General features: G+C 42.6%; 46 protein-coding genes, 2 tRNA genes and 1 CRISPR repeat array (1 of these 49 running past the window's edge). Of the genes, 6 read left to right on the forward strand and 42 right to left on the reverse strand.

The window, feature by feature from the left end; translation table 4 throughout:
* Positions 1-13 precede the first annotated feature (13 nt).
* A CRISPR array of direct repeats spans positions 14-2556; the repeat unit is 36 nt; unit sequence GTTTAAGGATACATAAGGATTATACTGCCCCAAAAT.
* A gap of 27 nt (positions 2557-2583) precedes the next feature.
* The 8 genes from cas9 to CSE00_RS01105 all read right to left on the reverse strand — a co-directional run bounded on the left by cas9 (position 2584) and on the right by CSE00_RS01105 (position 13641).
* The gene (gene cas9 / locus CSE00_RS01070; RefSeq protein WP_127942749.1) at positions 2584-6168 is read right to left on the reverse strand and encodes a type II CRISPR RNA-guided endonuclease Cas9; all 3585 of its coding nucleotides are present in this window, start codon (positions 6166-6168) and stop codon (positions 2584-2586) included.
* Between the two features lie 81 nt (positions 6169-6249).
* Positions 6250-7320, reverse strand: a complete 1071-nt coding sequence (locus CSE00_RS01075) for a YhjD/YihY/BrkB family envelope integrity protein (protein ID WP_127942750.1) — start codon at positions 7318-7320, stop codon at positions 6250-6252.
* Complete coding sequence (gatB, locus tag CSE00_RS01080) at positions 7304-8725, reverse strand: Asp-tRNA(Asn)/Glu-tRNA(Gln) amidotransferase subunit GatB (protein ID WP_161565527.1); 1422 nt, start codon at positions 8723-8725, stop codon at positions 7304-7306. Before gatB ends, CSE00_RS01075 begins: the two co-directional genes overlap by 17 nt.
* Positions 8718-10025, reverse strand: a complete 1308-nt coding sequence (locus CSE00_RS01085) for an amidase family protein (RefSeq protein ID WP_127942752.1) — start codon at positions 10023-10025, stop codon at positions 8718-8720. Before CSE00_RS01085 ends, gatB begins: the two co-directional genes overlap by 8 nt.
* Positions 10025-10306: a hypothetical protein gene (locus CSE00_RS01090; protein WP_127942753.1), complete on the reverse strand. Its 282-nt coding sequence runs from the start codon at positions 10304-10306 to the stop codon at positions 10025-10027. The genes CSE00_RS01085 and CSE00_RS01090 overlap by 1 nt, the downstream gene beginning before the upstream one ends.
* Positions 10307-12289, reverse strand: coding sequence for an NAD-dependent DNA ligase LigA (ligA, locus tag CSE00_RS01095; RefSeq protein WP_127942754.1), 1983 nt, complete (start codon positions 12287-12289; stop codon positions 10307-10309).
* 37 nt (positions 12290-12326) lie between these two features.
* On the reverse strand, positions 12327-12947 hold the full coding sequence (locus tag CSE00_RS01100) for a DUF2304 domain-containing protein (RefSeq protein ID WP_127942755.1): 621 nt from the start codon (positions 12945-12947) through the stop codon (positions 12327-12329).
* The gene (locus CSE00_RS01105) at positions 12940-13641 is read right to left on the reverse strand and encodes a glycosyltransferase (protein WP_127942756.1); all 702 of its coding nucleotides are present in this window, start codon (positions 13639-13641) and stop codon (positions 12940-12942) included. The genes CSE00_RS01100 and CSE00_RS01105 overlap by 8 nt, the downstream gene beginning before the upstream one ends.
* Positions 13642-13830: 189 nt before the next feature.
* Here CSE00_RS01105 and CSE00_RS01110 point away from each other — a divergent pair, with 189 nt between their 5' ends.
* Together CSE00_RS01110 and CSE00_RS01115 are read left to right on the forward strand one after the other, a co-directional pair.
* The gene (locus CSE00_RS01110) at positions 13831-14106 is read left to right on the forward strand and encodes a hypothetical protein (protein ID WP_127942757.1); all 276 of its coding nucleotides are present in this window, start codon (positions 13831-13833) and stop codon (positions 14104-14106) included.
* Entirely contained in the window at positions 14099-14581 is a 483-nt protein-coding gene (locus tag CSE00_RS01115; protein WP_127942758.1) for an aspartyl protease family protein, read from the forward strand. Before CSE00_RS01110 ends, CSE00_RS01115 begins: the two co-directional genes overlap by 8 nt.
* Before the next feature lie 106 nt (positions 14582-14687).
* On the opposite strand, the gene CSE00_RS01120 is transcribed toward CSE00_RS01115, so the two are convergent.
* The 22 genes from CSE00_RS01120 to CSE00_RS01220 all read right to left on the reverse strand — a co-directional run bounded on the left by CSE00_RS01120 (position 14688) and on the right by CSE00_RS01220 (position 37062).
* Positions 14688-15518, reverse strand: a complete 831-nt coding sequence (locus tag CSE00_RS01120) for an RluA family pseudouridine synthase (RefSeq protein ID WP_236631441.1) — start codon at positions 15516-15518, stop codon at positions 14688-14690.
* A gap of 48 nt (positions 15519-15566) precedes the next feature.
* Positions 15567-15641, reverse strand: a tRNA-Gly gene (locus CSE00_RS01125).
* A 29-nt stretch (positions 15642-15670) separates the two neighbouring features.
* Positions 15671-17380 (reverse strand): phosphoenolpyruvate--protein phosphotransferase, encoded by a 1710-nt coding sequence (gene ptsP / locus CSE00_RS01130; RefSeq protein ID WP_127942760.1) that lies wholly within the window; start codon positions 17378-17380, stop codon positions 15671-15673.
* 7 nt (positions 17381-17387) lie between these two features.
* Positions 17388-17651, reverse strand: a complete 264-nt coding sequence (locus CSE00_RS01135) for an HPr family phosphocarrier protein (RefSeq protein ID WP_127942761.1) — start codon at positions 17649-17651, stop codon at positions 17388-17390.
* 49 nt (positions 17652-17700) lie between these two features.
* Entirely contained in the window at positions 17701-19200 is a 1500-nt protein-coding gene (gene cls / locus CSE00_RS01140) for a cardiolipin synthase (RefSeq protein ID WP_127942762.1), read from the reverse strand.
* A 342-nt stretch (positions 19201-19542) separates the two neighbouring features.
* Positions 19543-19719 (reverse strand): hypothetical protein, encoded by a 177-nt coding sequence (locus CSE00_RS03025; protein ID WP_161565529.1) that lies wholly within the window; start codon positions 19717-19719, stop codon positions 19543-19545.
* Position 19720: 1 nt separating this feature from the next.
* Positions 19721-20614, reverse strand: a complete 894-nt coding sequence (locus CSE00_RS01145) for a hypothetical protein (RefSeq protein ID WP_127942763.1) — start codon at positions 20612-20614, stop codon at positions 19721-19723.
* A 4-nt stretch (positions 20615-20618) separates the two neighbouring features.
* Complete coding sequence (locus CSE00_RS01150; RefSeq protein WP_127942764.1) at positions 20619-21065, reverse strand: hypothetical protein; 447 nt, start codon at positions 21063-21065, stop codon at positions 20619-20621.
* The gene (locus tag CSE00_RS01155; protein WP_127942765.1) at positions 21032-21259 is read right to left on the reverse strand and encodes a helix-turn-helix transcriptional regulator; all 228 of its coding nucleotides are present in this window, start codon (positions 21257-21259) and stop codon (positions 21032-21034) included. The genes CSE00_RS01150 and CSE00_RS01155 overlap by 34 nt, the downstream gene beginning before the upstream one ends.
* Positions 21260-21700: 441 nt before the next feature.
* A tRNA-Ser gene (locus CSE00_RS01160) sits at positions 21701-21791 on the reverse strand.
* Positions 21792-22146: 355 nt separating this feature from the next.
* On the reverse strand, positions 22147-23535 hold the full coding sequence (mgtE, locus tag CSE00_RS01165; RefSeq protein ID WP_127942766.1) for a magnesium transporter: 1389 nt from the start codon (positions 23533-23535) through the stop codon (positions 22147-22149).
* A gap of 11 nt (positions 23536-23546) precedes the next feature.
* Positions 23547-24131 (reverse strand): diadenylate cyclase, encoded by a 585-nt coding sequence (locus CSE00_RS01170; RefSeq protein WP_345775207.1) that lies wholly within the window; start codon positions 24129-24131, stop codon positions 23547-23549.
* A 48-nt stretch (positions 24132-24179) separates the two neighbouring features.
* Positions 24180-26099, reverse strand: a complete 1920-nt coding sequence (locus tag CSE00_RS01175; RefSeq protein ID WP_127942767.1) for a hypothetical protein — start codon at positions 26097-26099, stop codon at positions 24180-24182.
* A 31-nt stretch (positions 26100-26130) separates the two neighbouring features.
* Entirely contained in the window at positions 26131-28266 is a 2136-nt protein-coding gene (gene rnr / locus CSE00_RS01180) for a ribonuclease R (protein ID WP_127942768.1), read from the reverse strand.
* A complete protein-coding gene (gene secG, locus CSE00_RS01185) occupies positions 28267-28503 on the reverse strand; it encodes a preprotein translocase subunit SecG (RefSeq protein ID WP_127942769.1) in 237 nt (78 codons plus the stop codon).
* A gap of 22 nt (positions 28504-28525) precedes the next feature.
* Entirely contained in the window at positions 28526-29566 is a 1041-nt protein-coding gene (locus CSE00_RS01190) for a sodium:calcium antiporter (protein ID WP_127942770.1), read from the reverse strand.
* Positions 29567-29588: 22 nt separating this feature from the next.
* The gene (gene whiA / locus CSE00_RS01195) at positions 29589-30425 is read right to left on the reverse strand and encodes a DNA-binding protein WhiA (protein WP_161565531.1); all 837 of its coding nucleotides are present in this window, start codon (positions 30423-30425) and stop codon (positions 29589-29591) included.
* 24 nt (positions 30426-30449) lie between these two features.
* Complete coding sequence (locus CSE00_RS01200; RefSeq protein ID WP_236631436.1) at positions 30450-31394, reverse strand: FAD-dependent oxidoreductase; 945 nt, start codon at positions 31392-31394, stop codon at positions 30450-30452.
* Entirely contained in the window at positions 31378-32436 is a 1059-nt protein-coding gene (gene lgt / locus CSE00_RS01205; protein WP_127942772.1) for a prolipoprotein diacylglyceryl transferase, read from the reverse strand. The genes CSE00_RS01200 and lgt overlap by 17 nt, the downstream gene beginning before the upstream one ends.
* Positions 32436-33368 carry an HPr(Ser) kinase/phosphatase gene (hprK, locus tag CSE00_RS01210; RefSeq protein ID WP_127942773.1) on the reverse strand — a complete coding sequence of 311 codons (933 nt, stop codon included), beginning with the start codon at positions 33366-33368 and terminating at the stop codon, positions 32436-32438. The genes lgt and hprK overlap by 1 nt, the downstream gene beginning before the upstream one ends.
* Complete coding sequence (gene uvrA / locus CSE00_RS01215) at positions 33355-36198, reverse strand: excinuclease ABC subunit UvrA (protein WP_127942774.1); 2844 nt, start codon at positions 36196-36198, stop codon at positions 33355-33357. Before uvrA ends, hprK begins: the two co-directional genes overlap by 14 nt.
* 153 nt (positions 36199-36351) lie before the next feature.
* Positions 36352-37062, reverse strand: a complete 711-nt coding sequence (locus CSE00_RS01220; protein WP_127942775.1) for a lipoprotein 17-related variable surface protein — start codon at positions 37060-37062, stop codon at positions 36352-36354.
* A gap of 101 nt (positions 37063-37163) precedes the next feature.
* Between CSE00_RS01220 and CSE00_RS01225 the strand changes: the two genes are divergently transcribed.
* Entirely contained in the window at positions 37164-38441 is a 1278-nt protein-coding gene (locus tag CSE00_RS01225) for an HAD family acid phosphatase (protein ID WP_127942776.1), read from the forward strand.
* 8 nt (positions 38442-38449) lie between these two features.
* Here CSE00_RS01225 and pepF read toward each other — a convergent pair whose 3' ends face one another.
* Both pepF and galE read right to left on the reverse strand, forming a co-directional pair.
* On the reverse strand, positions 38450-40282 hold the full coding sequence (pepF, locus tag CSE00_RS01230; protein ID WP_127942777.1) for an oligoendopeptidase F: 1833 nt from the start codon (positions 40280-40282) through the stop codon (positions 38450-38452).
* On the reverse strand, positions 40282-41271 hold the full coding sequence (gene galE, locus CSE00_RS01235) for a UDP-glucose 4-epimerase GalE (protein ID WP_127942778.1): 990 nt from the start codon (positions 41269-41271) through the stop codon (positions 40282-40284). The genes pepF and galE overlap by 1 nt, the downstream gene beginning before the upstream one ends.
* Before the next feature lie 49 nt (positions 41272-41320).
* On the opposite strand from galE, the gene purB reads away from it, so the two are divergent.
* Both purB and CSE00_RS01245 read left to right on the forward strand, forming a co-directional pair.
* On the forward strand, positions 41321-42643 hold the full coding sequence (gene purB, locus CSE00_RS01240; RefSeq protein WP_127942779.1) for an adenylosuccinate lyase: 1323 nt from the start codon (positions 41321-41323) through the stop codon (positions 42641-42643).
* A 65-nt stretch (positions 42644-42708) separates the two neighbouring features.
* On the forward strand, positions 42709-43674 hold the full coding sequence (locus CSE00_RS01245) for a GMP reductase (protein ID WP_127942780.1): 966 nt from the start codon (positions 42709-42711) through the stop codon (positions 43672-43674).
* On the opposite strand, the gene CSE00_RS01250 is transcribed toward CSE00_RS01245, so the two are convergent.
* The 10 genes from CSE00_RS01250 to CSE00_RS01295 all read right to left on the reverse strand — a co-directional run bounded on the left by CSE00_RS01250 (position 43671) and on the right by CSE00_RS01295 (position 57557).
* On the reverse strand, positions 43671-44951 hold the full coding sequence (locus CSE00_RS01250; protein ID WP_127942781.1) for an adenylosuccinate synthase: 1281 nt from the start codon (positions 44949-44951) through the stop codon (positions 43671-43673). The genes CSE00_RS01245 and CSE00_RS01250 overlap by 4 nt on opposite strands.
* Positions 44952-46379, reverse strand: coding sequence for an MATE family efflux transporter (locus CSE00_RS01255; protein WP_345775210.1), 1428 nt, complete (start codon positions 46377-46379; stop codon positions 44952-44954).
* A gap of 72 nt (positions 46380-46451) precedes the next feature.
* Positions 46452-48719 (reverse strand): TIM-barrel domain-containing protein, encoded by a 2268-nt coding sequence (locus CSE00_RS01260; protein ID WP_127942783.1) that lies wholly within the window; start codon positions 48717-48719, stop codon positions 46452-46454.
* Positions 48709-50604: a PTS transporter subunit EIIC gene (locus CSE00_RS01265; protein WP_127942784.1), complete on the reverse strand. Its 1896-nt coding sequence runs from the start codon at positions 50602-50604 to the stop codon at positions 48709-48711. The genes CSE00_RS01260 and CSE00_RS01265 overlap by 11 nt, the downstream gene beginning before the upstream one ends.
* Positions 50605-50689: 85 nt before the next feature.
* Positions 50690-52669 carry an excinuclease ABC subunit UvrB gene (gene uvrB / locus CSE00_RS01270; RefSeq protein WP_127942785.1) on the reverse strand — a complete coding sequence of 660 codons (1980 nt, stop codon included), beginning with the start codon at positions 52667-52669 and terminating at the stop codon, positions 50690-50692.
* A gap of 18 nt (positions 52670-52687) precedes the next feature.
* Positions 52688-53086: a DNA starvation/stationary phase protection protein gene (locus CSE00_RS01275; RefSeq protein ID WP_161565532.1), complete on the reverse strand. Its 399-nt coding sequence runs from the start codon at positions 53084-53086 to the stop codon at positions 52688-52690.
* Positions 53087-53112: 26 nt separating this feature from the next.
* Complete coding sequence (locus tag CSE00_RS01280) at positions 53113-53655, reverse strand: hypothetical protein (RefSeq protein ID WP_127942787.1); 543 nt, start codon at positions 53653-53655, stop codon at positions 53113-53115.
* Positions 53656-53750: 95 nt separating this feature from the next.
* The gene (gene secA, locus CSE00_RS01285; protein ID WP_127942788.1) at positions 53751-56183 is read right to left on the reverse strand and encodes a preprotein translocase subunit SecA; all 2433 of its coding nucleotides are present in this window, start codon (positions 56181-56183) and stop codon (positions 53751-53753) included.
* 37 nt (positions 56184-56220) lie between these two features.
* Entirely contained in the window at positions 56221-57318 is a 1098-nt protein-coding gene (ychF, locus tag CSE00_RS01290) for a redox-regulated ATPase YchF (protein WP_127942789.1), read from the reverse strand.
* 17 nt (positions 57319-57335) lie between these two features.
* Positions 57336-57557: a hypothetical protein gene (locus tag CSE00_RS01295; protein ID WP_127942790.1), complete on the reverse strand. Its 222-nt coding sequence runs from the start codon at positions 57555-57557 to the stop codon at positions 57336-57338.
* 46 nt (positions 57558-57603) lie between these two features.
* Between CSE00_RS01295 and CSE00_RS01300 the strand changes: the two genes are divergently transcribed.
* A protein-coding gene (locus CSE00_RS01300; RefSeq protein WP_236631437.1) for a thymidine kinase crosses the window boundary here: on the forward strand, positions 57604-57671 show its 5' end (the start). 511 nt of this gene lie beyond the right edge of the window; the window shows 68 of its 579 coding nt (coding positions 1-68); the start codon lies at positions 57604-57606; the stop codon falls past the right edge of the window.

The following is a 57671-nucleotide window of genomic DNA, read 5'->3' on the forward strand; positions in this document are numbered from 1 at the left end:
TAAACAAAAATTAGTTTAAGGATACATAAGGATTATACTGCCCCAAAATACGACGACTATGAACTGAAAAGATGGAAGAGTTTAAGGATACATAAGGATTATACTGCCCCAAAATTAATTAACTGTTTTTGTCCGTAGAACTCGGGTTTAAGGATACATAAGGATTATACTGCCCCAAAATACTATCGCTTAATCATTCACTAACCCCTTCGTTTAAGGATACATAAGGATTATACTGCCCCAAAATGACATTGCTAAGCAGCGTTTAAACGACCGCGTTTAAGGATACATAAGGATTATACTGCCCCAAAATTCATCGGAGTTTTGGATCTTCCGCGATGATGTTTAAGGATACATAAGGATTATACTGCCCCAAAATTTAAACATCGAGGTCAATAAACAAAAATTAGTTTAAGGATACATAAGGATTATACTGCCCCAAAATACGACGACTATGAACTGAAAAGATGGAAGAGTTTAAGGATACATAAGGATTATACTGCCCCAAAATTTACGATTACAAACTTCCCTACGGCAAAGTGTTTAAGGATACATAAGGATTATACTGCCCCAAAATTAAAGTCTTGGCGACTAGCGCTAGATACGGGTTTAAGGATACATAAGGATTATACTGCCCCAAAATGTAGCACGTAAATCCCCTTTCTATAACGGTGTTTAAGGATACATAAGGATTATACTGCCCCAAAATCCAAGCGGAAGAAGACTTAACAAACGAGCAGTTTAAGGATACATAAGGATTATACTGCCCCAAAATGTACGACATATACACCTTTTTTATAACGGTGTTTAAGGATACATAAGGATTATACTGCCCCAAAATTTTTTGTATCTATAATGCCACAGCATGCCGTTTAAGGATACATAAGGATTATACTGCCCCAAAATTCGTCTCAGTATAATCAATACGTGTCTAATGTTTAAGGATACATAAGGATTATACTGCCCCAAAATTGACGCCACCAGTAAGTGTCATCGCCAGCAGTTTAAGGATACATAAGGATTATACTGCCCCAAAATCGAAAAGTATGAAACGTTTAGGACATGACAGTTTAAGGATACATAAGGATTATACTGCCCCAAAATTATCTTTGCCGTTTTTAAATCTTATTTTGAGTTTAAGGATACATAAGGATTATACTGCCCCAAAATGAATTTGACCCAGTAATATATTCCTAATTTGTTTAAGGATACATAAGGATTATACTGCCCCAAAATCCCACCTTAATTCTAGCAGAAAAAACCCAAGTTTAAGGATACATAAGGATTATACTGCCCCAAAATTAGCGGTCGTTTAAACGCTGCTTAGCAATGGTTTAAGGATACATAAGGATTATACTGCCCCAAAATTTTCTCATTTTGCGTACGTGGATGCATCTCGTTTAAGGATACATAAGGATTATACTGCCCCAAAATTTTCAACTACCTTTGCGTGCTCTTCAACTAGTTTAAGGATACATAAGGATTATACTGCCCCAAAATGTTTCACTTCACAACTACATTCTTTAATTTGTTTAAGGATACATAAGGATTATACTGCCCCAAAATTGTAGAGTAATTTACCTTTTTGGTGCGTTTGTTTAAGGATACATAAGGATTATACTGCCCCAAAATCGAATTTTTAAAATGGTTAGACAAACTAAAGTTTAAGGATACATAAGGATTATACTGCCCCAAAATTTCTTCTAACGCCTTGTCTCAGTACAATCAGTTTAAGGATACATAAGGATTATACTGCCCCAAAATTCGGTCAGTACTTGATTAAATACGCATCGTGTTTAAGGATACATAAGGATTATACTGCCCCAAAATATGAGCAAGATGAAGATTAATTTGCACGGAGTTTAAGGATACATAAGGATTATACTGCCCCAAAATCCATCATTAAATGGGGTGGAAAAGATGGTTGTTTAAGGATACATAAGGATTATACTGCCCCAAAATTTGCAAGGGTGATATAAAGACGCCCAAAATGTTTAAGGATACATAAGGATTATACTGCCCCAAAATAGGATTATAGGTGCCATAGCAGAGATTGGAGTTTAAGGATACATAAGGATTATACTGCCCCAAAATCGTGAAGCTCACAATCGTCAAAAACCGCGGGTTTAAGGATACATAAGGATTATACTGCCCCAAAATCTTGGCATTTTTCAAACCTTTTGTCAGCAAGTTTAAGGATACATAAGGATTATACTGCCCCAAAATCTTTGATCATACTGTTGTAATTTTTTCTTTGTTTAAGGATACATAAGGATTATACTGCCCCAAAATGTGTTGCAATTGTTCCAGAATCAATTATTCGTTTAAGGATACATAAGGATTATACTGCCCCAAAATATAGTTGTGATTTGTTTCAACGGCAAATATGTTTAAGGATACATAAGGATTATACTGCCCCAAAATAGGCGACCAAAGCTAAACTACCGTTTAAGTGTTTAAGGATACATAAGGATTATACTGCCCCAAAATTATTGAGAATGAAATTGGGATCCACGACCGGTTTAAGGATACATAAGGATTATACTGCCCCAAAATGTCAAATTTAAAAATTTTTTAATTTTTTTACACCAAGAGTTTTAATGGTCGGAAAATGTGTTTAATTTTTTTGACGTTACCTAGATAATCTAGATTCACCATTTTGCAATTTACAAGTTTAGTGTTTAAGGTTCAAAAATCTCGCATTTCTTTTCCTTTAGAATCCAGGTTAGGCTTTCCATCCAATCTCTTAAGTTCTAATTTATTAGCTCGGGGAACACAACCACATATTCTGTAGATATTATCATCTTTGTCAACGATAATATCTCCTTTGTGTATGACAAAATACTCTGTATCGCTATTTATGCCTCTTCCCTTGATTTTTTTTCAGTATTCTTCTTTCAATTGATAAGAACCGTCGTTTTTGTATTTAGCGACCAACGCATTGATTGGCACTAACTGGTATTTGCCTTCATCATCACGATATAAATGAATTTCGGTTCACTTCATTGATTCGTAAAAAGAAGTAGAATCGGTTTCTCCGCTGCTCTTGCGCAAAACGATATCATCTAACTGCTTTTCTTCTCTTACAATCTTGATTGAGCTAACTTTTCTAGTAATTTGCTGTCCCTTTTTGTTTTCAAAGATAACTGGCACTCTGCCTTGTGCGTCAGTCAATTTTACAAAAGGATTGCTGTCTCCGCCATTTAAGAAAATTGTTCTCAATGCTAAAAATGTTTTCGGATCATGGATTTTCATTGGAACTGTGTATTTATAATCATCTGAAAAGACTTTTTTTAGATCATCAACCTTAGTGGTTGGATCAGCAAGATTAATTTTAACCACTTTGTGAATCTTGCCATCCACCTTTTTGCTACCATAAAGAGTTTCGTTAAACAGTTGTATGTTATTTTTCTTATTAACCATGTAAGAAAAACGAACTTTTTCCATGTTTGCATTCAGATCTTCACGAATTTCATTTGGTTTCATAACACGATTGTGTTCATCAAAAATTTTGCCAACTTTTTCACTTGTACCTTGTTTAACTCCATCTAGCACATCTTGAACACTTGCGGCAGGATTGCTGACAATTTTTTCAATAAGTTTACCAAGTCCTGGGTTTCTCAAGGCTAAATGAGTTACTAGGACAGCGTCTTCGGCATGGTGACCATTCCACTGACGAATTTTGATGCCGTTTTCATCAAGCGATCCGTCTTTTTCGGCCCAATCTGGTCTTTTCAGCGGATACCTTTTAGTGTCAACAATTTTGCGCAAATAACTGGTGGCCTTTCCGTTAATAGTTTTAACTTTTGCTTGGTGGAAGGGATGATTCTCTTCAACTGTTTTAGCAAATTCTTTTAGAATTGCAAGCACTTCTTTGGCAACGTAACGCGTATCCACCAGATTACGCTGAATGAAACGATGATTGTTGTTTGGATCAGAATAATCAACTTCTGACGTTATAAGTTCATATTTAGATGGCTGCCCGCCTGGTCTTTTTTCAGTTTTAGCAAAACGACCTTCCTTGCCGTATCAAATTGCTCACTGTTTTTTCATGCGAGCAAACTCTTCTGATGACAAATATTGAAAGGGAGTTAGTTGACCTTTGCGAGAATTATGAATTTTTTTGGTCAAAACTTTGTTATGACGCGAATCATCAAAAGACTGCGAATAAGGAATAATGTGATCAATGTCTGTGTAACCAAAGTCTTTAACTACTCTGTCAAGGTCAAGCAATTCACCATCATAAGCATCACGACCATGTTGTTGAACATAAAGTCAAACTTTTTGAAGCGCTTTGCCTTCTACTCGCGATGATCACCCCTCTTTTTCAGCTCGGTCCTTAATTTGTTCAACAAGTTCACGAATCTGTTCGTTACGTTGTGCCAAATATTTTTGGATATTTTTGATCGATTCCTTGGCCTGTTTGCCATTATGTTCACGAGCCATTTCAATTACGACATTTTGAACTTGATATTCTTTGTGCTGTTTGATAATTGTATTAAGCAAATTAATAGTCTGTCGAATTGAACGTTTAACTGTGGGAGAAGCAACCAATTCATCCATCCATTTTTTAGGTAGGTAAACGAGATTGTCGCCCGCCTGTAAGCGACTTTTCTTTTGGAATAGATCGTTTTCCTCGGCGATTTCCATTTGATTTTTACTAGTTTGCAATAACTCTGGCAGCATCATGCGCATAGCCTTGTAAGAAAGACTGTGATTTTCGCTGAAGCGAGCTCCTTTAACTTGGGATAGTTCCTCAATAATTTCTCCATTCAAGATAGGTGAATTGATCTCACTTAATTCAACTCGGCGATCCTCAACGCTTTTAAACTCGGAAAATACGTCCACTATATTGTCAACTATTTCTAATTTAAACCGATGCCCATCAAACAAATCGTCTAATTTCAACGCGCGATCAAATTTTTTCAAAACATTGTTCACAAGATGGAAAGAAGTCAATGGGGTAACAAGCGGTTTTCATTCCCCGTGTTTGCCCTCAACTCGAAAACCTTTAAAGTCTTGTTCTTCCATGTTGTAAGTCGCCATTAAATAATCGATTATTTTGTTGGTGTTAGCTTTTGTTTTTAGAGCAATTTCTAAACACTTAATTTTGTCTTGAAGCGATAAATGAGTGCGATCAGATTTGTTATCGGGATTGCCCATTCAAACGTTATTAAGATCGTTTAGTAAATTGAACACTTCAGCCGTAAGACTATTTTTAGGCGCTCTGTTTTGATCGGGCAAATAGGTGCACTTACCAATTGTCCTTGCTCACATGTTTGGGTGAGATTCAAGTTTTCCGGTTTCTTTGTCAATGTAGTAACGACTGTAAGGTGAAATTAACTGGTAATTCTTTAGACCAACATTTTCGTAACCTTCTTTTGGCCCCGGCCCAACCTCAAAACTGCGGTGGCGATTAAATAACTCTAAATAATCTTTTTGGAAATTTGATGCTAGAGTGGATTGGGCCAAAATCTTCTTCAATTCTTGATCGTAGTCTTTTCGTCAGAAATTTTGGTTAAACTCGTTGCGGAAATAACCTTCGGCTAAAAAACATTTCCACTGGTTTTCAATCGGCAACTTATCTTTGTCGTAATAGTCATTGTACGCAGAATCTTTGGTCTTTTTACCTGGTTTATCCGATCCTTGATCGTCATCTTCCACCGTGTATTTTTTACCACGGTGAGCCAAATACCAGTAAAGAACTTGGATCAAATCGTTTTGAGAAAGTTTTTGTGTCAAAGCGCGCTTACGCAGAACCATCACCCGAGAAGTTTTGAGCTGCGTTTTTTGCTCGGCACTTAAGTCCAATCCTTGGAAATCGCTTTCTTCAACTTTATCAACGATGTACTTGTTAACAAAATCGTAGAGGTACTTTCTCTCGCGATCCATCTTGTCAATTTCTAAGTCAATCAGTCCGTGGTTTTTTAAAAGTTTGATGTAATCAAGTTTTAAATTTTTGCGACGGTTTTTAAGTCGGCGAGCTGATCTTTTTTGGCGACGAATTTGATTTTCTAAGTGGTGGTCTTTTGGATCATCAACCGTTTCAAACAATCGCACTCCGTGCTTAATGATTTTAAGATTTTCATCTAGAATCGCTCAGCCAACCGAAGCAATTCCGATATCAAGTCCGATATTAACTTTTTTACGCGCTAGTTCTTGTTGCATTTATACACCCCTAATTAGCCTGACAAAGTTAGTCAGGTTTGCTGCGTAATAAAACTATATACCATCCACGCGCGACAATAATTACTTTTTTGACCAAGTTCGTTTATTCTCAACTCGCGGACCAACAAAAGTTTTGTAGTAAGACGCGTTGGTAGTGATGCCTAGAAAAATGAAGTAAGTAATGATCAGCGAAGATGTGCCGATGTACATGATCGCTCCCACGGTGCCATAACGACTGTAACTCCACATGTTAGCAATCGCTCCAAAAACAGCTAAAAACAAACTAGTCGGCAAAGCGCTAACCATGGCACCCGGCAAAACTTGCCGAGTTTTAATTTGAAAACGCGGTGAAAAGCGGTAGAAAAAAAGAAACATCATCAGCATCAAAACGAAAAGACCAAAAATTAGGAAGATGTACATGATTGCTTCCTGCGCCACCGGGTCAATCGGCAAAGCGTGTACTTCGCGATCCACAATGATGTTAATCGTTAAAGCAATTGCCAAAATAACCGTGAACTGTAAAACCAACATCATGCCGCGAAACTTATTCATCCAATACCCGCCCACAAAACGGTGTTCGTAAAGGTAAGATTGGGTGTAAATTAGCTTGGCAAATCCGCCCGCTGCAATCCAAGTGGTAATGATTAGGAAAAACAAAATCGGCAAAGCGGTGCCTAAGTTGGTAGTTCAACCCGAAACGGCCTCGCCAATTTGACTAATGATGTCCCTCATACCAGGAATAAACTTCCCCAGCACCTCAGCAATTGGATCTCTATCACCCGTTGAAATGAATTCTTTAAAACCAGGGATCGAGTAAATGAACATGATAATCGTCATGATCGGCATAAACGACATGATTAAGTAAAAAGCGATTGAAGAGGGAATGTAAATAAAGTCCGAAGACATAATCCGCTTATAAGTCCTGTCAATGATTTCAAAGTTTTTTTGCGGATCTCTCCAACGACTTGGTTTGACAACAATTCTTAAAGCGATGAAAATGATGAATTTAATTAGTTTTTCGTAAAAGGGGATTTTGCGCTGAGAATCAACGAGCAAAGATGAAATTAACTTGAACTGTTTCGGTTTTTTCTTTTTCTTAATTTTTTTGGGTTTTTCGTAGCCAGCGTCTAACCCTTTATTTCTTTTGAACATTAGTTTTCAATTCTAACCGCACTAACTCGCTGAGCATTTTCGCATCGGCTTGACCACGGGTTTCACGCATGATTTGACCAACGAGAAAGTTAGCGACTTTGTCCGGTTTGTCAGAGTTTTTCCCAATGAACTCCCGGTTTGCAAGCACGGTTTTCTTAATTATCGCACTGATTTGACCTTGATCCAACTTTTCGCGGGCTCTAGACTCTTTAACAACTTGGTCAAACGTGGTTTGGCCTTGGTCTAACTTAATTAAAGTTGGTTTAAGTTGAGCAATCGGCAAATCGCCTTGGCTAACGAGCTTGACAAGTTCCCCAAATTCGGTCGGTTTAATTTTTAAATTTGCTAGTCCGCGGTTTTGGTAATTAGCTAAAGCCATTAGATGACTGAAAAATAGACGCGCCCCTTGCTGGTGATTATTGAAGTTAACTGCATCAAAGTAAAGCGCTTTGTCAGGGCTACTCACTAACTGTTCTATGTACTGTGGTTCAACGCCAAGTTTTTGGTACCGTGAACGTTTTTGCCAAGGGAGTTCGGCGATTTTAATTTGCTCAACCCAAGCGCGATCTAGTTTAATCGGCGGAATGTTTGGTTCGGCAAAGTATTTGTAATCAATTGCAGCGGTTTTTTCGCGCATAGTCACCGTCTGGCCACTTGCTTCATCAAAACGCTTAGTAGCTTGAACCACTTTTTGACCGCTATCTAAAGTTTTGGTCTGCACTTGCGTTTCAAACTCAACTGCTTTCAAAATGTTTTGCAAAGAATTAAGGTTTTTGATTTCCACTTTAGTCCCATAACCATCAGATTGCGGCTTGTTAAGAGAGATGTTAATGTCTGCCCGCAGCGATCCTTCTTCCATTTTGGCATCGGAAATGTTAAGCGTCTGAGCAATTAGGCGAATTAAATTTACGTATTCATGAGCCTCTTGAGCACTAGATAAATCTGGTTCGCTAACAATTTCAATTAACGGCACCCCTGCGCGGTTGTAGTCAAGCAAAGTCAATTCGCCTTGATGGTGTGAGCGCGCCGTGTCTTCTTCAAGGTGAATCCGGGTAATTCGAACTTTTTTTTCGTTTCCCAAGTGCAAAATTCCCTTCGTGGCAATCGGTTCAAATTGTTGGGTTATTTGGTAACCCTTGGGCAAGTCCGGATAAAAGTAGTTTTTCCGATCAAACTTTAACTGATCTGCAAGTTGCATCTCTAGCGCCTTAGCGAGCTGAATCGCTTTTTCAACTGCCGCTTGGTTAACAGTTGGCAAAGTGCCCGGGTAGCCTAAATCAATTTCGTTAATCAAAGTGTTTGGCTCAGCGGCAAAATCAACGGGCGAACCAGAAAACATTTTCGTTTTAGTGTTCAGCTCTAGGTGAATCTCGATGCCGATTCGTACTTGGTAATTTTTAGTCACGCTTTGCTCCGATCAGTTTTTCAAAGTAAAGCGCGTGGGAAAGCAGTTTTTTGTCGTGGTAAATTTTCGCGTCCAACAGTAGTCCGACCGGCATGCCTTCTTCCCTAGTAAAGGGAATTGAAACCGACGGGTTACCAACCAAATTTGAAACGGCGCAGTACTCACTAGTTCAAACATTTGGTTTACCGCTTTCTCAAGTCGGCGCAAAAGTCGTGGTTGGAAAAACTAGGACATCGTAATGGTCAAAAATTTTGTTGTAGCGGTCGTGAATTAAGCGGCGAACTTTCTGGGCTCTTAAGAAAATTTCGGCTTGGTTTTCTCTAAGCAAGTAGTAGGCTCCGAGCGTGAAACGACGCTGAACCATTTTGCCAAGGTATTCACTGCGCGTTTTTAACATCATCTTTGACCAATCTTGACCCTCAATGCGTTGACCAAAGTTAACTCCGGCCAAATTAGCGTCGTTAGAGGAAGCTTCTGAGTAAGAAATTACTTCGTAAGTTGGGTCAATTAGTTCAAAAGTTTCTTGCTCTAAATTGACAACCTCAGTTTTGACGCCATCCTTGTTTAACTTGTCTTGCAAATCCAAGTAGGCTTTTTTAACCGTGGGCGATAGTTGACCGTAATCGTTTAAAAAAGCAACTCGCTCGGGTTTAACCAATTGAACTTCTGGCCGCTCTACTTCCCTAGTAGTTAAATCACGCGGATCTTGACCAAAAAGCGCTTGGCTAGCCACAATCGCGTCGTTAACATTGTGAGTAATTCATCCGACTGTGTCTAACGAAGAGGCGAAGGCAAACATGCCGTAGCGCGACACCGCTCCGTAAGAGGGTTTAAAACCAACTAGGCCGCAGTAGGAAGCTGGTAAACGAACTGAGTTACCCGTGTCTGAACCAATTGCCAAACCAATGTTTTGGGTAAAAGTTGCCACCGAACCCGATGAAGATCCGCCGGGCATACGAGTTGAATCTAGCGGATTATTAATTTTTCCTCAGGCCGAGTGCTCGCCCGATCCACCTAGTGCAAGTTCGTCCATGTGAATTTTAGCAGCAATGCCGGCGCCCGCTTGGCGCAATTTAGTTACAACCGCGGCGTCATAACCAGGCTCAAAGCCAACCAAAATTCGAGAAGAGGCTTGAGTCGGCGCGTCGGAAGTCGCATAAAGATCCTTGATTGTGACGACAACTTGACTAAGCAACCCGGCACCAAACTCCACTTTTTGGTAAAGATGAGCTAAAGCGTGGTTTGAATCATTTTTGAGTTCATGAACCGCTTGACCTAAGTTGCCTTTTTGTTTAAACACTAGAGCACCTTTTTTAGACTAACCAAACCGTTTTGCTGGCTCGGAGCGTTTTTTAGACAAATTTCGCGGTCAATTTGGTGATTGGGCTCATCAACTCGCAAATTAAAATGGCAAGTTTGCCCAATCCAAACAAGCGGATTTATGCCGCTCACATCAACCTTTTTGAGGCGATTAATTTTAGTCTCTAAAAGCTCGTACTCCTGCTCTAATTGATCAAGCACCTCAGAATTGACTTCTAGCATTAACGTGTTGGCAACTTTAGTCAGTTTGGCTCGGTCCATCTAAACTTCCTCCTGCAAAATTTTCTTGAGCTGTTTTTCCTCAATAACTTTAATTTTTAACTGCTCGGCCTTAACTAATTTGGAACCCGGATCTTGACCAACCACTAAGTAGTTAGTGCGTTGAGTGACGGCGCTTGTCACGTTGCCGCCTTGGGCTTCAATCATGCTAACGTACTTTTCGCGGGGCAGCGAAAGAGTGCCCGTCAAAACAAAGTTAACGCCAACTAAATTTTGACTTCCGCGAACTTCCGACTGCTCTAATTTTAAACCGAGTTGGGCAAACTTACTTAACATCTTAATGTTAGCCGGGTCGGTAAAAAAACTGTGGACTGAATTAGTGACCGCCGGGCCAAGAGTTAAAATTTGCTCAATTTGAGCGGGTTCGGCAGATGCTAAATTATCTAACGAACCAAAGCGCTGACTTAGAATTTTGGCGGTTTTTGCACCGACGTGGCGTATTCCTAGTCCGTAAATAAACTTGGCAAGCGGACGGCTTTTAGCTTCTTCAATTGCTTTTAGAAGGTTAGCAGTGGATTTATCGCTGAACTTAGGTAGTTCTAAAATGCGGTCTCGCTGGGCGTCCAAAGCAAAAATGGAGGGTAGATCGCTGACCAATTTTTCGCTTAAAAATAACTCTAAAGTCATGGTGGAAAGACCCCGGATGTCCATCGCTCCCTTGGAAACAAAGTGTTCAAGGCTAGCTAAAATGCGCGCCGGACAGTTGATGTTAGGACAATACTGGTCCACTTCGCCTGTTAATCTTAAAAGACGCGTTTGACAGCGCGGGCAATGGGTCGCTTCTTGCCAAGGCTGAGAGTTGACTTTGCGCGCAACTCCGAGCACGCGAGGAATAATCGCGCCTGACTTTTTCACTTTTACTACATCCCCCACGTTAATGCTGCGCTCGCGTACGTAGTCAGCATTATGGAGCGTAGCCGCGCTGACAATCGTACCCGCTAAGCGAATTGGCTCTAGTTTGGCGTTATAAGTCACGCGACCCGTTCGACCAATGCTAGGAAAAATCGCGTTTAGCTTGGTTTGGCCAACTTCTTCGGCAAATTTATAAGCGATCATTGACTTTGGGTACTTGGCAGTCTGGCCAATGTCCTCGTAAAGTTTTAAGTCATTAACTTTGATAACAACTCCGTCGGTGTCGTAATTTAACTTTTTAGCTTGGTCGGCCAGTTTTTGCGTTTGCTTAACCGCCGCCTTAATACCAACAACTACTTGGCCGTGAGGCTCAATCGGTAACCCCTGACTTTTGATAAAGTCAAGCACATCTTTTTGACCAGGTAATTGGTGTGCCAAAGGATTAACTAGCGCATAAAAAAAAGCGTTTAACCGGCGCTTTTGGACCACCTTGGCATCTAGTTGCCTAAGCGTGCCAGCCGCGGCATTGCGCGGGTTAGCAAAGCGCTGATCGGTCTGGGAGTTAAGTTGGTTAAAAACTTGGTGGCTAAGGTAAATTTCACCGCGAAACTCAACCTCTTGTTTGGAGGGGATTTGATACGGAATGTCAGCGATCATTTTAACGTTGTGAGTAACATCTTCGCCCACTAATCCATCGCCGCGCGTTAACGCCTGGGTTAAGATGCCTTGGCGGTAAATGAGCGCAATTGAAACGCCATCAATTTTAAGTTCGCAAACATATTCAAGCGGTTGACTACGGGCGAGTTGATTCATTATGTGCTGATCAAAACGAATTAAATCCGCCTCATCAAAAGCGTTAGCCAGCGACATCATTGGTTGGCTGTGGGCGACTTTTTGAAAACGCTGGTCAACTTTTCCGCCGATCCGCTGGGTAATTGAATCGGGGCTAACTAGACTAGGAAATTGCTGCTCTAACTTTTCAAGTTGTAAGTAAGCTGCGTCATAAACAGCGTCGCTTACGCTGGGAGCATCTTTTTCGTAGTATTCCTTGGATCAGCGCTCCAGTTTACGGCGCAGTTCAGCCACTTTTTGGGCGGCCTTTTTTTCGTTCATAGCCTAATTATAAGGCAAGGTCTGTGCGCTAAAAGGACTAGTCGGAGGAGTTCTTCTTAGAGTTAATTGATTTTTTGTGGTAACGCTTTTCAAGACTCTGAATCTGTTTCTCAATTTTGACTTCGGCTCGCATTTTACGAAGACGATCCTTGAGCTTAAGTTTAACCTCGCGCGGTGTTAAAGGCGTAACCGTGAGCGGTATTTTGGCAAAATCAGCCGTGCGGTTAACTTTACCTTTCAAAATCGCTAACTCCTGATTTAAGTAATCAATCCGTTGGTCTAAACCAGTTAAACGGATGTAGTTGACTAAAGTTTTAATCAAGATGTAAATTAACAGACCAAAAATCCAGAGAAAAACTCATTCCATGCCGTGGGGCAGTTCGAGACCAAACACGTAAAAAGCAAAAAGGCTGAAAAGGTTGGGTGCAACGTAGCCAAAAATTTGCAACATTTGAACGATGAAAATGTAAATCACGGCCAAGGTGTAAACGCAGTTTAAAACTAACCAAGTAATCATTGACTTGAGTTGCACACGCTTGCGTTTTATTTCAACAAAAAATCAAACCAAAGTGGCTAGCGCCAGAGCCAAGAGCAGTGTCGGCATGCTAATTCCGATCACACGCCCAATTTGAATTCGTAAATCTGGGAGATTATTCATGGTTAGACGGGCCCCTTTTCAAACGTTGAACAACTAAAATTGATATCAACCACCTCAAAACTTGCATCCACCTTCGCCAGCGCGTGGGATAAAGTCCGGAGTATTTCCGTTTCAGAGGATTAATTTTCAAATTTACGCCTACTTCGGTAAAAAGATACTGGTTCATTAATAATAAAGCAATTGCGTCGGGTCCTGACCAAGTGTCATCCCGAATTAGTGTTTCCAGCGTTTTCAATTTGAAAAGACGAAAGCGTAAAACCGGGTCGGAAATGTAACGTCTAGTTGAACGCTTGAGAGCTCAAGTTAGGATTTTGTCGGATCAACGCCTTTTTTTAGACCGCTTGGCGTCGGTAAAACGCGTAGCCAAAACAAAGTCATTTTTTTGAGCCTGCTTGGTCAATTTTTGGATGTCGCTTACTTCAAAAAAATTGGATCCGTCAAACTCAACCACGGCCTGGTACTCCTGAGCTTGGGCGTAACGCAAACCAATCTTAAAAGCTTGACTGTAACTGGTTGGTAGGGGTGTTGAAAGGTAAGTCATTTTGTTGTTGTCTAACAAATCAATCGTGCGATCCGTAGACCCGTGGTCAACGACTAAATAGTCAACTTTGGGATTGGCCTTTTGGATTTGTTCCACGACTTGTAAAATCGTTTTTTCAACGTTGACAACCGGGATAACCAGCAAAACTTTCATACTTTTATTATAGAAACATTTGCCTGAACATTACTCTATGTCTTTTGGCGCTCCCTGAACTGATGCCAAGGTTTCTTTGCTATGCCAAATAAGGTAGTCAATGAATATTTTTAAACAAATTAAAAATGAAAAAATTTCACATAACAACCAATGTAAAATATGGATTATACTTTAAGTAAGAGGAGCAAAATGCCAAGCAACGAGAAAGATAAATATAAACGAGAAGTTAACCAAAATTACGACTGATTTAACCAACACAGAAAGGAAATATTAAAGCAACACCCGGATAAAATCGGTTACTTTATCGTTATTAAAAACAAAAAAATTAAAGGTTTCTACGAGACAAGAGAACAAGCTTTGGTTGAGGCTCGCACTAAGTTCGGTGAGGAACCTTACTCGATTCAACAGTTACAAAAAAAAGAAACCGTCAGCACACTAGGGATTTTGCAAGTTTTGAATGCCTAAAATAATGGGCTGGATTAGTGGCAATAGTATCGTAATTGATATATTAGTCGCTAAATTTGAAAAGCCTGAATTTGATTCTTCGGGCAAACTGAGCAAACGCGGAAGGTTTTTGTTGGGAAATAATCAAAGATGACTTAAGGCGCTGCTTGATACGGGAGCGACAGAAAGTGTTATATCAAGTGAGTTGGTAGAAGAATTAAATTTGAAACCAATTGGAAAACGAAAAATCTGCACTGCTTCATCTAATGAAATTGAGGTTTTTGCCTACGAAGCTGGAATTGGAGTCAAACTGGTTGCGGGAGTCAGAAAAACACAAAATCAAACTCAAGAATTAGGTACGATTAAATGATATCCAATAATCGTCACCGGCAATGAGGCTATAAAACACCAGGGACTAGATGCCATAATCGGCATGGACATAATTATGAGTGGACAACTGACTGTGTCAGGTGATGTGTTTATACTCTCTATATAGTTTTCATAAAACCGGATTGACGACTCTAATAAATGTTTAGTTTGTTCGTTAAGTGTTTGCCCTCGTGAATTTAATGCAACTGCTCTAAAAATGCGAGCGCAGTTATTTACCATTGAGGGTTGTCGCTAATTTGTAAATCTTTCAAGTAATCTAACGGCGGTTTTAAACTAGAGAACTTAATTCGGTGGCAGTGCAAATAAAGACGTTTGGATGGTTTGCCGCCGTACTTTTTATCGCCTCAAATCGGCTGACCTAACTCGGCCAAAGTAACTCTAATTTGGTGTTTTCGACCAGTTTTTAACTGCGCGAATTGCTGACCTTTCTCGTTTCAGAAAACTGTTTGGCTGATCTTTCCCTGGGCAGCAACTTTTTGGCGACCTTTTTGGCGATCATCTGCCAATTTCAAACTAATCTCTTGGTTAACGGGACGGTCAGTTTTAAGAAGGTAAGTTTTTTCAATTTGATCTTGCTGAGCATTGAGTCTGGTTAAAGTCAAATAATTCTTTGCGTAAATAATTAGTCCGGAAGTCTCTTGGTCTAGCCGACCAACGTGAGAAGGACGAAAACTTGAGTTGGCCTTAAAACGTAAGTAAGTTAAAACTTGCTCGTCCAAGTTATCGCCCTTGCCGTGGACAATTAACCCGGCCGGTTTGCTAACAACTAAAATGTTTTTATCTTCGTAAACAAGTTTAAAAGTTGGTGGACGCCGAAGAAAAGATTTAGGCGAAGCGTCGGCTTTTTTAAGGCCGTAAACAACAATTAAATCTCCGCTTTGTAGTTGGTAGTTTTTAGCAACTTGGCGTTGACTATTTAAAGTTAAGTCGCGCTGACGAAAAAGCCGCTCAATCCGACTGACTGGTACGTCGGGCAACATTTTCCGTAAAAACTTAAATAGCGTGCGACCTTCATCATCAGAGTTGGCGGTTCATTTTAACATCACGATTAAAACTACTTTAAAAAGGTTAATTTGGCCGTAATAATACGATGGAGCAAGTGACGGGAATCGAACCCGCATCGTCTGGTTGGAAGCCAGAAATTCTAGCCATTAAACTACACTTGCGGAAAGAACTTTTCCATTATAGCACCAATTTAATGCTCGCGCATGAATTGCTCAACCAGCGCTAAAACTTCTTTTTCACTCGCACAAACAAGCGATTTTTGGGCTAATTTAACCGCTTCAACTTGGGTCAGACGGGCGATTTGTTGGCGAGCCGTCAAAATTGATTCGGCCCCCATTGAAAACTCATCTAAACCAAGGCCAATTAAAATCGGAATTGCCCTTTTGTCGCCAGCCATCTCACCACACATACCAACCCACTTGTTGTGTTTGTGACCGCCCTCAATCGTCGCCCTAATTAAATGCAAAATTGATGGGTTGAGCGGTTGGTAAAGGTAAGCGACTTTTTGGTTCATGCGATCGTGGGCCATGCTGTACTGAATTAAATCGTTGGTACCGATTGAAAGAAAATCAGCGTGGCGGGCAAACTGCTCCGATAAAACTGCCGCGGCTGGAATTTCAACCATCATTCCAACTTGAATTCGCTTGGCCACCTTTGTGCCCGCTTTAACTAGCGAGTTGTAAACGCTCTGGTAAATTTTCTTTGCCGCTAGAAATTCTTCTAACGTAGCGATCATCGGAAACATAATCGCCAAGTTGCCGTGGATTGAAGCACGAATTAAAGCTCTAAGCTGGGTTCGGAAAATATCGGGCTTGTCTAAAGAAAAACGGACCGCTCGATTACCCAGGAAAGGGTTGTCTTCGACGGGGAACTTGTGATAAGCCAACGTCTTGTCGCCTCCGATGTCAAGCGTGCGTACCACGACTGGTCGGGGCGCCATTTTTTTTAAAATTTGCCGGTAAATCTTGTACTGCTCTTCTTCGCTTGGCCAATGTTGGCTGTGCATGTAAATAAACTCTGAGCGAAAAAGTCCAATCCCTTCGGCGTCGTTAGTTAGAACTTTCTCAAGATCCTCCAAAGAACTAATGTTAGCCGCTAACTCAACTTGGTGGCTATCTAACGTGCAAGTTTTTTTGCCGCGAAACTTCTCTGCGCTAGCGCGTTGAACTTCCGCCGCAATCATTTTAGTTTGCAGACGTTTTTTTTCCTCAAGCGTTGGTTTTACAATCACCATGCCAGTTTCGCCATCAATCGCGACTGGATCGCCAGTTTTTATTTTCTTGAGTAAATTGCTAACGCCAAGCACAGCCGGAATTTGGCGGGCTCGGGCAATAATTGCCGCGTGGGAAGTTTGACCACCAATTTCGGTGGCAAAAGCTAAAACTTGATCGTTCATTTGAGCGCTTTGGGAAGGTGTAATGTCGTGGGCCACAATTACAACTGGTTTTTTGATTTGCGAAAGATCTACCCGCTTAACACCTGCCAGCGCAAAAGCGATTTGATTAGCAACATCCTTAATGTCGCTCGCTCGCTCGCGCATGTAAGCGTCTTCCATGTTTGCAAAAAGCGTCACCCACTTGCTGCTAACTTGGTCAAGCGCTCAAAGTGCATTGGTCTTTTTGTCTTTGATTAAAGTTTCAACTTCGCCTAACAAACTTGGATCTTGAGCAATTGAGCGGTGAGCCTCTAAAATGTCGGCTTGCGAAGTATCTGATTGAGCCCGGCTCTGTTTTTCTAAAACGCTAATTTGGTTAACGATTTGCTTGACCGCTTGGCGAAAGCGAGTTATTTCGGTTTGACTATCAGCCGGAGAAGCGGTAATTTTTAATTTTTGCTCGCTTAAAACGAGCGCATTTCCCACCGCGATACCATTTGAACTTCCGATTCCCTTCAGTACCATAGTCTGCTTAAATGAGACGGTTTTCTTGCATCGCCTTTTTAATTGCCACGATCGCCTGGTCAGCATCGTCCCCAAGCGTTTCCACGCGAACTACGTCGCCCTTTTTCACGCCTAAAGCCATCACATTCATTATGGACTTCAAGTTACCATTGCGCTCGTTAGCACCAATCGTAGCGTCGCTTTTAAACTTTGAAGCCACTCCGACCACTAGCGCAGCCGGTCGAGCGTGCAAGCCAACTGGATCAATAATTTTTGCTTCAAAAGATGCCATATTTCCTTCTTTTCCGCTGAACTACTAGGTTTGAAAAAATTATAACAGACTACATAGCCGGTGCAAAAAAGAGTGCTAAGACGCTAATGAATCAGCGACGCAAGCGTTTTTGTTTTAAATCACTTAACTCAACTAAACTCGAAAGACGGCGGTAATGCTCAATTAAAGCTCCCACTTGTTGAGCGGCTTCTCCCTGCACTAAGGCGCTGCATTCAAACTGGGAGTTCATGGAGCGAAAATCAAAGTTGAATGTCCCAAGGTAAGCGTACTGGTCGTCAAACAAACCAATTTTAGCGTGCAAAATCATCTCGCGTGCCTGGTAGACTTTGACGCCATAAGGCTTAAGTTGACTGAGCCAAAAAAGCGTGGCCGTGTAAATACTCTTTTTATCGGGCAAGCCAGGAATAAAAATCTCCACTTCCACGCCACGTAAAGTCGCCGCTTTAAGAGCTCCGAGCAAAGCGTGGGTTGGAATGAAATAAGGAGTGACAATTTGAATTTTTTTGTGAGCGTTAAAAATCCAACTCACAACCGAACTTTCCAGCGGATTATCGTCAATTTCAGGTCCATCTTCCACTAACACGGCCCAAGAATTCCCGCCACTTTTGTCTTCCAAAAGGTAAGACTCAAGCGGCTCTAGGGGCGGACCAATCGAATTCCAATCGCCCAAAAAAAGCAGCGAATAAGAACGAACGATTGGACCGGTAATCCGCGCCTTGTAATCTAGTCAAACGCCAAAACGCTTGTCTAGATTAGCGTATTCATCGCCGATGTTAGCTCCGCCCGTGTGAACAATTCGGCCGTCAATAATAATTAGTTTGCGGTGGTTGCGATAAGTGTTGTTTGATCCGATGAAAGGAAAGTGAATCCGGTTCAAAATCCGAATTTCTACCCCTTGCTGACGTAAAAATTTCATTTCGTACCACGGCAAGCCCCAACGCCCAATGTCATCAATGATCATGCGTACTTTGACTCCAGCGCGCACTTTTTCAACGATTAACGCCCGGAACTGGTCGTAAATTTCGCCAGCTTTAATGATGTAGTAATTAACGTGAATAAAATGCTGGGCCTTTTTGATGTCCGCAAAAATTTGTTCAAAACTTTGGGGCCCGCTCGCAAAAACTTCAAAATTACCCCGGTAAATACCGCGGTTAGAAAGTTTGCTTTGGTTATTAAAAAGTTCCTGACGCGTTGGTAAGGAAGTTTTTAAATCGGTGATTTCGTGCTTAAAATTTTGCTTTTGGCGGTAAATATCTAAACTGGTTCGTTCCGAATAACGTAGTCCGAAGAGCAAAAAAAGAAGTGGTCCGACCAATGGCAAAAGAATAAACACTAGCAGTCAAGATAATTTAACGTATTTGTTGCGGCGCTGACTAAAAAGCGCAAGACCTGTTACAACCGATAAAACGTAAATTAAAACTACGCCGCTCGCCCACGGCGAAACGCCTTGCTGAGCCAAAAAATAAACTAGGTAAATACCGCCTAGAAACAAAAACAGCAAAACGAAATAAATGCCCGTTGTTCTTAACCCGCGTCTTAAGTAATGCATACCCTCATAATTATAAAATCTTCCTAATTAGCCGGGGCTAAAAAATGTGTAGACTTCACCAAAATTCTTTTTTTGATTTTTAGTCCTTGATTTCACGATGGCTGTTTTTGGTTTGATTTCTCTGTTTTGATTTCGCGACGCGTTTTGATTTCTTTTTGATTATTCAAACCGGCGGCTATCTCGGGGAGGAAGCGGACGAAGATCACGAGCTTTTTTTGTCGCTCGCGCATTTGTTAATGATTCCTTCAAGTTCGCGCAACTTGACTGTGCTTACGCATTCCGCGGTTTCGCTTGCGTCGGCCCGGATAAATCCGCCGGTCACTTGGCTCAGGCGCAGAAGTTTTATCAGGATATGTTTGTGGCGGTGATTTCGCCTTTCTCCAGTTCCGCGACGCTTTCGCGCTTCATCTGTTTGTAGGTTGATCGCGCTTCCGGCTCCATTCTTATGATCTGGGTAGCGTCGATCTGATCCACGTTGTTGTCCACCAGGTTTCGGCTTGTCATCCTCAGCTTTTCCATTTTATCTGTCCTCCTCGATTTTCTTTTTCATTATGATTTTGGCGTCCTTGATTTTTTGCGCTTCCTCTTTCTTCGCGAGTTCCTTGTCCAGGATGCACTCGATCAGCATTTTGAGGAAGGGATAAAGCTTGCGGCATTCTTGTTCGGTGTATCGGTGGACGCCGTTGCTTAGCAACGTGTAGAGTTGGTCGCGCTCGTCTGTGAAGTCAGGTGGGATGATTTTCTCTGCTCGTTCAACGGCCGTCATCTTTTCCTGGAATTTTGCTTTTTCCTTTGGCTTCGGCAACTTCTGGTATTTGGTGTTCACCAGGTGTTCCAGGATCCGGCGCAGATAAACGAAGGCGCCGATCCCTTGGCCGGTGGAGAAGGAGAAACTGGCTTCAAGCAGTTCGTTGTAGTAGCGGCCAAGCTGCTTAGCATATTTTTGGTATTTCAGTTCGTATTCCTTAACCGGGGATGGGAATTGTCCGATCTTGGTAAGGGACCCTTCGCGGACGTAGAGGGCGATGCTGTGTAGTTCATCGCAGTAGGTGCACTTCAGGATTATCTGCGTGAAGAGTGGAGCCTTATTTGACCATTGGTATTCTCCTTTTCTGTCCAGTCTCTTCTGGGACTGCATGGAGTACACTACGTTTGCTTGCCGTCCCGTGATGTGACTCAGGTCTATCTTCAACGACTCAAAGACGCGTTCCTTCTTGCAGTCTGTGCCTGAGCAGAAGTTTTCCAACTTGATTCTTTCGCCATTGTATTTTTCGGCCATGTCACCGAGTTGGTTCCGGGTCATTGTCTCTTCTTGGTATATAGGTGTATTCGCCATGAATCCGAGGAAGTCAAAGTCGCGCCGTTCGGCGACGTCACCGAGCAGCTTTGTCCTGTTGTCAAAAATGTCTATCATTAGTTTATCGAGTCCCTCCTATTTCGTGCTGGATCCATTTGCTCAGGAGGGGTGTGCTTTTCTCTGTAATTGAAAAGAGGAACGCATTGAAGCGGCACTTGTCATGTGCTGTTCCCCGGATTGTGAATTTGTATCCCTTGGCACATTTCTCGCTGCAGTATTTGCACGCTGGTGCTTTGTCTATTTCTTTTTCCATTTCGGCTGTGAGGTTATCTAAGACGTCGCTCGGTGGGTTTTCCGAATAAAGGCGCGGGAGCAGTCCGCTCTTGCGGAATAAAAAGCTCGGCAAGATGCGTTTTGTTTTCGGGTTCTTGTATGTCACGAAGAACCCAGAGGCCTTGTTCTCTATGGCAATTTTGAATCCTGCGGCCAGGAGCGCGTCGTGTGTCTTCTGTACGGAGTCCCGGTGCTGCGGGTCTACCGACTGAATAAAATCTTTGTAATCGTTCATTCTTCCTCCTTTATCGCGATGCCTTTCTTTTCGCAGAGTGCTGCGAAGGCTCGCTGCGTTTCGTAATTTGGCTTTCGGCGCTTGTTCTCCAACTTGTTAAGTGTGGCAAACGTCACGCCGAGTTCCTTTGCTATGTCCTCCTGGCTGATTATCATTTGGAGTCGCGCTTGTTTTAATTTGTCGCCAAATTCCATTTCACCAATCCTCCTAGTTGTCGCAAATATGTCGTAAGTATAACGTGTTTCGTGTTTTTGCGCAAGGCTTTCTTCGCCGCGGCGAAAGTGGCCGCTCCGGGCCTAAATCTAAATGCTTGATTATTCGGTTTTCCCGGTTTTTAGACCCTCGCAAAGCCGCACAAATGGCCAACACTGGCCAATAGGGTTGAACCGTGCGTTATGCCTAGGAGGGGCGAAAGAGTCGCACACATACGAAATTGTGTTTCTGAGGTTTTTGCCTGGTTTTGCTGTGGTTCTGCTGGTTGCTTTTTGATTTCGCGGCGGTTTTTGATTTCTTCGTCCGGCTTTTTGATTTCTTTTTAATAATCAAAAGGCCTTGGTCCGGCGTCATAAAATCAAAGCAAAATCAAAAAGCGCCGCGCTGGTTTGGGTAGAATAAGACTTTTTACTTACTCTATATGGCGGGCCAGAGAGGGCTCGAACCTCCACATCACGGAAGTGATCTACGTCCTTAGCAGGGACGCCTCTTAACCAATTTGAGTACTGACCCGGAAAATAATTACTTACATGATACTACAAACCCGCTGCCGGACCAGGCTTAGGGCCGCAAAAAAAACCACCCGGTGAGTGGTGGTCCTCACTAAGAAGTGGCCAAATCAAGAGTACATCAAGGGAATGCTTTAAACCTAGGCTCTAACTTAACGCTGATGGCTAAATAGACCAAGGCAACGATAGGGATATAACGGACAAATAACTACTTTAATTGAACTCTAAGATAAGAATGAAAAGCGAGTAGGAGTAACGAATAAGCCGTCTAGTTTGATTTGGCACCCATTTTCTTAGTGCCCCTTCATTATAGACAAACTGAAAACTGGAAATTTATATTCCCAATTTTGGAAATTTTGCTAGATAACTCCGATTGAGGAAAGGATGCCGATTGAAATACCAAATAGAACCAAAGTGGCCACCGCATCAATAACAGTTGTAATCAGCGGACCCGATAAAAGCGCCGGATCAAGACCGACTTTCTTAGCTAAAAGCGGGATGATTGAACCGACGGTTTTCGCAATCACAATCACGATCCAAAGCGCTAACGAAGAGGTGAAAGCCAGCAGGATAAAATCGCTGTCGTGAATATCGCCCGAAATTGAGTAGTAAATGATTAGCCGCACAAAGTTAAAAATAGCCAAAGAAAAACCGATCAGCATCGAAACAAGTAGTTCTTTGCAAACGACTTTCAAATAATCTTTGGTCGTAATGTCGCCAACGGCTAAACCTCGGATTACCAAAGTGGATGTTTGCGTGCCAGCATTTCCAGCCGCGTCCATCACGACGGGGATAATCGCGACTAACGCCGAAGTTAAGACCGAACCAAGTCGTAACTGGGAAACATTTTGAAAGATGTCGATAAAAATCGAGGCTACCGTTGATGAAAGCATCAAAATTAAGAGTCAAATCATTCGGGAACGGTAAGTGGTAAAAACCGACGTTTCGGTGTAAGTTTTTTCCTCAGTCCCACTAACTCCAGCGAACTTACGAAAGTCGTCGATGGCAATCTCTTTAATTACGTCAATCATGTCGTCGGCAAAAACCATTCCAACCACCTCTTTTTGGGTGTTTAAAACTGGTAGAACCGACATGTCTTGCTCAGCAAAAATAATCGCCGCGTCTTCTTTGTGAGTAGTTGTACGGAGTTCGGTGCTAACTGGGCGGACGAGTTTTTGAATCTTCGTGTCAGCTTTAGCAAAGACAAGATCTTCCAAAGCCACGTAACCAACCAGTTGGTTGCGCGCATTAACGACGCAAAAATAGTGGGCTAGCCGAGCTTCGCTTTTTTCTTCTTTAATTGTTTCAAGCGCTTTCTTAGTCGTGAAAGTTTGACGCAGCAAAACGATGTCAACCGACATAATTGAACCGATTTGATTGTCGTGGTAGCGGAGAATTTTGTTGATGCTCTCCTTAGTCTCTTTGTCGGTTGCTAGCGAAAGAATTCGCTTAGCTAGTTCAATTGGCACCTCTTCAACAAGGTCGGCAATGTCGTCGGTGTAAAGTTCGCCCACGATAGTTTTAATTTCCGAATCGGTAAAAGAACTGACTAACTCCTCTTGGAAATCAGGGTCAAGCGCAGCAAAAATGTCCGACTGACTAGTCGTGTTTAAAAGTCGAAAGTAGAGCACTCGTTCGGTCGGAGTGAACTCTTTGAGCATTTTAACTATGTCGGCAACGGGAGTAACTTTGGTGATTTTACGAATTTGCGGAACATTTTTGGCTTTGATGGCGGCTTGTAAAGTCATTGGTGGCTCGTTTAACTGAGATACTCGGTTAACTTTTCTTGGAACTCACTAGCTTTAACAACCACAAACTTACTTTTGAGCGTAAAAGTGATCGCTCCCGAAGTTTCCGAAACCACGATTGTTAAGGCGTCGGTGCTTTCAGAAATGCCTAGCGCGGCACGGTGACGCGCTCCAAAGCGATTACTAATTGACTTGGAGGTGATTCGGTAGTAAGTCGCAGCGTACTTAATTTTGTTGTCTTGGATGATAATCGCGCCATCGTGAAGAGGAGAGTTTTTGTTAAAAATAGCCAAAATTAAAGCCGAGGAAATGTTAGCGTCTAACTTCACGCCGTCAGTGCGATAGTTGTCAAGCGTGTCTTTGTTAATGATGGAAATAATCGCCCCGACTTTGTTACGTGAAAGTTCCACTACTGCGTCGTTAATTTGGTGAACTAAACGAATTCGTGAAGACTCGCCGAGTGTTTTGTAGTTGGGCTTAAAGTGGTGCTCACGTGCCCACTTAATGATCCAAGGCAAAAGTTGCACCACCATAATCACAACTAGCAGCGCAATTACGACTATTCCAATTACTTTGAAATTTTGTTGGTCACTCACTTTTAAACTAAGTCTTCTCGCCCTCGAATTACTACCATTATATGTTTTTTAATCGGTTTTTTGCAAACTGGACAAAGACGGCGTTTTTAAAGGGCGTTTTTCCAAAAAATCAGCGATATAACGAACGTTTTGCTCCGATAATTTGCTTGGATAGGTAGTTTTTTCCAAAAATTTTCCGCCCACTAAATCAAAACCGAGGTTAAGCGCTCGCGTGAAGGAATTAAGATCTTCAATTTCAAAAGCAACGGTTTTAATTTGGGGAGCAATTTTGCGAATCTGCTCGGATGCGCAAACGTTTAACGCCTCGCTGGCACAGAAAAGGAATTTCGGTCGTAGTTGCTCAAGTCAAATTAGTCGAAAAGATTTGGAAGCAAAAAAAGCGATTCGAACGCCTTGCTTTTTGAGAAGCAAGACATTTTGCCTAAGTTTACCTCACTCGCGAACTTTAGCCAGTAAATGGTCGGCAAAAATCAAAACCACTTGGGTAGGCAAAACATCCAAACTCTCAAGTCGTCGCATGAAAATGCGAGCGTCAAAATCGGTGGTTAAAATTTGCGGAGCGTAAAAAAAGGCCAGACTAGTTCGTGAAGTTAACTTGCTCAGCGATGTGAAGGCGACGTAACGGTCAAAAACTCTCTGTCAACCCAAAAAGTTGATGTATTTGTTGACCGTCTCTTTCAAATCTGAGTAATCAACTTTTTCAGTTCTGACAAAGTTTAAAACGGTTTGACCTTTCTTAAGGTCATAAAGCGGCACGAAGTAGTTAACAAAGTTATCCAAACCAATGCGCTTATCCAGCAAAGAAAGTTCACGGGTTTGGTTAACAATTTTTCGTTCAACCACAGGGTCAAAAAGCTGAACCACGTTTTCGCGGTTTTTGCTGAAATTGGCCAGGGCAAAGTTAGCCATGTCGTTGAGCTGTCAAATCGATTGCGATTGCAAACCGTAAAAAGCAACTCCCGCGTAAATTTTAACGGGGACCTTTTCTTCCCAAGAAGTTAAGTAGGTAGTTGAGCGACGTTTCACGATTTTTTCCAACGTAAATAAAGCGTCTTGCGGACTTCGATCTGAAGACGCGTTGCCCGTTAAACTAAAGCGGTAGTCGGGTTTGGCGCTCAGGGGTAGAAAAAAACCGTAACGTTTTTGGTCAGCACGAAACAAAATCGCCTCGCTGGGAAAAGCCTTTTCAAAGTCTAATAAAACGCTCTCGCGAATTTCCAAGTTTTTTTCGATCGAGCGTAAAGGCGGATAACGGAAAACGAAAATGCCGTAAATACCAAAATTAACTTTTTGTTCGCTAATTAATTGCCCAATTGCAACATCGCGTAAGCTAGTTCGGTAGTAACGCGAAAAATTAAAGTTAACTGCTTGGTACAAAATGTTGGCCGAAACTAAAAAGTTGATTGCCAAAACTAAAAACGAATAAACCACGAAAGCGGTTAAAAATGGAAAGAAGTGAATTTGCGCGATTTTTTGTCAACCAACTTGGTAAACCTGTTGTCAAACTATGAGTGTGACGGCGCTGACCAATAAGCAAGCATTGATCACCCAGGCGTTGTAAGAATACTTGTTTTTTCAAAATTTAACGATTTGACCAACGATCAACCCGAGCGCAAACCAAATAAGTGTTAAGTAGATTAAAAGGTCAATCTCGTACGCAACCAAGTAGTAAACAAAAGGCGGCAAAACCGCTCAACTAGTTACTAAAGCGCTTTTCACGAAAAGCAGCGTTAAGCCTACAACTACAAAAAGCGGCGTAGCGTATCCAGGTGAAATCGCCCGGGCAATCAAAGCAAAAACGATTACGAAAAAGCCGTGCAAAACGCCTTCAGCCATGTCTTTGACCGCGTCGTAAATTTTCCAAGCAAAAACGGTTTTGCTAGCCCGAATTTTTTCAACCACGATGTAAGAAGCGAAGAAAAAAATAACTAACAGAAATATTAGGCCGATTTGGGAAAGAGCGAACACTCCCCTATTATAAGTTGACTAAATTAGAAACTTAAATTTGCTGAATCAAATTGTTTTCGCGTCAAAGTTCGTAAAATTCGCTCAGCACTAACTCAATCTTGCCTTCGTTTTTAAATGTTTTGACGATCGTAACATCAACCATGTCGCCGATAACAAAGCGACGTTTATTGCTTCGCAAAATTAGTCCATTCTCTTCCACGCTGTACTTGCCGTCTAACAAAGATGAGAGGTGAACTAGACCGCCAGCTTTGTTAGGAAATTCCACGAAAAAACCAAACTTGCTAATCGTAGTAATTTGACCGGTGAAAGTGCGACCGATTAATTTTGAGTAAAACTCGGCTTTCTTGATGTCATCAACTCTGCGCTCTAATTCCATGGCGCGCTGCTCGGCTAAAGAGCAGTGCTGAGCAATGTCGTCCAATATTTCTCGGAAATGCCCGCTCGCTTTGGGGTCTTTCTCCACGAAGTAACGCCGCAGCATGCGGTGAACCATTAAGTCGGGGTAGCGCCTGATCGGGGAAGTAAAGTGGGTGTAGTAAGTTGAAGCCAAACCAAAGTGACCGATGTTTTGAGCCGAATAAACCGCTTTGGCCATCGTGCGAAGCATCATCACTTTCATAAAATCGTCAAATCTGAGCGCTTTAATTTGGCGGATGGCAAGCGCAAACTCGGCCGGAATTGCATGGCGCGGAATTTTAACATCAAGCTCCAAAACCCGCACCACGTTTTCTAAGTTAGTCAACTTCTCTAAGTCGGGTTTGCTGTGAACGCGGTAAATAAAAGGCATTTCTAGTTTAGACACGTGCTGAGCAATCATTTCGTTGGCGCGTACCATGAAGTCTTCAATTAGCATTTCTGACTTGTCGCGTTCACGGGCAACAATGTCAACTGTTTTGCCAAGCTCGTTCACAATGATTTTTGACTCTTCAATTTCAAAATCAATGTAACCTTCCGACTCTTTCTTACGGCGAATCACACTAGCCAACTCAAGCGCTTGATCGAGCATTTTTTCTAATTCCGGTTCGTGCAGTTTTTCCTCACCGCGGTAGTAATTATTAACCGCCTGATAAGTTAAACGTTTTTTGGACTTAATGACCGCTGGGCAAATTTGGTATTTGAGTGTTTCACCGCGGTGATCAATTTCCATTTCAATCGCTAAAACTAACCGATCCACGTCAGGATTGAGCGAACAAATGCCGTTTGATAACTCAAATGGCAGCATTGGGATAACCCGGTCAACCAGGTAAACCGATGTGCCGCGCTCAAAGGCATCGTGGTCAAGCGGAGTGTTTTCGGGTACGTAGTAGGCTACGTCGGCAATGTAAACACCTAACCAAAAAGTCCCCTCTTTAGTTTTGCTTACCCAAATGGCATCGTCAAAATCTTTGGTGTCATCACCATCAATCGTCACGATTAGTTTTTCGCGTAAATCTAATCGACCTTCCAAATCTTTTTCCAAAACGTGAGTCGGCAACTTTTGCGATTGGTGACGAGCTGCGGTTGAAAAGCGATAGGGAACGTTAGCGTCTTCAATCGCAGATAAAATGTCTATCGCTACGTCATCGGCTTTTCCGATGATACGCACTAATTCGATCAAAACTTCGCGCGGATTAACTTCCAAAATTTTGACTTTAATTTGGTCGTTCAAGGAAACAAGCGGTTTTTTCACAAATCGAAAAGGCCCGCGAATTTTGCTATCAAGCGGTTTAATGCTTAAAAAGTCGTTTTCCAAAATCACTTGGCCCACAAAAAATTCTTTGTTGCGCTTAACCACTTCCAAGATGTAACCTTGGTAAAGCTGGGTCTGTTTGTTTTGACTCACGTTGCGCACATCTTTAAAGTAGCGCACTTTTACCATGTCGCCATTTAAGGCATTGCCGCTGTCGCGGTTTAACACAAAAACATTTTTCTCCTCGGCTTTGACAAAACCATAACCTCGGTTTGACCCCGAACTGTAAACGCCCTCAAGTTCGCCGAGAAACTGCGGAACAAAGTATTCCTGATCATAAGTCAAAAAGATATCGTGTCGTTCAACCAGATGGTTTAACGCCCGCGATAAAGAACGGTTTTGCTCGCGAGATACGTTCAACTTACGAGCCAAAAAACTAAAAGAACTAACGCCAGAATTTTTGACGGTTTGGTAAATCAGATCTAAACTAATAGCCATTTAATGCAGTGCCCTTATAACTAACGAGATCACCAAAAGCGCCAGACCCAGCCCAAACATTAACCATTTGAGTAACTTCTTGGACCCGCGTTCTTTGGAAATTTTAAAAAGATCCAAATCGCTCGAACCAACGATCGCTCCCGAAAAAGCGTTTGAATCCGGTGCCATCATGAGAGAAACGATCAAAATTACGAATGATAGGGCGAAAAGTATCCAAACTAAAGCAATGATTGCCATCTTATTTTACCCTCCGTTTAAATTATAAAACCGCCATTAGTACCCAACCGCCAATGTAGATACTCGCGATTAGCGAAGGAACAACCAAATAATAGCGTTTTTTCTTGACAAAGTTCAAAAATGTTGCTTGAAAAGCGAGCAGAATAATCATGATGGAGGTTTGTAAACTGAGCGGTAACAGAGCGCTAACATCTGGATTTTGGTTGAAAATCGCGTCTTTAGTGTAAATCATGTCTCCGACAAATGGAATCGCCAAGTTGAATAAGTGCGAACCAATAATCGAAAGCGTCGCAGCCGCTAACAATCGTTTACGAAGCATTAAAACAAACACAGAAGCCTCGGGCAAAGAAGTGCTAATTGAAAGAAACACGCCACCAACTACGTTGGAAGTTAAGTTGTACCCGTCGGCCATCGATTGGGCTACCCAGTTTAAAACTAAAGCTCAAACAATTAAATTCAGACCTCAAAAGACGAAGAAAAAAGTTGCCTTCTTTAACGAAATATCCTTACTTTTATAAATTGCCGGTTCATCGTCGTTATCCCCATACTTGAGTGAAACTCAAAGCGAAATAACCCAGAAAAGAAAAAAGAGAAGCGGCACAATTCCGATTGCAAACCGACCTGGCGTCCCGATTACTACGTCGCGGTTGACAGCCACCATCACCGTAAAAAAAACAATCGCTCCGGCCGACATCCAGAGCGAAATTTTAGCGTAGTGGTTTAGGTGTTTTAAAAACATGGAACGCACAAAGATAATCGCTGATACGGCCACTAAAAAAATGGAAAAAGAATTGGAACCCATGTCATCGGCGAGGCCGATCTCGGGTTTGCCGAGCAGCGCCGAACTAATTTCGGTAACTAGTTCGGGAGTTGAGGTAATTACGGCCACAAAAGTGCCGCCCAAAAATGAATCGTTCAAATTGCTCTTGTTGGAAATCACGCCTAAGTTTTGAACTAACCTAAACGAACACCAAACTAGCACGCAACTTACCAAGAGAAACCATAGAACTGATAACTTGCCGCCTAATGATCAGCTCGAGATTCAATCGGAAATAACCGCCATGGGTAGATTATACAACCAGGAATTAATTTTTACCGGCTGCGTAAAGGCGGCGTAGTTTAATCAAATAATGGTTAGCAGCAGAGCGACTAATTTTGTTTTGGTGCTGACTGTTGTAAAGCAGAACTAGTTCGCTGAGCGACAAATAAGGGTTAGTTTTTTTGAGTTCAAAAAACTTTCAAGCCTTGGCAGGGAAGTTTCCCCGACCGGCAAATTTTTGAGCCTTTTTAAAACTGCTCAGAAAAACTTGGTTGGCCTTGGCTAAACGGGCTAAGTTGTAAGTATCAAGGTTAGAGTAGCGGTTAAAATAGTTGACGTAATCGCGTTCAATTCGGTGGTCTTCAAACTCTAAGACCGCCGAAAAAACGTGGATTGACTTTAAAAAATCGGCGATTTCTTCGGCCTTTTTTAAGTAAAGAACTGGCCTTTCTCGGCGCTTAATCAACTGAAAAGGAAAAGCGTGCTGGTTTAAAAAACCGAGTAACTGGCGTGCTAGCGCCCAAGATCGAACTTGCATTTCTAAGTGGTACCAACGCGAAGTTAGTTTGGAAATTGATCCGCCACTCACAAAAACGCCCGCCAAAAAATAACTTGGGTAATCGCTAAAAGTTAGTTTTTTTAACTTGTCAATCTCTTTGATCGTTAAAACGTTAGGCGCACTGTGACTTACCAAAACGGGACTTTTTTGCAAAAGTTGCTCTAGCGCTTGGCGAAGAGCAGAATTAAAAATTTTTAAACGGCAAATTGATGGCCAAGGTTGACTAATTAAGTTAGTTAAACCGAGCACAAAAGCGCCCAGCTCTGACTGAGCAAAGTCTTGGCTGACAATTTCCATTTTAACGCGCTGGGTAAATGACTCCACGCTGTCCTCGATTCCGGGCGCCAATTAAATACGGTTAGCTAAAATTTTGCCCACGATTACGCCGTCAGCGACGGCTGTCGCGATTTGTCTAACTTCTTTGGAGCGCACATCGCCAACCGCGTAAATACCGGGAACTTTCGTTTCCATGTAATGGTCAGTTTCAATGAAACCAACCGGGTCGCTCACACCAAGGTGAGCCACGAGTTGACTGTTAGGTATGTGGCCGATGTAAGGAAAAACGGCGCTAATGTTCATTTTGACATCCTGACCGTCAACAGTTGCCTCGATCGCCTCTAACTGATCTTTGCCGATTAAACGTTTAATTTCTCCCGACGTAAAAATTGTCAAATTCTTTTTGTGCGTGGCATCTTGGATCAACTTTTTTTCGGCGATTAATTCCTCGGGTTTACGAACAAAAACGTAAACGTGGCTAGCGACCGAAGTTAAGTAGGCTGCTTCTTCTAAAGCCGAGTTGCCGCCGCCAATTACTGCCATCGGCTGATCTTTAAAAAGCGGTCCGTCGCAAATAGCGCAGTACGAAACGCCGCGGTTTTCAAACTCCGTAATTCCGACGATGCTAGTTGGAATGCGCTCGGTCATACCGGTTGAGATTATGACCGCTTTAGCGCTCAAAGTGGTTTGATCTGACAAAGTTACCACTTGACGCTGAGGCCCTTGCGAATCAACTCGCATAACTTTGCCGTATTTGTAAAGAGCGCCAAAAGCTTGAGCATGGTTAAACATGCGCAGCGATAAATCTGGTCCTTCAATTAACCGCTCTCCGCTCCAATTTTCAATTTTGAAAGTTTTGACCATTTTTCCGCCCGGTGCGCCTTGTTCAATAAAAACCGTTTTAAGGCTAGCTCTTGAAGTGTAAATAGCCGCGCTTAAACCGCCTGGTCCGCCGCCAATAATGATCACATCGTATTCAACTGGTTTGTTTTTGCCCATCTTAACCCACTTGCTCATCGCTGGAAGGTTTTAACTTCGGCTTTTTGAGTTCGGCATTAATTTCCCGTTTAGACCACTTAGTTGAGTCTTGAACTGGAATTCAAAGACGAACTCTTTTTTCAACTTGCCGACCAAAGAAAATGTACCTCGGCCACGTTTGGGTTTCTGGACCCCACAAAATGTACTTATGGCGCGGTTTAATCGCAATGATCAGTTCGTACTCTTTTTTAAAGGACATTAAAATCGCATCGGGCAGCAGTTTTTCAACCCATGGGTAAAACGGTCTTGACAAAAACTGGTACCAAATTACGAAAAACATGCCCACGCAAATCATTAGCAAAGCAACCACAAACGAAATTGGTACGTTGCCAATTCGCATAATGTCTTTTGGGTCCCGAATCGGTTCCATCGCCGCGCGAATTACTCCGTAAACAACAAAGTAAAGACCGCCCGTGACGCCCGGACGCAAGTAGTTTTTGTTAACCAGCACCCAAACTAGTAGCACGTACCCGATGAAGTTAGCAAACGATTCATAGAGAAAAAGTGGTGCCCGGTAAGCGTGTTCAATGTACATGTGCGACTTAATGCCGATTCAGTCAAGTCAATTGAGTGAATTGCCGCTTACCTCTAATCCGTAAACTTCGTGGTTAGCAAAGTTGCCTCAGCGACCAATTGTTTGACCAATTAATACGGCCGGCACGATCAAACCAAAAGCAGTTCGCATGTCAATCAGACGGCGTTTGGTGTAAGCGTAAGGCAAAACAGCTAGCGTAGAAAAGACAACTCCGCCGTGAATTGACATCCCTTGGAAAACGAAAAATCTAGATCAAGCTTCCGGGTTAGAAAAGGCGTACCACAAACGAGCCCCGAGAATGGCGCTGGGTATCGCGATGATCAAAATTACTTGGAGAATTTCCCACGAGTAACGTTGGCGTTTCCAAAAGTAGGCTACCGTCAAAAAAGAAGCTATCACGCCTAACAAAATTGTGATGGGATAAGGACTTAAAAAACCGATTTTCCAAATCGGTTCGCCTCTTTTTCAAGATCCGTCTAAATACATTAGTGCTCCCCTTTTTGACGTTTAGTGATTGTTTCTAGCGGATTAATCCCGTCTTTTTTGGCAAGGTAAACATTTGCAGCCGCCTCAATTAAAGTTGCCGAAGAGCGACCTTGGTAAATGGGAATTTTAACTTTTGGCAAAGTCGTCTGCAAAACTTCGTAACGCAAATTTTGAGTGCCTAAACGGTCAAATTTCTGGAGGCTGTCGGGCACGACTAATTCTACCACGAAGTCAATCGTGGTTGATTCCTTGACAACTTTAAACCCGTACACGTGACCAATGTCAACTAAACCGATGCCGCGGGCTTCCAAAATGCCGCTCGTAATCGGAGCTGACTCGCCAATAATTTGCCGCCCAATTCGTTTGACAATTACGGTGTCATCGGAAATAAACAAGTGACCGTTTTGAATTAGTTCCAAAACCGCTTCCGATTTACCAATGCCGGATTTACCGGTGATTAAAACTCCCACGCCGTTGACAATCATGAGCGATCCGTGAACGCTTTGACTAGGTGCAAAGTAAGTCGCTAGGTAAAGTCCGATCGTTGAAATCACGCCTGACAAGTGGTGTTTAACTTGGCTAACGGGGATTTTGAAGCGGTTAGATTGTTCAATGATTCAGCGCAAAGACTGACCTTTGACGCCCGAGGAAAGAATCACGAGCGGAGTTTGGGTTGATAAAACGTTGCCAAGCGCTTGAACGGCCTTTTGAGGACCAATTTTTTTCAATCAATCGTTTTCCTTGGTACCCCAACCGATGATGTGGGCTTCCTGGTGAGCATTAGCAAAACCCATTAGTTCTAGACCAGCCCTGTTAATGGCGGCTCCGCGCACAATTCGGTCCAAGTCTAAATCAGCTTTTTGGTTAATCAGTTCTAAGTCAAAAGTTTCAATGACTTCGCGTGATGTTAGTGGTTTTTTATTTGCCGTCATGCAAAATCTCCCGCAAATACTTAGCGGTGTGCGATTGCTCACTCGTAGCAACTTGCTCGGGAGTGCCTCTGGCTACCACTAAGCCGCCCTTGTCTCCGCCGTCGGGTCCTAGGTCAATTATATAATCACACGATTTAATCACATCTAGATTGTGTTCAATTACCAAAACCGTGTCACCGCCGTCCACAATTCGACCTAAAACTTTGATTAACTTTTTAACGTCCCACTGGTGCAAACCGGTGGTTGGTTCGTCCAAAATGTAAATTGTTTTGCCGGTCGGTTTTTTTTGCAAAAAAGTCGCCAGTTTAACCCTCTGGGCTTCGCCACCCGATAAAGTTGTGGCGCTTTGACCCAGTTTGATGTAGCCTAGTCCCACGTCAATAATCGTTTGAAGTTTGTGTTTGATTTTAGGGCGGTTGGTAAAAAATTCAAAAGCTTCGTAAACTCGCATCGCCAAAACATCGGCAATTGACTTATTTTTGTACTTGGCCTCCAATGTTTCGTGGTTATAACGTTTACCATCGCAAATGTCGCATAAAACGTAAACGTCGGGCAAAAAGTGCATTTCAATTCGGAGTAGACCATCGCCTTGGCATTTCTCACACCGACCTCCATCAACGTTAAAAGAAAAACGTCCCTTCTGGTAGCCGCGAGCTCGGGCAACTTGGGTTTGGGCAAAAACATCGCGGATGTCGTCAAAAACGCTCGTGTAAGTGGCTGGGTTAGACCGAGGGGTTCGGCCGATTGGCGACTGCGAAATCGGCACAACTTTGTCTACAAATTCAATTCCCTTGAGTTTGCCAAACTGACCCGGCGCCATGAAAGGATTAGTCAGACGTTGAATTAATGCTTTGGCGAGGATTTCATTAACTAGGGTCGATTTACCCGAACCCGAAACTCCCGTCACGCCAATTAGTTTACCGAGCGGAAATTTGACGTTAATTCTTTGGAGATTATTTTCACGCGCGTCTTTAATTTCCAAAACTTGCCCGTTGCCCGAGCGACGGTAAGATGGGGTTTCAATTTTAAGTGCACCCGTTAAAAACGCTCCGGTAACCGATTCGGGCGATTTTTTGATTTGCTCAAGATCGCCTTGGGCCACAATTTGTCCGCCCTCGTCGCCTGCTTGAGGACCAATGTCAACGATGTAATCAGCCGAGCGAATCGTTTCTTCATCGTGCTCAACAACAATTAAAGTGTTGCCGATGTCAACCATTTTTTTTAGCGCGGTAATTAAACGCCGGTTATCTTTTTGGTGTAATCCAATCGAAGGCTCATCTAAAACGTAAAGCACGCCAGTTAAGTTGGAGCCAATTTGAGTCGCTAGACGGATTCGCTGCGATTCACCACCCGAAAGCGTTTCGGCCTTGCGGTCCAAAGACAAGTACTCTAAACCAACGTTAATTAAAAATTCCAGTCGGTGAGTGATTTCGTTTAAAACTAAGCGCGCCACTTTTTCTTCGTAAGGCGAAAGTTCAAGTTGCAAAATAAATTCGAGTGCTTTTTCAATCGGCAAAGTGGTCAACTGGTGAATGTTTAAATTGCCAATTTGAACTGCTAAACCAAAAGTATTTAAGCGCGCTCCGTAGCAAACGTCGCACTCGCGATCTGACATAAAAGTGCTTTTGTACCATCCGCGGATTTGTTCCGAACTAGTGTTCAAGTAACGGCGTTCAATTTTAGGTATCAGCCCTTCAATGTAGCCGTTTTTTTGGTGTCTAATTCCGCTGCGCGAAACCAAATCGTAATCAATCGCTTCTAGCGATCCGTGCAGAATAATTTCCCAATCGTTTGAACTTAAATCTTTGAGAGGCGCGTCTAAACTAATGCCGTAAAAATCTAGCATCGCTTTGAACTCTTGCCAGTCTAAGTTCTCCGAATCAACTAAGTTTTGGTAAAACTTGATGCCGCCCTGACGAATGGAAAGACGACGATTAGGAATTAGTTTGTCCACGTCAACGGCTAACTTTAAACCTAGTCCTTTGCAGTCTTGGCACATTCCTTGGGGAGAGTTAAACGAAAAAAGTCGCGGCTCAACTAACGGCATATTAAAATCACAAACCGAACAAGAGTGGTACTTTGAAAAAGTTTGTCTGTTCTTGCCATCCGCACTTTCGACTAGCATTAAACCTTTGCCGTGCTCCAAAGCAATTTCAATCGCTTCGCTAACTCTCGGACGTGTTTCAGGAGTAAGACTAATCCGGTCAACGACGATTTCAATGTTGTGGCGACGGTTTTTAGGTAAATTTATTTCTTGGTCAAGGTCAAGCATGTGACCATCAACCATCACGCGCAAGAAACCTTCCCGGCGCAGTTTGGCGAGCAATTGTTGGTGTGTGCCTTTCTCATTTTTAACGACTGGCGCTAAGATGTTGAGTCTAGTGCCGGTCGGATGGTTGAAAATGGCGTTTTGAATGTCTTTGTTAGTTTGAGCGGAAATGGGTCCGTGGCCGTTAGGACAAAAGGCTTTGCCGATCCGGGCGTAGAGTAAACGCAAGTAATCGTAAATTTCGGTGACAGTTCCGACTGTAGAACGCGGATTATTGTGGGTGGTTTTTTGTTCGATTGAAATGGCCGGCGAAAGACCATCAATCGAATCAACGAGCGGTTTTTGACTCGAACCAAGAAACTGGCGCGCGTAAGAGGAAAGTGAATCGACGTAACGACGGCGTCCTTCTTCGTAAATTGTGTTGAAAGCTAAAGATGATTTACCACTCCCGGATACGCCAGTAAAAACGATTAACTTGTTTTTGGGAATTGTGACGTTAACGTTTTGGAGGTTGTTCTCTTTGGCGCCTTTAACGATGATGTACTTTTGACTATCTTGCATAGTGGAGGACTATTATAAAGAAAAACCTAATGGTCTTGCTTTGAGAGACTGGCTCGCCTATCGCCTGCTTGATAATTTGTGCCTAACCTCCTTAGTGAGCTTGCTTAACCCTAATCTAGTTTTGTGACTCCCTACTAGTCGTTTTATCCAAAACTACTTTGTGGGCGCAGGCAAAAAACCAACGACTTGCAAATCTTTACTTCTTTCTTCACCTTTAAATTTTAATTCAGCGCGAATTTTCACCTTGCCTAGACGTTGGTTAACCGATAAGACTATGTAAGCTACCTCAGCTCCGCGCAAGTTGAAAATAATTTTCGTGTCCAAACCAAGTTGCTCAAGAGTAGCAAATCGACCAACGACAATTTGATGCTCGTTGATGCTCTGGTTAGTTAAACTCGTCTGGTAAACGGATTTAATTTTGCGAATTAAATGGTTCAAAATATCGCTTTTGGTGCTTGTCAAAAAACCTGCCACCAAAATCACTTTGTTGACAATTTTCCGACTCGTTTGAGCATCCAATAAGTGGACTTGCAACTGACCACTTTCGTCATCAATCTCCACCACTTGCAACTTAACTTTTTGCTTACCAAGCGAAATTTGACCGACTAAACCCAATTGGTTAACCGTTAAATTTTGGCCAATTTCAAAATCTAAAGTTGTTTTATCAGTTAGTTTTGTTTGGTAAACATCTTTAAGTTCCAAAACCTTTAACTCTTGCTCTTGATCTGGGTCTTTGGTTTTGTTGGCGCCAAAACCATCGGTCCCAAAGTGAATAATTGTCGCTACTGGAACAGTTACAGTTGTGAGTGCGGCCAAAGATAACAGATACTTCTGGTATTTCTTGAGACTTTTGCGGTCAATCATTTCCCAACGCCTTCCCTGTTTTTAACAACATTATAATGTTTGCAAGGTCTAAAACAGCCAGTCGGCTGAGTTGTCTGTCGGCAAATTGAAAAGGAGTGGTTATGAAAAAACAAAAAATTTGGTTCGGTTTGCTAGGGTCAATCGCACTAGTTGCGCCGGCAACATTTTCGCTGGTAGCGTGTCAAAACCAAACTAGCCAAAAAGAAACGCGGGAAGAAATTGACAAAGAGCAAGGGATTCGCGACTTATACTACGCGACTTTGTGGCAAACTTCGGCCGAACGACGAGCTTTAATCATGACTCAGTATCAAAACGCTAAGTCACAATTTAAAGCTGCCCTAAGCAAAAACAAAGATTTACTGGACTTGGAAGCGATCAAGATTGATAATAGGTCAAGACCAAAAATTTCCAAACCTCGCGACGGACTTTTTATTCCGTTAGTCGTGATGGACATTGATGAGACAATTTTGGACAACACTCTTTACCAAGTTTACTTAGCGCTAAGTCAAAGTCAGGGATTTAAAGCGGAGAGTTGACACAAATGAACCCAAGCCCAAAAAGCCCCGATTTACCCCGGGGTGATCGAATTTGCCAAATTGGTTTGAAACAGCGGCGCGATGGTAGCGTTTGTTTCCAACCGCCGGCAAGGGAACTTTGGAACGGGCGACGAATTAGTAGCAACGCGCGCCAACCTAATTAAAGAAGGTTATCCAAGCGGTTTTTTAGATAGTTATTTGTGGTGAACAATGGGCTCTTTGCCCTACGGAGAAACTCAGCAAAACGAGCAAAGCATAGCCGCTTTAAAGCTGAAAGAGTCACGCTATGAATACATTAACGAGCACGGACTTAGTTCGCGAGAGCCCGAAGAGCTAGGTTTAAAAAAGGAGCAAGGTTGGCAAGACGAGTTAAAGACCCCGGTCAAAAATTTACCGGTGCAAATTATTATGCGAGTTGGTGACGACCTTAACGACTTTAACGACCACTTAACCAAGGGCGGTCACAAAATTAGCCATCAACTACGACACGATTATTTAGACGATCTAGACATCGCAAAACTTTTTGGTCAAGTCAGCCCGCGGGTCAAATTTGAAATTAATTACAGCCAAGGTAAGAAAATGATTACCAAAAGGATGCACCCCGAATCGCATGTCAATCAAATAGACAACACCTTAGTTCGAAAAGGCTACGTGGACAGAGTGGCTTGAATGCCAAAAAACAGTCCTAACATTTGGGAAACCTATTTATTAATGGGCGGCAACAGCACTTACGGCGGTTGACTTTCATCTTACCAAGCTGAGCACGGCAAGGGGACCCAAGGAGTTCGTAAGGCCTTGGAAAAATACTGGATCGCTGCTAAGGGCGATCAGATTTTCGCTTAAGGACCAAATTAAACTTTAAAGATTTGTTTGCCTAGTTTAATTCACTCGCTGACGTGGTTATCAATCACGCCAAACGCGTGGTCGTAAATCTTTTGGTCAAAAAGATCAATCCCGCTCGCTTTTAAAATTTTTAGCGGTCAATCCCGTCCGCCGGCTCTAAGAAAGTTGTCGGTGTAACTTTGGAGCACCTTGGGGCCGTGTTGCTGGTATTGACTAAAGAAAAAGTTAGCGCAAATTTGACCAATGGCGTATTTGTAAACGTAAAAGTTGTAGTAAAAATGGGGCACGTAAACCGCCGGTCACTGTTTTTTAGGATCAAACTGCTTTTTTTCTTTTAAGTTGTACTTCAAACTGTTTTGGTGGTAAAGTTGGGCTAAAGCTTCGTAAGTTGAAAGCGGCTTGCCTTCATCAATCGCTTGGTAAAGATCAAACTCGTAGTTCGACCACTCGATTTGACGCAAGACCGTCGCCTGGAAACCGTAAATTATCCGTTGGTGAATCAGAAACTTTTCCGGCGCTGAGTGGGAATTTTTCAGCAAATGGTCTAAAACCATTAACTCATTAAAAATCGAAGCAATTTCGGCTAAAAATATCGGATAACTCGCGTTGGACAAAGAGTTTGAGTTATCGGAAAAGTATGAGTGCATGGAGTGGCCAAGCTCGTGAGCTAGCGTTTCAACCGAACGCAAAGTGCCATCAAAATTCATTAAGATGTACTTTTTGTTAATTCCGTAAGACATCCCAATTGAGTAAGCGCCCGTGCGCTTGTTTTGGACCGGCATGTAGTCTACCCAACGCTCGTTCAAAATTGCTTTTTGAGCAATTTGCCTGTACTCAGAACTAAAAGGCTTCAAAGACTCAATCACAATTTTTTGCGTTTGCTCAATCGTGTAATTGGTTTGCTGTTTAACTAGAGCCACTTCGTAATCGTAATCGGTGACTTGACGCCCAAACTTACGACGGTAAAAAATTTGGTGGTACTTACGAGCACGTTTAAAAACAGGCAAATATTTTTGAACTTGCTCGTAAAGAAAAGTTAGCATCTTTGGATCAACCCGGTCGCTAAAAGTGAGCATTGCCACCGACGAATCAAACCGTTCCAACTTGGCCCAAGTGGAAATCTTTTTAAAATGTTGGTAAAGCAAGTTTGCCAAAGTGCCTTTGTGCTTTAAGTAGGCATCGCGGTAAGAAATGGCAGCCGTTTTACGCACTTTTGCATCGTGGTGTTGAGCAAGTTTTTGTCGGTTGGCGCTATTAACAGTTATTTTTTGACCTTTTGAACTAACTGCGGGAGCAAACTCTAACTCGCTGTTAGTTAAAATTGAAAAAACTTCTGAAGCCGAAATATCAGCGCGGCATTCAATGGTCCGGAATTCCTCTACTTCGCGGGAAAGACGGTGTTTTTCCTCCTCTAATTTAGCGCTGAGGCTGTGGCGGTAATCAGCAAAAGCGGGCTTTTTAATTCATTCGCGAATTTTGGCGCTGTGACTAAAAAAGCGGTCATCCTCAGCCCCAAGTTGTTGGCTAAGTTGGTTGATTTGAAAAGTTAATTTTTCGCGGCGCGAAATCATTTGGTGGTCAACGATGTTTTGGGAAATCTTGTTGGAAATGTAGTTGTGAATTCGACCGTACAAAATTGACATTTGGTCTCCCAACTCTAAAGCAGCTAAGTAAGCTCGCGGTGACTTATACTTAGAGTCTTTGATTTGGATCATTTTTTTGTAAAGTTTAATTAACTTGTCGATCAGATCGTCCAACTTTTCAGAACCGAGAATCGCTTCTAAATCCCAAGTGTATTTGACTGGGACTTGGGCGTGGGATTTGTACTGTTTAACAGCCATTATTTTCCTTTCGTAGCACCGGCTCGCCACTGGTAATCAGATTTAATCATGTCCGCTAAACTAGCGCGGGGCTTAAAACCAAAAGCGCGCTGAGCTTTGGCATAGCTAGTCACTAATCAGGCCGGGTCACCCGGACGTCGGGCGCTTACCTCGTATTTTAACGAAATTTGGCACGTTTGCTGGGCAGTTTCAATCACTTGTTTAACGCTGTAACCTTGGCCAGACCCAAGGTTAAAGTCGCCCGAGTGACCGCTTTTTAAATAATCAATCGCTAAAAGATGCGCCCAAGCCAAGTCTTCGACGTGAATGTAATCGCGCACACAAGTGCCGTCGGGAGTTGGATAATCTTGACCATAAACAGTTAAGCGAGGCAGTCGACCTAGCGCATAACTAGTCACGATCGGAATTAAATGACTAAGGTGGGGATTTTCGGGCAAGGGCAAATTAGAAAGCGATTGACTAACCCCAGCCACATTAAAATAACGAAAAATTACCGCTTCAATTTGGCCGATTTTAACTAAATCATTGAGAATTTTCTCGCCCATTAACTTTGATTCGCCGTAAGGATTAATCGGGTTTTTAGTCACTTTTTCGTTAATCATTTCACCCGGTTGCACTGCCTGCCCATAAACGGCTGCGGTTGAGGAAAAAATGATTTTTTTAACTCCGCTTTTTGCCATCGCAACTAGCAAATTAATCAATCCCCCCACGTTAACTTGGTAGTAATCAAGTGGCTGGCGCGTCGACTCGCTAACAAGTAGTTTGGCAGCGAGATGGATGACTAAACTTATTTTGTGAGCAACGAAAATTTCGGCTAATTTTTGCGAGTTAAGCACACTAGCTTGGTAAAAAGTGGCTTGCGGATGGACTCATTGAGCTTGACCAGTGCTCAAATCATCAAGCACGATCACCTGGTGTCCTTTTTCAATTAATTGGTAAACAACGTGGCTACCAACGTACCCGGCTCCGCCGGTAACTAGTATTTGCATAAAGACCTTTCGCCGCTCGGTTGTAATTGTGTCAATTATAATGTAAGCGATGTTAACCCGCTACAGCGACCCCGTGATTAGCCAAATTTGGTCAACCGACAACAAATACCAAATTTGGTTGCAAGTTGAACTAACTGTTTTGGCTGCTCAAAGTCGTTTTGAACGTTCGCTAAGTTCCGAGCAGTTGGCGAAAATTAACGCTAATGCCCGCGTTAATCCGCTTCAAATTGCTCAAATTGAAAAGCAAATTGGCCACGATGTAGCCGCTTTTGTGGACCAGGTTTCGCAAACACTTGGTCCCGAAAAAAGATTTTTTCATTTTGGTCTAACTGCTAGTGACGTAGTTGACACGACTTTGTCTTACCAACTAAAACAAGTTAACCAACACTTGCGGTCTAAAATTAACCAGTTAATTGACAAGCTCAAAGAAATGGCGCTGCGCTACCAAAACACTTACCAAGTTGGACGAACTCACGGCGTCCACGCCGAGCCAACTACTTTCGGCTACAAAATGGCGCTCTGATACGCGGAAATGCGCCGTCAACTGACTCGTTTTGATTTGGCAACTCAACAAGTGGAAATCGCCAAAATATCGGGAGCAGTCGGTAACTTTGCCCATCTTGATCCGCGCGTGCAAAGTTTCGTCGCTAAAAAATTCGGTTTAACTCCGAGTCCAATCGCAAGTCAAATTTTGCAACGTGATCGGCACGCCTTTTACTTACAAACTTTAGCTCTTATCGCGACTTCACTTGATAAGTTTGCCACCGAAATTCGCCACTTACAACGTTCGGAAGTTAGCGAAGTTAGCGAATCTTTTGGAATTAGTCAAAAAGGCTCTTCCGCCATGCCTCACAAGCAAAACCCGATTTTAAGCGAAAACATTAGCGGTTTAGCCCGCGTGATGCGCGGCTATGCTCAAAGCGCTTTAGAAAATGTTGCTCTCTGGCACGAACGCGATATTTCTCACTCTTCAGCCGAAAGAATTATTTTGCCCGACGCAACTAACCTACTAGCTTTCATGCTGACACGCATGCAAAACATCTTAACTAACCTGGTTGTTAAAGAAGACCAAATGCTAGCCAACTTAGCGCGCAACCAAGAAGTAATTTTTTCCCAACGAGTTTTGCTTTACCTAATTGAAAAAAAACTTTACGAGCGCGATGCGGCTTACCGGCTAATCCAAGTTTTAACCCAAAAAGCATTAACAGACAAAGTGAAACTGAGCGATCTTTTGCTAGAAGGTCAAGTTTTAAATTACCGGGAAATTGACGAGCTTTTCGATTACCGATACTACCTTCGTCGCGTTAACCAAATTTACCGAAAACTTGGTCTTTTGAACAACTCAAAACCAAAACGCCCAGTCAAAAAATAATCACCGTTAATTTAGGTAAAATTACTAGGTCCTAGCACATTTAGGGTGCTGGCAGGGAGGTTAGTTTGAAAGTTTTTGATTTTGAAGACGTGCAACTGTTACCTAAGCGTTGCATCACCAATTCAAGGAGCGAATGCGACCCAAGCGTTAGTTTTGCCAATTACCGCTTTAAACTGCCCATCGTTCCGGCTAACATGAAATCCATTATTAGCGAAGATTTGGCACTGCAAATGGCTGAGCGCGGTTATTTTTACGTTATGCACCGTTTTAACGTTGACACGGTTAAGTTTGTTAAAAAGGCTCACCAAAAAAAATTGATTGCCTCAATTTCAATCGGCGTTAAACCGGAGTGGTTTGAAGTAATTGATCAACTGGCTGAGCAAAAACTAATCCCCGAATTTATTACGATCGACATTGCCCATGGTCACGCTAATTCCATGAAAAAGATGATCAAACACATCCGAGCCAAAATGGGTAAACAGCCGTTTATCATAGCAGGCAACATTGCCACTCCCGAAGCTGTGGTTGATTTAGAAAGGTGAGGTGCTGACGCTACCAAAGTCGGAGTCGGACCAGGGCGAGTTTGCATCACTCGTCTTAAGACAGGTTTTGGAACGGCTGGTTGACAACTTTCAGCGATTAAATGACTTTCTAAGTCGGCAACTAAACCGATGATAGCCGACGGAGGAGTGCGCCACCCAGGCGACATTGCTAAAGCAATTCGTTTTGGAGCAACGTTTGTAATGGCTGGGTCAATTTTAGCTGGTCACAAAGAATCGCCTACGCCCATCATTAAAAACGAAGGTCAAAGTTACAAAGAGTATTACGGTTCAGCTTCCGAGTATAACAAAGGTGAAAGACGACACGTGGAAGGTAAAAAAGAACTTGTTCCGCTCCGCGGTTCAATTTGGGACACTTTCAAAGAAATTGAACAAGATTTGCAATCGGCCATTTCGTACGCTGGCGGTCTAAAACTTAACGCGCTTAAAAAAGTTAGTTACATTTTGTTAAAAAATAACGAAGGTTATTAAAGCTCAATCATTTGCCGACGGTCAGGTCCGATTGAAAGATATTTAACCGGCACCCCGACTAATTGACTAATTCGGTTGACGTAGTTGAGTAGCTCTTTTGGTAAATGTTTGCGAGCACTAAGGTTAGTTAAACTAGTTTTTCACCCGGGCAATGTCTGGTAAATTGGCCGAACTTTTTGGTACTCAAAAATTGAAGCGGGCACAAAATCAATCGTTTGTGATCCTAACTGGTAAGCGGTGCAAATTTTAATTTCTTCTAGACCGCCCAGCACATCTAAAAGTGTCAGCGCTATCTGAGTTACTCCGGCTAATCTCACGCTGTGTCGAAGCATCACCGCGTCAATTCAACCAATCCGACGCGGACGTCTGGTAACAGTCCCAAACTCTTGACCTTGCTCACGAATTTGCTCGGCCACTACACCACTAATCTCAGTCGGAAAAAACCCAGCCCCAACTCTGGTGCTGTAAGCTTTGACAACTCCTAAAACTTTGTCAAGAGCGTGAAAATTAACGCCAGCTCCGAGCGCAACGCCGGCTCCGGTTGGCGAGGACGAGGTTACAAAGGGATAAGTCCCGTTTTCAACGCAAAGCATTACCCCTTGTGAACCTTCAAAAAGAACCCGTTTTTTTTGGCTAATCGCTTTATCAATTAAGCGACCAGCATCGATTACATAAGACGCCAATTGCCGCGCAGCTTGACGGTTTTGCTCAATTAACTTATCAATTTGATAAGTTGGCAATTTCCAACTAGTTAACTGACGGTTTTTAACTGGCAAAACGCGCTCAAGAACTTGACGGAAATAACTTGGCACGATAAAATCGGCTCACCTTACCCCAAGACGTGCATACTTGTCCTGGTAGGCCGGTCCGATTCCTTTGCGGGTTGTCCCGATCGACTGACCGCCCTTCTCTTCGCTCGCCTGATCAAGGTCCAGATGGTAAGGCATAATTACGTGCGCACGGTCGGAAATGTAAAGTTGAAACGGTTTTTTTCAACGCTTTTTTAACTCGTTAATTTCTTGAACTAGTTGCTGGGGATTAACTACGCATCCTTGCCCGATGATGTTAACCGCTTTGGAATTAAAAACCCCGACCGGCAAATGGTTAAGCGCAAATTTTTCATCGCCCATAACAATCGTGTGCCCGGCGTTATTGCCGCCTTGAAAACGGACAATCACATCGCTCTTCTGCGCTAAAAAATCGGTTACTTTACCTTTGCCTTCGTCGCCCCATTGTAAACCAACAATTACCAAAGTGTTTTGACGCTGGCGTCCCATTTAAACCTCGTCAAGTTGATTAACAATCGGTTCGCTTTTGGTGATGTTCCGTACTCATTTAATTTTTAGAACGAGTAGCAAAAACAGTCCGGTTTGAATAATTTCCGCTAGCGCCATCACTAGAAAAATGAAACGCGTTTCCATGCTGAAGACTTTGTAAAGCATTCAAACTAGCAAAGTTTGGTGAACCGTAGAAAAAGCGATGTCAACGACCGCTGCCAAACCGCTTTTACCACCGATCCGTAAAAACCCGATTAAGAGCACCGAACCAGAGGAAAATAAAAACCCGATCACTTGGAAAGTTAAGATTCAACTCGCGTTAAAACGGATGGCTGGGTCAACGCTAGAATAAATTACATCCATCAAAGTTCAAGCTAAGATCAACATAATTGTCGCGGCAAACGAAACCATGATGTAAAACAGTTTGGTAATCCGCTTGCTATTAGCAATCGCTAAGTCGCTTTGGTTTGAGCCGAGCGCCGGTCCAACAAAATTAGACACCGCTATTGAACAAGAAGCTCAAAAAGCGTAAAGCACGCTCATGAAAATTAGAATTAAAACCGTGGCTTGGTAACTATCCGTGCCGCCGTAACGAATTATTAAAATCCGGTTAATGAAAACTAGCATTTGGTAAATTCCGTTGGAGAAAAGAATCGGTCAAAACTGTCTTTGAACTCCAAAGAAAACCGTCGGCGTCACCTTAAAAGGGCGGCTGAAAGGGTTATAAGGACGAACTTTTTTCTGTCAGAAAACTAGCGTAACTAAAATCGCTTCCACGGCTCGAGCAATTAAAGTTGACCAAGCGATGCCCACGATTCCTAGCGTATCGCTGGCAAAAGCAACAAATAAGTAATTACCAACCACGTTGACTACGAAGGCAACTAGAGAAACTACCAAAGTGCGGTTAGTAAAGCCGAGCGTTTGGAGGGCTCCGTAATTAATCATGGCGTAAATTTGAAAAATTAGACCAAAAGCTAGAACCGATAAGAAATTAAAACCAGCTTCAATTTGTTCTTTGCTAAAAGCGTAACGCGGATCCAATCGCAAAATGCTTTCAATTAAAGCGCCTCCGGCTAAAGTCAAAACCAAAATGGATGGCACAACTATAAAAATGCCCAAAATTCAACCACACCTAATTGACTCTTGGATTTTAAAGTTATTCTCTTGACCTTTGTACTGACCCACGTAAATGCTGCAGGCAATCGCGACTGACATGCTGAGCGTAATGACGATTTGAAAAATCTCAAGAACAACCCCAACGCCTGGTAAATTTCCACTAAAACTGTTGGCGACAAAAATAATGTCAATTTGGCCAACTAGCAAAATAACGATCGCTTGACAAATAACGGGGAAGACAATCCAGAAAAATTTGTGCGCGAACTTTCAATCAAGAGTGCCGCGGCGTGACTGGGTTCTTGGGTTAATTATGCTTCCTCCGTTTTAATTTTTTTTAAGTAATGAGCGAATTATACAAGAAAGGTTCAGCTAAGCGGCTTGGTCTTAAACATTTACCAAAGCGGGAACTAACTCCACTTTTTGGTTGGAGTTTGTGCTTAAACTCTCATCTTGGTAAGTAATGACGTGGGTCTTGTTAGCGAGTTTAAAACTGAGTGTTTGATTTCTAACAGTGCCGTAACGGTGAACTAAAAACGTTAAGCCTTCTAAGTGACCCATTTTAAAACCGGTTTCTTTAATCGTGACAACCAAACTACCGCCTTTGACAAAAATCAAACTCTGATCGGCTGGGCAATCTAAAGTTATTAGTCTTTGGCCTTGGTAAGCATTTTCGTGTTGGCCCCATAAATACCACTCGCCCTCGGGCAAGTAGACTTGTCTTGATTGGGTGTTGGCCGTTAAAACCGGGCAGACCATAATTTGGGATCCGAGTAAATACTGGTCGTCAATCAGTTGGGCAATTTTATCATCCTGAAACTCTAAAACGAGCGGACGAATAATTGGTCATCCTTGCTCAACCGCAGCTTGTTCGCAAATTTTAAAGTAGGGCAACAGCGAACGTTTAAAATGAGCAAAGCGCAAAGCAATTTGGTAAGTTTGACCGCTAAAAAGTCACGGTTCACGAGCACCAATCCCATGGTAACGCGAGAGCGGAGTTAACATGCCAAATTGGGTTCAGCGCTGGTAAAGATCCTCGCTAGGAGAAGGTCCAGCAAAACCGCCGATGTCGGTACCCCAAATAACGTGTCCCGCCAAAGCAGCGCCTAGCCCTGCTCACAAATGGGTTTTTAAAAAAGCGTAGTCAGTGTAACTGTCGCCCGACCATTTGCCAACAAATTTTTGAGTGCCTATAAAACCTGGCCGAGCAAAAATTAAAGCTTGACCGTCGCCAAAGTATTCTAAACTGGCCTCGTAGCAACAACGTAAGTAAAGGTAAATGAATCACTGACGCATTGCGCTACCAAATTGACGAGAATTAAAAAACGCATTTTTAGGAACTCCGTCGCCGTAATCAGGTTTGACAAAACGAACCCCTAAATCAAACAACCTTTTAATTTGCTCCTTATACCAGTGGTAAGCCTCCGGATTAGTGAAATCAACGATGTAATTGTTATCTTGTTGAGTTTCGGCTCCTGTTCAAGGATGAGCCAACTGACCTTCGTGATTTTTGAGCAGTAAATTGTTTTTGTTCAGGTACTTCCAAGCCGCGCCGCCGTCAGCTTGAATGTAGGGATTAATTCAAAAACAAACTTCTAAGTTAGCTTTTTTAATTTGACTAATTAACTCGGCAAAATTACCAAAGGCGCTTTCGTTAAGAGTAAAATTGCACGATTTAACGTAGCGGTCCTTTAACCACTTGGGGTCAAGAGTAATTACGTCCAGCGGATAAGCGTTTTTTTGAGCGAGTTTAATTTGTTCCCACAATTCGTTAACGTTGTGGTAGTAAAGACGGTTTAACCAAGTGCCGTAGGCTAAATCAGGAACTCCTTTAATCCGACCAGTCAGCAAAGTGTAGTGACTAACGCAGTCTTTGATACTTGAACCAGTTAACAAAAACAAGTCCAAAAATTCTTCGTGACAGAGAATTGAAAGCGCGTCGCTTGTTGGTGCACCAATTTCAAAATCAACTTGAAAACCGGAGTTAACTAAGGCAGCTCAGTTTTTGCTAGAGTAAACTAACGGCACTCCAGCGTAAGCTAAGTCGTGGTTAGTTAGGCAAGAACTGTCGCTGTTCCAAACCACCGACTCAACTCCGTTTTTAACAAACGGACGAAATTTTTCGCCCAGTCCGTAAATTTTCTCGTCGTTAAATAATTCAAACGAAATAAAGGGCAGGCTCTTGTTTTCCCGAACTTTTTTAAAACCTAGGTGCGGAGCGTTGAGGTTTTTAAAAAGCTGGTAACCGGGTTTGTGGTTCAGTCGTCATTTGAGTGCGCCAGACTTGTCGATTAAACTAATTTGACCGGTCTTTTTAACGATCAGAATTTTTTCTTGGCTGGCTAGATCAACACTAATTAAATCTTCATCCCACGAGGCGTCAATTTTTTTGGGCGTTAGTTCGGAATTAAGGTGGTCAGCAAACCGTTTTTTAGGTCAGTTTTTTTGGTGGTAGTTAAAACGAATAATTTCGTCAGTTCAAATTTCAATTCTTAAGTAAGACTTTTGTAAGTTGGACAAAAGCATTTCAACTACTAACTGGTCTTTTTCCATTCAAACATCACTTACTTTTTGAACGATTGCAAAATCATCCTGGTGGTGAAAAATTTTTGTTTTGATGGGAAAATTTTCGAACAGAGTTTTTTTATGATCCATTAGATTCCTCGCTTAGATTGCCCAAATGCTTAATAACTTGTTCCTTGAGCGCGTTGGCTTCTGGTCCGTAAACAATTTGGTAGTAATTACCCTGGCTAACCGTTGCCAAAGCTTGCGTCAGTTCTTTAAATTTGTTTTGCACCCGCTTAGTATCGCTCACCACGATTCTTAAACGAGTCATGCAAGCATCTACCTCTTGAATGTTATCTTTGCCGCCTAGCAATTTCACAATTAAAGCAATTCTTGTCTGAGCATCATTTAAGACTAATGGTGGCGGCCGAGAAGTAACCACCCGGGTATCGCCAGCGGCTGGAACTAACATTTCTCAGCCAGGAATCGGCGGTTTTAACCAAAGTACTAAGGTTCTGAAAGTCAGAGCGTAAAGCCCGGCGAAAATTAAAGTTGTGAAAAGAAACCAAACTCCGTCTAACCACAAGTTAGTGTTGAGCGCGCTCGTCGCCAAACTAGTTGGACCTAAAACTAACAAGTACTTCAAAAGCGTTTCGATTAAACCAAAGGCGTGAATTCTCATCGGTAAAAAGTCAGCCATGCCAAAAGCGACTCCGGTCAGTAAAGCGTGAACTAAGTAGAGCGGCGGCGAAACAAACATGAATAAAAATTCGACCGGTTCGGTTACGCCAGTTAACATGCAAGCCAAGGCGCCGGAAACATAAATCGAGCGGTTGGCCGGACGGGCTGATTTTTTGAGTGCGTAAAGCATCCCAAAGGCGGCCCCCACTAACGAGCCGGTAGAACTAATCATTTGACCAGTTTTAAATCGAGCTGGCGTAAAAGCGCCCGAAACAACTTGGTAAACCGCCTCAGTTGAAGTCGATATTCCTTGCTCCGAAGCATAACTTTGCCAGTGGTCACGTACCCCGTTCAGCGCCTGAATTCAGGTGTACCACATGTTCTCTTGGCCTTGGGCTTTAAGTTGATTTTCCTTAGCAAAATCTTGTTCAACCAAGTATTTAAAAAAAGCGGCTAACTGCTCAGCAGTTAGACCTTGGGTACTCTCGTGGTCCGAAAGCGCTTGTTTGAAAGTATCTGCGTCTAAAAAGTTCAAGTTTCCGCCAAGTTCGGTGTAATTCATCGGAATTGTCAAAAGGTGGTGGAGACCAAAAGGCAACATTAAACGTTCAAGCGTTCCGAATAAAAACGGCATGACAAACGGCACGCGGTTGTTTTTGGCAATGTTGGTGCCCATCCAGTTAATTCCGGCCTGCAGCAAAGGTCAAAATAAGGCTAGACCGCAAGCAAGCGGCACAACGATCGCGAAGACCATCAGCGGCACAAATCTGACACCGTTAAAGAAAGACAAAACTTTCGGCAAACGGTTGAAGGTGTGAAATTTGTTGTAAATTATGGCGCCAAGGAACCCAGTTAAAATGCCGCCCAGAGCACCGAAACTAATTGAGCGAACACCTTCTTGCCAATCAAAATAACCGCGCGTAGGCGTTCACTTACCTCCAACAATGTAATTCAAAAAATACTCACTGTTTGCGCCGTCTGTTCTAATTAAAAAAAACGAAGATCCAACCGCCAACAAAGTAAAGTAACTCAGTCCCGCTGCAAAGGCGCCTCCGGCCGAATTTTTCGACCAAGCGCCTCCGATCGCGATGGCAAATAAAAGACCAATGTGAGTAAAAGGTAGTCAACCAACGGTTTCAATTACCGTGCCAATTTGATTAAAAACAGCCGAACTAGCTGGTATCTTGCCTAAACCAAGTGGACCAATCACTTTCCCAAGCACAATTAGTAAACCAGCCGCGGGCAAAACGGCAATCATCGTTAAAATTGCTTTGGCAAAACGACTGACTAAATTTTTGAATTGTCCCGTCGCCCTAGGCGATCGAAGATTTTGGGTCTTTGTTTTTACCGACATTAGAAGGTTACTTGCTAATTTAAGATTATAGCTGCCTAACTGGACGACTTTTCCTAAACTTGTTTAAACAACTTGCTCAAACAAGCTACTCAAGGTGATACTCAACTTCTAGTTCAATGATAATGTCGCGCAGTTGCGCTGCTCTTTCAAAATCAAGTTCTTTTGAAGCGCGCAGCATTTGACGTCGTAAATCAGCGATAAACTCGCGTTGTTGCTTTTTGTCTTTTTGACGACGACCAGTTTTAAATTCTTCAATTGCTTGGTCAATTGATTGCCCGTGAATTGGAGCTGGAATCGGTTTGACAACCGTTTGAGGAACAATGCCGTGTTTTTGGTTGTAAGCGATTTGAATTTTGCGACGGCGGTTAGTTTCATCGATCGCGTTTTGCATGGAAGTAGTCACTTTATCGCCGTAAAAAATAACTCGTCCGTGCACATTTCGAGCGGCACGACCAATGATTTGAATCAGCGACTTAGTTGAGCGGAAAAAAGACTCTTTATCAGCATCAACCACGCAAATTAGCGATACCTCCGGGATGTCAATTCCTTCGCGAATCAGATTCACACCCACGATGGCGTCGTAAACACCTTTACGCAGCTTACGCAAAATGTCATCTCTTTCAAAAGTTTTGTGCTCGGAGTGAATGTAAGCGATTTTAAGTCCTCTCTCTTTGAGGTAAAAAGAAAGTTCTTCCGCCATTTTCTTAGTCGTGGTCAAAATGATCGTGCGCTCTTTTTGTTTGATTTGGAGTTTGATGCTGTTAAAAATATCTTCCACTTGGTTGACGATGGGGCGCACTTCAATTACCGGATCAAGCAAACCAGTCGGACGAACGATTTGACTAATGATACGGTGATCCGATTTTTCAATTTCATAATCCGCTGGCGTAGCGGAAACATAAATGCGGTTAAACTCAAAAGTCTCAAACTCTGCGAATTTTAGCGGCCGGTTATCTAGTGCCGACGGCAAACGAAAACCGTATTCCACCAAAGTTTCCTTGCGAGCGCGATCCCCGTTATACATGGCATTGATTTGCGGGATCATCATGTGCGATTCATCGATTACCATCAATGAATCGGCTGGAAAATAGTCCAATATCGTCGCTGGGCGCTGACCAGGTAGGCGACCTTCTAGGTGACGAGAATAGTTCTCAATTCCTGGGCAAGTGCCAAACTCAAGTAGCGATTCAATGTCCGAGTTAGTGCGCTGCTCTAACCTTTGCACTTCCAAAAGTTTGTTTTGTTTGCGCAGTTCAGCCAAACGAGTGACTAGTTCATCGGCAATCGTTTTGGTGGCTCTTTTAATTACATCGCGACTAGTTGTGTAAGCATCGGCTGGAAAAAGCAGGCGATTATTTTCCTTTTTAATGAGTTCGCCCGTTAAAGTGTCAATCTGGGCAATTGATTCGATTTGCTCATCAAGCAAACCAATTCGAATGTAGTAGTTTTGGGTCCATCCCGGACTGATTTCAATCACATCACCCCGTACTCTAAACCGGCCGGGGGCTAGCTCTACGTCGTTGCGAGTGTAGTTACGCGTCACAAGTGCATTCAACAAATCTTCGCGACGCATTTTTTGACCCACTTTTAAGTGCATGAAGGTGGCCACGTATTCTTTGGGCGATAGTTGAGCGTATATGGCCGCCACGGAAGCAACTACAACTGTGTCTTTGCGAGTCAATAACGAGTTGAGCGCACTCATTCGCATCACTTCAATGTCCCAGTTACTTTGGGAAGTTTTTTCGATGTAAGTGTCTGAGGAAGGTAAGTAAGCTTCGGGACGGTAGTAGTCAAAGTTAGAAATAAAGTATTCCACGTTGTTATTGGGAAAAAGACTTTTTAGCTCGGAATAAAGTTGAGCTGCTAAAGTTTTGTTGTGCGAAAGCACCAAAGTTGGTCGCTGAAATTTTTCAATTACGTGGGCGATTGTAAAAGTTTTGCCCGTGCCGGTGGCCCCGAGCAAAACTTGGTCGCTCTTTTTTTGAACTAGACCGGCTCAAAGCTCCTTAATCGCCTGCGGTTGATCGCCAGCCGGTTTAAACTTACTTTCTAACTTAAAATTCATCAACGGTTTAATCACCTACTACTTGGCATGGGCAGCAAAAAACCAACGCTGTTTATCAACGAAAAGAAAAATTTCGTCTAAAAGCGGTTGGATAACGCTGTTAGTTTTGACTTGCTCGGCCAAAGTTTGAATTTTATTAAGATCGTTAACCACGTTGGTAACAATTTCTTGAGCACTAAAAGCGTGGGGCTTATACTCCTTAATTTGACTGTGTTCCAAGTAGGACGCCATCGTTGACAAAGGCTGATCGTTTTGCATCGCAATTTTTTCTGCTAACGCGTCAACAAACTCGTTAAGCCCTTGGTAAAGCTTTTCGGTTAACTTGTGAAAAGTTCGAAACTGCTGACCGCGAACATTCCAATGCATGTTTTGAGCGTTTTGAGTTGCCACCGCTACGCTGGCTAGCAATTTATTCATATCAAGCATTTTCTCACCTCAAAAAACTAAGTTAATTTATAAAACGTTCGATTCATGCTAATCATAACACGGTAAAGCGACACGTAAATTAGGAGCGCGACGGGCCCGAGGATAGCCATTTGAATGCCCGTTGAAACTAGCATAGCAAGTGCCATGGAACTCCCGTAAACTAACTGAGTTAAAAACGCTTTTAAAATAACGAATGCGGCCAGCGCAATCGTAAGACCAAGCGCAGCTCAACCAAGGTGTTTAAAAGATTTAAAAATCTCAATCACTACAATCGCTGTAATCATTGGTAAGTAGTTGAGTCAGAAATTAGCATCGCCCGAAATTAGTAACTCGGTTAAAGTGATTAACGCCAAACTGCTCACTAAAGAAACTCGCCAATCAACCAAAAGCGGAATCGCTAAAGCCATCAAAAGGCCGCCCAGGCAAATTGGATAAACGCCCACTGAAACGTGGAAATGTAAAAAACGCTCAATTACCACGCCAAGTGTAATTAATAAAGCCGATATCGTGATTTGACGAATTAAATCACTTGTTTCTAAACGGTAAAAAAGTCTTTTCATAGTTAAGGGTTGTGAATTGAGTTAATTATAGCAAAAATACATTTATTGTAATTTTGTTTTTTAAAGCGATTTTTGTCAAACCGCGAAAACCCAACTTACTTACTGTTCTTTGTGTCTTTTACGTCGGCTTTGCTTTCCATTTTTTTGAGCAAAGCGCTGATTTGTGCTTCGCGGGTGTTAACTTTTTGCTGAGCGTACCTATTTTGCATCAAAATCCGCACTACGTTGTGGGAGATACGTTTGAGTAAGTCGCGAAATAACTCGGTACCACGTTCCACGTAAACTTGGTACGGGTTTTTTTGGGCATAGTGAGCTAATGAGGAAGACGACCTTAGTTTTGTCATTTGGTCAATGTGAAGTTGTCAATTTTGGTCAAAAGTCATTAATAAAATTTCGCGCTCCATTTGGTGCGTGCTTTCCTCGTTAACGTTGTCAATTATTCGCGAGCGCAAGACATCGTAAACTTCAACTGCGTCTTTACTAATTTGTTCAATTAATTCCTCTTTACTAAAATCAACCAATTGGTTAACGTGGAATTTAAAGTCCACTAACTGAAACCAAACGTGGTTAATGGTTGCCACCATTTTGTCTAAGTCCATCGAACCATCGTTGCGGAAAAACTGCGGGAATTCAACTAAGTCGCTCACCACCGACTTAATCATCCGCACGATGACCGGGTAAAGATCGGTTTGAGAAATGATTAAATCGCGCTGAGCGTAAATTAAATCGCGTTGTTGACGCACAACGTCGTCGTACTGGAGCAAGTTTTTACGGGTGTCAAAGTTAAAGCCCTCAATTTTTCGTTGAGCACGGTTAATGTAACGGTTAATCAGTTTGCCGCTAATCGGTTTAGGTCCGTAAGACATAAAATGTTTCTTAAGTTTTTCCTGGTTAGAAAAACGTTTGATTAATTTATCGTCTAGCGAAATGTAAAAACGCGATTCGCCAATGTCGCCTTGACGACCAGAGCGTCCGCGCAACTGGTTGTCAATTCGACGGGCCTCGGCTTTGTTAGTTCCTAGCACGTACAGACCGCCCAGTTCAACCGCGCGCTGGCTCGGCTTAATGTCAGTCCCCCGACCGGCCATGTTAGTCGCAATTGTAATGGAATTAATTTCGCCCGCTTTGGCGATAATTTCCGCTTCCTGCTTATTTTGCTTGGCGTTCAAAACTGTGTGGGGAATTTTTTCGGCTTTTAACATGCGTGAGAGTTTTTCAGATTCGTAAACTTCTTCGGTTCCGACCAAAACAGGCTGGCCTTTAGCAAAGCGAGCGGCAATGTCAGCCACAATCGCCTGGTACTTATACTGCTGATCCACGTAGATGACATCGGGGTGGTCAATTCTTATCATCGGTTTGTTAGTCGGAATTTCGTGGACACGCATGTTGTAAATGTCAATGAACTCATCTTCTTCGGTCTTCGCGGTCCCAGTCATACCCGAGAGTTTTTTAAACATCCGAAACAAGTTCTGGTAGGTAATCGTGGCCAAGGTGGTAGTTTCGGGTTCAATTTCAACACCTTCTTTGGCTTGGATTGCCTGCTGAAGTCCGTCCGAATACGAACGACCTTCCATAACTCGTCCGGTGAAAGCATCCACGAGCAAAATTTTATTTTCGCTCACGATGTATTCCACGTCACGCTTCATGAGAAACTTAGCTCTTAAAGCGTTGTGAACGCGGTGAATAACTTCTGAACTTTGGATGTCGTAAATGTTTTTAACGGCAAAAAAACGGTTCGCTTTGTTAGCGCCGTGGTCAGAAAGTTGAATCGTTTTAGATTCCCAATCGATTTCGTAATCTTTTTCGCTCAAAGTGTTGACAAAAGCGTTAGCGGCGTTATACTGCTCCGAATTAGTGGTTTGACCGCCGGTAATGATTAGAGGGGTTCGGGCCTCGTCAATCAAAATTGAGTCCACTTCATCCACGAGACAAAAGTGAAACCCGCGCTGAACTTTTTGATCAATTGATTTAACCATGTTGTCGCGCAGGTAATCAAAACCAATTTCCGAGTGAACCGAGTAAGTAATGTCAGCTGCGTAGGCGGCTCGTTTATCATGGGCACTTAACTCGCGTAAGTTTGTGCCGACCGTTAGACCTAAAAAGTTATAAACTAGTCCAGTTTCTTCGGCATCGCGTTTGGTCAAGTATTCGTTAACAGTGGACACGATTACTCCGTGACCTAGCAAAGCGTTTAAGTAAACGGGCGGAATGGAAGTGATTGTTTTACCTTCCCCAGTTTTCATCTCAATCACCGAACCTTCGTGGATAATTAAACCGCCCAAAATTTGCACATCAAAAAGACGCTTTTTCAAAACCCGCTCGGTCGCTTCGCGCACGACTGCGAAAGCTTCGTTTTTTAACTCATCAAGACTTTCACCGGCCAGCAAACGTTCTTTAAACTCGGTTGTTTTGTGGCGAAGCTCTTCATCAGTTAGCTTAGCGACTGACTTGCCGAGTTGATTAATTTCTTTGAGGTTTTGTTCGGCCTTTTTAAGTTCGGTGGATTTAAATAATTTGGTTAATTTCATGATTTCTCACCATTATACATTTCTAGTCTTTAAACATCTAGACATTAAAACGAAACAAGACGATGTCTCCATCTTGCATTAGATAACTTTTGCCTTCCTGACTAACTTTACCAACTGTACGCGCGCCAGACCAACCCTGCCCGGCTATATAATCGCCAAAACGAACCACTTCAGCCCTGATAAAACCGCGGGCAAAGTCGCTGTGGATAATGCCGGCGCAGTCTTGAGCATTCATGCCTTTTTTGAAAGTTCACGCGCGCACTTCTTGGGGTCCAACCGTAAAAAATGTTGCTAAATTTAAAAGATCGTAACTAGCCCGAATTAGTTTGTCGACTCCACTCGTTTGAATGCCTAGCTGAGCCAAAAACTCGCTTTTTTCCTGTCCTTCTAAATCGGCTAAATCACTTTCGGCTTGAACGCAAAGAGCCAAAACTTGACCGCCTATTGAATCTAAGTACTTTTTTAGTTGCTGAAAAGACTGAGACTGCTCAGGATTGGCTAGGTGTTTTTCGTCCACGTTAGCTAAATACAAAACCGGCTTAGCGCTGAGAAGGTGGTAATTTTTAAGTCAGTCCTGCTCGGCCTGGTTTAACTTAATCGTGTGCACCATGTGATCTTGACCAAGGTGAAAAATCAACTTTTCTACGAAGTTAAATTCCAGCGCAACTTTTTTATCAGATTGGGCTTTTTTGTGTAAACGAGTGCGGATTTTTTTAACACTTTCTAAATCGGCTTGAATTAGTTCCAAGTTAACTATTTGCACATCTAAAACTGGATCAACTTGGTTAGCAACGTGAATAACGCTGGGGTCGGTAAAACATCTGACCACATGGACAATCGCATCAACTTCCCGAATATTACTCAAAAATTGGTTGCCAAGCCCTTCGCCTTGACTAGCTCCTTTAACCAAACCCGCAATATCAGTAAATTCAAAAATGGCCGGTAAAACTTGCTGGGGTCGGGCCACTTGAGCTAACTGATCAAGGCGAACGTCAGGCACTTCTACCACCCCTACGTTGGGCTGAATGGTTGCAAAAGGATAGTTGGCAATTTCAACTTGCAACTTGGTGAGCGTTTTAAAAAGCGTTGATTTACCGACGTTGGGCAAACCAACAATACCTGCCCTCAGACTCATTGATTCCTTTCCGGGTGTTAAATCTTTTTAGCTAACGAGATCGCGTAAGTCAAGACAAAAATTGCTCCGATCAAAAGGAGCAGAATTATTAAACCGGCTAGTAACTTACCAAATTTGCGTTTTGATTGGTTTTGTTTACGCAAAAATTGCTGGGTAAACTCTTGACTGTAAGGAGACTTTTCTTCCACGACTAAGATTATATATTTGCTGGGGGCTCGCGAAAAGAAATTTTTGCTCATAAAAGAACATTCTTAAAAAGATAAGTTCTTATAATGGAAAGTGAAGATGATGTATCTTAGGTTTCCCAACGGTTTAATTGAAGTAATTACTGGTCCAATGTTTTCGGGCAAATC

Origin of the sequence: Mycoplasma sp. ATU-Cv-703 (assembly GCA_004011965.1) — a bacterium.
Classification (GTDB): Bacteria; Bacillota_I; Bacilli_A; order Mycoplasmatales; family Metamycoplasmataceae; genus RYZV01.